At 72.4% G+C, this 57,093-nt stretch carries 47 protein-coding genes and 1 pseudogene (1 of these 48 only partly in view); 21 read left to right on the top strand and 27 right to left on the bottom strand.

The genetic code is table 11. From position 1 onward, the window contains the following. Window positions 1-91: 91 nt before the first annotated feature. Complete coding sequence (locus ABZ484_RS16490) at window positions 92-1,045, bottom strand: fibronectin type III domain-containing protein (RefSeq protein ID WP_358866628.1); 954 nt, start codon at window positions 1,043-1,045, stop codon at window positions 92-94. A gap of 445 nt (window positions 1,046-1,490) precedes the next feature. Here ABZ484_RS16490 and ABZ484_RS16495 point away from each other — a divergent pair, with 445 nt between their 5' ends. After that, window positions 1,491-2,252 carry a glycoside hydrolase family 75 protein gene (locus ABZ484_RS16495; RefSeq protein WP_358866578.1) on the top strand — a complete coding sequence of 254 codons (762 nt, stop codon included), beginning with the start codon at window positions 1,491-1,493 and terminating at the stop codon, window positions 2,250-2,252. A 221-nt stretch (window positions 2,253-2,473) separates the two neighbouring features. Here ABZ484_RS16495 and ABZ484_RS16500 read toward each other — a convergent pair whose 3' ends face one another. From ABZ484_RS16500 to ABZ484_RS16515, 4 genes and pseudogenes are all read right to left on the bottom strand, one after another. Then, entirely contained in the window at window positions 2,474-2,884 is a 411-nt protein-coding gene (locus tag ABZ484_RS16500; RefSeq protein WP_358866579.1) for a PTS fructose transporter subunit IIA, read from the bottom strand. 1 nt (window position 2,885) lies between these two features. Further along, window positions 2,886-3,485 (bottom strand): dihydroxyacetone kinase subunit DhaL, encoded by a 600-nt coding sequence (gene dhaL, locus ABZ484_RS16505; protein ID WP_358866580.1) that lies wholly within the window; start codon window positions 3,483-3,485, stop codon window positions 2,886-2,888. A 55-nt stretch (window positions 3,486-3,540) separates the two neighbouring features. Further along, window positions 3,541-4,533, bottom strand: a complete 993-nt coding sequence (dhaK, locus tag ABZ484_RS16510) for a dihydroxyacetone kinase subunit DhaK (RefSeq protein ID WP_358866581.1) — start codon at window positions 4,531-4,533, stop codon at window positions 3,541-3,543. 69 nt (window positions 4,534-4,602) lie between these two features. Continuing rightward, window positions 4,603-5,561: pseudogene (locus ABZ484_RS16515) on the bottom strand (LysR family transcriptional regulator). 70 nt (window positions 5,562-5,631) lie between these two features. On the opposite strand from ABZ484_RS16515, the gene ABZ484_RS16520 reads away from it, so the two are divergent. Both ABZ484_RS16520 and ABZ484_RS16525 read left to right on the top strand, forming a co-directional pair. After that, window positions 5,632-6,570, top strand: a complete 939-nt coding sequence (locus ABZ484_RS16520; RefSeq protein WP_358866582.1) for an NAD-dependent epimerase/dehydratase family protein — start codon at window positions 5,632-5,634, stop codon at window positions 6,568-6,570. A 12-nt stretch (window positions 6,571-6,582) separates the two neighbouring features. Continuing rightward, window positions 6,583-7,467, top strand: a complete 885-nt coding sequence (locus ABZ484_RS16525; RefSeq protein WP_358866583.1) for an aldo/keto reductase — start codon at window positions 6,583-6,585, stop codon at window positions 7,465-7,467. A gap of 30 nt (window positions 7,468-7,497) precedes the next feature. On the opposite strand, the gene ABZ484_RS16530 is transcribed toward ABZ484_RS16525, so the two are convergent. From ABZ484_RS16530 to ABZ484_RS16540, 3 genes are read right to left on the bottom strand one after another with little or no spacing between them, the layout of a single operon-like run. Further along, window positions 7,498-8,343: a carbohydrate ABC transporter permease gene (locus tag ABZ484_RS16530; protein WP_358866629.1), complete on the bottom strand. Its 846-nt coding sequence runs from the start codon at window positions 8,341-8,343 to the stop codon at window positions 7,498-7,500. Between the two features lie 5 nt (window positions 8,344-8,348). Continuing rightward, window positions 8,349-9,272, bottom strand: a complete 924-nt coding sequence (locus ABZ484_RS16535; RefSeq protein WP_358866630.1) for a sugar ABC transporter permease — start codon at window positions 9,270-9,272, stop codon at window positions 8,349-8,351. 28 nt (window positions 9,273-9,300) lie between these two features. After that, on the bottom strand, window positions 9,301-10,596 hold the full coding sequence (locus ABZ484_RS16540) for an extracellular solute-binding protein (RefSeq protein ID WP_358866584.1): 1,296 nt from the start codon (window positions 10,594-10,596) through the stop codon (window positions 9,301-9,303). A 417-nt stretch (window positions 10,597-11,013) separates the two neighbouring features. Between ABZ484_RS16540 and ABZ484_RS16545 the strand changes: the two genes are divergently transcribed. Continuing rightward, window positions 11,014-12,870, top strand: coding sequence for a hypothetical protein (locus tag ABZ484_RS16545; protein WP_358866585.1), 1,857 nt, complete (start codon window positions 11,014-11,016; stop codon window positions 12,868-12,870). A gap of 62 nt (window positions 12,871-12,932) precedes the next feature. Here ABZ484_RS16545 and ABZ484_RS16550 read toward each other — a convergent pair whose 3' ends face one another. Next, window positions 12,933-13,712, bottom strand: coding sequence for a polysaccharide deacetylase family protein (locus ABZ484_RS16550; RefSeq protein WP_358866586.1), 780 nt, complete (start codon window positions 13,710-13,712; stop codon window positions 12,933-12,935). A 199-nt stretch (window positions 13,713-13,911) separates the two neighbouring features. On the opposite strand from ABZ484_RS16550, the gene polX reads away from it, so the two are divergent. Next, a complete protein-coding gene (gene polX, locus ABZ484_RS16555) occupies window positions 13,912-15,672 on the top strand; it encodes a DNA polymerase/3'-5' exonuclease PolX (RefSeq protein ID WP_358866587.1) in 1,761 nt (586 codons plus the stop codon). Window positions 15,673-15,686: 14 nt separating this feature from the next. On the opposite strand, the gene ABZ484_RS16560 is transcribed toward polX, so the two are convergent. Next, complete coding sequence (locus tag ABZ484_RS16560) at window positions 15,687-16,175, bottom strand: inorganic diphosphatase (protein ID WP_358866588.1); 489 nt, start codon at window positions 16,173-16,175, stop codon at window positions 15,687-15,689. A gap of 72 nt (window positions 16,176-16,247) precedes the next feature. Beyond that, complete coding sequence (locus tag ABZ484_RS16565) at window positions 16,248-16,868, bottom strand: GNAT family N-acetyltransferase (RefSeq protein WP_358866589.1); 621 nt, start codon at window positions 16,866-16,868, stop codon at window positions 16,248-16,250. Between the two features lie 55 nt (window positions 16,869-16,923). Here ABZ484_RS16565 and ABZ484_RS16570 point away from each other — a divergent pair, with 55 nt between their 5' ends. Next, window positions 16,924-17,547, top strand: coding sequence for a TetR family transcriptional regulator (locus tag ABZ484_RS16570; RefSeq protein WP_358866590.1), 624 nt, complete (start codon window positions 16,924-16,926; stop codon window positions 17,545-17,547). Between the two features lie 37 nt (window positions 17,548-17,584). Here the strand turns inward: ABZ484_RS16570 and ABZ484_RS16575 are convergent, their stop codons facing one another. Both ABZ484_RS16575 and ABZ484_RS16580 read right to left on the bottom strand, forming a co-directional pair. Beyond that, window positions 17,585-19,447 (bottom strand): RICIN domain-containing protein, encoded by a 1,863-nt coding sequence (locus ABZ484_RS16575; RefSeq protein WP_358866591.1) that lies wholly within the window; start codon window positions 19,445-19,447, stop codon window positions 17,585-17,587. 90 nt (window positions 19,448-19,537) lie between these two features. Next, window positions 19,538-21,316: a glycoside hydrolase family 35 protein gene (locus ABZ484_RS16580; protein WP_358866631.1), complete on the bottom strand. Its 1,779-nt coding sequence runs from the start codon at window positions 21,314-21,316 to the stop codon at window positions 19,538-19,540. 266 nt (window positions 21,317-21,582) lie between these two features. Between ABZ484_RS16580 and ABZ484_RS16585 the strand changes: the two genes are divergently transcribed. Then, window positions 21,583-22,632, top strand: coding sequence for a LacI family DNA-binding transcriptional regulator (locus tag ABZ484_RS16585; RefSeq protein WP_358866592.1), 1,050 nt, complete (start codon window positions 21,583-21,585; stop codon window positions 22,630-22,632). A 122-nt stretch (window positions 22,633-22,754) separates the two neighbouring features. Here ABZ484_RS16585 and ABZ484_RS16590 read toward each other — a convergent pair whose 3' ends face one another. After that, window positions 22,755-25,865, bottom strand: a complete 3,111-nt coding sequence (locus tag ABZ484_RS16590) for an NPCBM/NEW2 domain-containing protein (RefSeq protein WP_358866593.1) — start codon at window positions 25,863-25,865, stop codon at window positions 22,755-22,757. A gap of 241 nt (window positions 25,866-26,106) precedes the next feature. Between ABZ484_RS16590 and ABZ484_RS16595 the strand changes: the two genes are divergently transcribed. Further along, window positions 26,107-26,367, top strand: coding sequence for a hypothetical protein (locus ABZ484_RS16595; protein WP_358866594.1), 261 nt, complete (start codon window positions 26,107-26,109; stop codon window positions 26,365-26,367). Between the two features lie 55 nt (window positions 26,368-26,422). Here ABZ484_RS16595 and ABZ484_RS16600 read toward each other — a convergent pair whose 3' ends face one another. From ABZ484_RS16600 to ABZ484_RS16615, 4 genes are all read right to left on the bottom strand, one after another. Beyond that, window positions 26,423-28,003: a CBM35 domain-containing protein gene (locus ABZ484_RS16600; RefSeq protein ID WP_358866595.1), complete on the bottom strand. Its 1,581-nt coding sequence runs from the start codon at window positions 28,001-28,003 to the stop codon at window positions 26,423-26,425. 196 nt (window positions 28,004-28,199) lie between these two features. Further along, the gene (locus ABZ484_RS16605; RefSeq protein ID WP_358866596.1) at window positions 28,200-28,658 is read right to left on the bottom strand and encodes an AAA family ATPase; all 459 of its coding nucleotides are present in this window, start codon (window positions 28,656-28,658) and stop codon (window positions 28,200-28,202) included. 31 nt (window positions 28,659-28,689) lie between these two features. Then, on the bottom strand, window positions 28,690-29,184 hold the full coding sequence (locus tag ABZ484_RS16610; RefSeq protein WP_358866597.1) for a DUF1360 domain-containing protein: 495 nt from the start codon (window positions 29,182-29,184) through the stop codon (window positions 28,690-28,692). A gap of 99 nt (window positions 29,185-29,283) precedes the next feature. Beyond that, on the bottom strand, window positions 29,284-30,201 hold the full coding sequence (locus tag ABZ484_RS16615) for a ribonuclease BN (protein WP_358866598.1): 918 nt from the start codon (window positions 30,199-30,201) through the stop codon (window positions 29,284-29,286). Between the two features lie 153 nt (window positions 30,202-30,354). Between ABZ484_RS16615 and ctaD the strand changes: the two genes are divergently transcribed. Beyond that, the gene (ctaD, locus tag ABZ484_RS16620) at window positions 30,355-32,151 is read left to right on the top strand and encodes a cytochrome c oxidase subunit I (RefSeq protein WP_358866599.1); all 1,797 of its coding nucleotides are present in this window, start codon (window positions 30,355-30,357) and stop codon (window positions 32,149-32,151) included. A 19-nt stretch (window positions 32,152-32,170) separates the two neighbouring features. Continuing rightward, window positions 32,171-32,596 carry a cytochrome c oxidase subunit 4 gene (locus tag ABZ484_RS16625; RefSeq protein WP_358866600.1) on the top strand — a complete coding sequence of 142 codons (426 nt, stop codon included), beginning with the start codon at window positions 32,171-32,173 and terminating at the stop codon, window positions 32,594-32,596. A 72-nt stretch (window positions 32,597-32,668) separates the two neighbouring features. Here ABZ484_RS16625 and ABZ484_RS16630 read toward each other — a convergent pair whose 3' ends face one another. Together ABZ484_RS16630 and ABZ484_RS16635 are read right to left on the bottom strand one after the other, a co-directional pair. Further along, window positions 32,669-33,022: a hypothetical protein gene (locus tag ABZ484_RS16630; RefSeq protein ID WP_358866601.1), complete on the bottom strand. Its 354-nt coding sequence runs from the start codon at window positions 33,020-33,022 to the stop codon at window positions 32,669-32,671. A gap of 310 nt (window positions 33,023-33,332) precedes the next feature. After that, window positions 33,333-33,734 (bottom strand): ChaB family protein, encoded by a 402-nt coding sequence (locus ABZ484_RS16635; protein ID WP_358866602.1) that lies wholly within the window; start codon window positions 33,732-33,734, stop codon window positions 33,333-33,335. A gap of 123 nt (window positions 33,735-33,857) precedes the next feature. On the opposite strand from ABZ484_RS16635, the gene ABZ484_RS16640 reads away from it, so the two are divergent. Next, the gene (locus ABZ484_RS16640; protein ID WP_358866603.1) at window positions 33,858-34,250 is read left to right on the top strand and encodes a ferredoxin; all 393 of its coding nucleotides are present in this window, start codon (window positions 33,858-33,860) and stop codon (window positions 34,248-34,250) included. 79 nt (window positions 34,251-34,329) lie between these two features. On the opposite strand, the gene ABZ484_RS16645 is transcribed toward ABZ484_RS16640, so the two are convergent. Next, entirely contained in the window at window positions 34,330-35,910 is a 1,581-nt protein-coding gene (locus ABZ484_RS16645; RefSeq protein WP_358866604.1) for an alpha/beta hydrolase, read from the bottom strand. Window positions 35,911-36,279: 369 nt separating this feature from the next. On the opposite strand from ABZ484_RS16645, the gene ABZ484_RS16650 reads away from it, so the two are divergent. From ABZ484_RS16650 to ABZ484_RS16665, 4 genes are all read left to right on the top strand, one after another. Beyond that, window positions 36,280-37,077 (top strand): oxygenase MpaB family protein, encoded by a 798-nt coding sequence (locus tag ABZ484_RS16650; RefSeq protein ID WP_358866632.1) that lies wholly within the window; start codon window positions 36,280-36,282, stop codon window positions 37,075-37,077. Window positions 37,078-37,218: 141 nt separating this feature from the next. Continuing rightward, window positions 37,219-39,552: a tetratricopeptide repeat protein gene (locus ABZ484_RS16655; RefSeq protein WP_358866605.1), complete on the top strand. Its 2,334-nt coding sequence runs from the start codon at window positions 37,219-37,221 to the stop codon at window positions 39,550-39,552. Window positions 39,553-39,659: 107 nt separating this feature from the next. Next, entirely contained in the window at window positions 39,660-41,237 is a 1,578-nt protein-coding gene (locus tag ABZ484_RS16660) for an NAD(P)/FAD-dependent oxidoreductase (RefSeq protein WP_358866606.1), read from the top strand. A 100-nt stretch (window positions 41,238-41,337) separates the two neighbouring features. Next, complete coding sequence (locus ABZ484_RS16665; protein WP_030166129.1) at window positions 41,338-41,529, top strand: DUF2795 domain-containing protein; 192 nt, start codon at window positions 41,338-41,340, stop codon at window positions 41,527-41,529. Between the two features lie 114 nt (window positions 41,530-41,643). Here the strand turns inward: ABZ484_RS16665 and ABZ484_RS16670 are convergent, their stop codons facing one another. Then, entirely contained in the window at window positions 41,644-43,440 is a 1,797-nt protein-coding gene (locus tag ABZ484_RS16670; RefSeq protein WP_358866607.1) for a serine hydrolase, read from the bottom strand. 229 nt (window positions 43,441-43,669) lie between these two features. On the opposite strand from ABZ484_RS16670, the gene ABZ484_RS16675 reads away from it, so the two are divergent. Then, window positions 43,670-45,184: an acyl-CoA synthetase gene (locus tag ABZ484_RS16675; protein WP_358866608.1), complete on the top strand. Its 1,515-nt coding sequence runs from the start codon at window positions 43,670-43,672 to the stop codon at window positions 45,182-45,184. Here ABZ484_RS16675 and paaK read toward each other — a convergent pair. Further along, window positions 45,156-46,448: a phenylacetate--CoA ligase PaaK gene (gene paaK, locus ABZ484_RS16680; protein ID WP_358866609.1), complete on the bottom strand. Its 1,293-nt coding sequence runs from the start codon at window positions 46,446-46,448 to the stop codon at window positions 45,156-45,158. The two genes, ABZ484_RS16675 and paaK, sit on opposite strands and share 29 nt — an antisense overlap. Window positions 46,449-46,812: 364 nt before the next feature. On the opposite strand from paaK, the gene ABZ484_RS16685 reads away from it, so the two are divergent. The 3 genes from ABZ484_RS16685 to ABZ484_RS16695 all read left to right on the top strand — a co-directional run bounded on the left by ABZ484_RS16685 (window position 46,813) and on the right by ABZ484_RS16695 (window position 48,806). Further along, window positions 46,813-47,055, top strand: a complete 243-nt coding sequence (locus ABZ484_RS16685) for a DUF397 domain-containing protein (protein ID WP_358866610.1) — start codon at window positions 46,813-46,815, stop codon at window positions 47,053-47,055. Between the two features lie 148 nt (window positions 47,056-47,203). Further along, window positions 47,204-48,115, top strand: a complete 912-nt coding sequence (locus tag ABZ484_RS16690; RefSeq protein ID WP_358866611.1) for a universal stress protein — start codon at window positions 47,204-47,206, stop codon at window positions 48,113-48,115. Window positions 48,116-48,308: 193 nt separating this feature from the next. Further along, complete coding sequence (locus ABZ484_RS16695; protein WP_358866612.1) at window positions 48,309-48,806, top strand: hypothetical protein; 498 nt, start codon at window positions 48,309-48,311, stop codon at window positions 48,804-48,806. Window positions 48,807-48,898: 92 nt separating this feature from the next. Here the strand turns inward: ABZ484_RS16695 and ABZ484_RS16700 are convergent, their stop codons facing one another. Both ABZ484_RS16700 and ABZ484_RS16705 read right to left on the bottom strand, forming a co-directional pair. Then, window positions 48,899-50,794 (bottom strand): N-acetylmuramoyl-L-alanine amidase, encoded by a 1,896-nt coding sequence (locus ABZ484_RS16700; RefSeq protein WP_358866633.1) that lies wholly within the window; start codon window positions 50,792-50,794, stop codon window positions 48,899-48,901. Window positions 50,795-51,250: 456 nt separating this feature from the next. After that, entirely contained in the window at window positions 51,251-52,390 is a 1,140-nt protein-coding gene (locus ABZ484_RS16705; RefSeq protein ID WP_358866613.1) for an aminoglycoside phosphotransferase family protein, read from the bottom strand. A 246-nt stretch (window positions 52,391-52,636) separates the two neighbouring features. On the opposite strand from ABZ484_RS16705, the gene ABZ484_RS16710 reads away from it, so the two are divergent. Further along, entirely contained in the window at window positions 52,637-54,130 is a 1,494-nt protein-coding gene (locus tag ABZ484_RS16710; protein WP_358866614.1) for a hypothetical protein, read from the top strand. Window positions 54,131-54,219: 89 nt separating this feature from the next. Here ABZ484_RS16710 and ABZ484_RS16715 read toward each other — a convergent pair whose 3' ends face one another. Continuing rightward, entirely contained in the window at window positions 54,220-55,650 is a 1,431-nt protein-coding gene (locus ABZ484_RS16715; RefSeq protein WP_358866615.1) for a SpoIIE family protein phosphatase, read from the bottom strand. Between the two features lie 457 nt (window positions 55,651-56,107). Here ABZ484_RS16715 and ABZ484_RS16720 point away from each other — a divergent pair, with 457 nt between their 5' ends. Next, on the top strand, window positions 56,108-56,521 hold the full coding sequence (locus tag ABZ484_RS16720) for an SsgA family sporulation/cell division regulator (RefSeq protein WP_358866616.1): 414 nt from the start codon (window positions 56,108-56,110) through the stop codon (window positions 56,519-56,521). Window positions 56,522-56,643: 122 nt separating this feature from the next. Here the strand turns inward: ABZ484_RS16720 and ABZ484_RS16725 are convergent, their stop codons facing one another. Then, window positions 56,644-57,093 carry the 3' portion of a Gfo/Idh/MocA family oxidoreductase gene (locus tag ABZ484_RS16725; RefSeq protein WP_358866617.1) on the bottom strand. Its footprint extends 576 nt past the window's final position, so the window shows 450 of its 1,026 coding nt (coding positions 577-1,026); its start codon lies beyond the right edge, outside the window; it ends in the stop codon at window positions 56,644-56,646.

Here is a 57,093-nt window from a genome sequence, read left to right on the forward strand (position 1 = left end):
ATGCACCCCGCGAGACTACGCGGGATGCATTCAAGGGGCGCCTGCCGCCGCCCCACCCTGCGAGACGGGGCGAACGTTGCCTGATGCGGCACTAGGACGGTCCCTGGCCGGTGGTGACCGTGCGGGTGGGCGAGAAGCCGCCCCAGGTGCCGTCGGGGAGTTTGGCGCGGATGCGCACCCGGTGGCTGATCCCGGCGTCCCGGCCCAGGTAGAAGCTGTACGACGCCTTCTCGCGCGGTGCGGTGCCGCCCCAGACGAGGGAGGTGGCCGGACTTCCGTCAAGCTCTACCTGATACTCCGTCACCACACCGTCCGTGCGTGGCGGGACCCAGTCCAGGTCGAGGTAGTAGGCGCCGTCCGCGCGGTGCGTGGTGGCGCGGAAGGAGGTGGGCGCGGTGCCCCGGCCGTCGTCGGAGCCCGGCGCGGTGGTGAGCCGCACGGGGGCGCTCGCGGGGGAGAGGTTGTCGGCGGCGTCGCGGGCCCGGACGGTGAAGGAGTAACGGGTGTGCGGCCGCAGCCCGGTGACCACGGTCGCCGTCTGGCTCCCGCCCACGCTGTGGATCTTCGTGGTGCCCTGGTAGACGTCGTAGGAGACCACGCCCCGGTCGTCCGTCGAGGCGGACCAGGACAGCTGCACGGCCCGGCTGCCCACCGCCCGGCCCTTCGGGGCGAGCGGGCGGGCGGGGGCCGAGTGGTCCGCCGCGACCGCGGCGGGTGTCGTCGCCCGTACCTCCCGGCTGCGCGGCCCCAGCCGGCCGCGGTTGTCCCGCGCCCGCACGGTGAAGACGTAGGTCGTCGCGGGGCTGAGCCGGGGGACGTCCACCATGTGTTCGGACGCGGGGACGTCCTTGACCTTCGTGGTGCCGCGATACACCTGGTAGGCGCTGATGCCCGACGTGGAGGTGACCGCGTTCCACATGACGTGCACGCTGGTCGCGCTGCCGGCCGCCGCGGTCACTCCGGTCGGCGCCCCGGGGCCGCCGCCCTCCCCGTCGTCCGCGGCGCTCCGGCCGCAGGCCGCGAGCACCACCAGCGCACCGCACACGGCCACGACACGCCCGGGAACACGGCCGCGGCGGGAATCGCGGTCGGGAACGCGTCGCACGAGGTCTGCCTCCCCGTCAACTGCGGTGCGGACGGCCGGGACACCGCTCGGGTCCAATGGTTCGGACCAATATGCCGTGTCGGCCGGAGCGCATCAAGAGGGGCGTCGTCGCCGTTCCTCCCGGGGAGTTACGTATGCTGAAACCTCACCTCGGCCGAACTGCCCGGAGCAGAGGGGGAGTTCGTGCCGTGGCGCGGACCGCTGTCGTCGCTGATGCCGCGCCGGTGCGGGCGACCGGGGGCCGGGCCGGCACGGCTACGGCCCCCGGCCGTCCGGCAAGCGGTGCGGGCGATGCGCCGTCCGGTCCCCTAACGTGGGCGCACGATGAATTCACCCCTTTCGGGATGAATATCGGTCCATGTCCCCAAGGAGAGGGTCCTCCGTCGTGCGTGTCCGGTCGCTGACGCTCGTCGCGGCGAGCGCCGCCCTGCTGGCTCCGACGACACCGCCCGCCGCCACCGTGCCGGACCGCCCCGCCGAGGAGCCGGCGGCACCAACCGCCGCCACCGTGCCGCACCGCCCTCGCAAGGAGCCGGCGGCGCGGCGCGAGGGCGACGTCCGCGCCGCCGACCTGCTGGCCAAGGCGCGCGGCTGCGTGCCGGTCTCCCGCGGCCGCTACCGTCCCGACGCCGGCCGGCCCGCCACCATCCCGGTCTGCGGCCTGCGCGGAGCCGTCTTCTGGAAGTCCGACATGGACATCGACTGCGACGGGCGGCCCACCCGCCGCTGCAACCGCCGCACCGACCCGTGGTTCTCGCCCGCCGCGGCCTCAGCGCAGTCCGACGGCCGCCGCCTGAACGCCGAGCGCCTGCCCTACATCGTCCTGCCCGCCCCCAGCCGCCTGTGGAACCACCGCGCCCACGGCCTGGGCGGCGGCTCGGTGGCGGCCGTCGTCTACCGGGGCCGGGTGCAGTACGCGGTCGTCGGCGACACCGGCCCCCGGGACATCATCGGCGAGGCCTCCTACGCCACCGCCCGGCGCCTCGGCATCCCCGCCGACCCGCGCGCCGGCGGCACCCGCTCGGGCGTGACCTACATCGTCTTCGAGCACTCCAAGGTGCGGCACATCGAGAACCAGGCCGCCGCCGTGGCGGAGGGCGAACGCCTGGCCCGGCAACTGGTGCACGGCGACAGCCCACGCCCCTGACGACCGGGTGCCGCGCCCCGGACCAGCCGCCCTTTCGCGCCGTGCGGCCGTTCACGCCGTGCGGTCGTTCACGCCGTGCGGCCGTTCACGCCGTGCGGTCGTTCACGCCGTGCGGTCGTTCACGCCGTGCGGCCGTTCACGCCGTGCGGCCGTTCACGCCGTGCCGCCGTTCACGCCGTGCGGCCGTTCACGCCGTGCCGCCCTTCGCACCTCGCCGTCCGTCACACCTTCCGGTAGGTGTACGCGTCCGCGGCCGCCGCCTCCACCGCGTCCAGATCCGCTCCCGTGGCCGCCGTGACGACCGCGGCGACCGCACCCTCGACGAACGGTGCGTCGAGGAGGCGGGTGCGGTCCGGCAGCTCGTCGCCCTCGGCGAGCAGCGCCTTCACGGTGAGCACCGCACTGCCGAGATCGGTGAGCACCGCGACCCCCGCCCCCCGGTCCACGGAGGCGGCCGCGGCGGAGACCAGCTCGGCGCTCGTACCGACCCCGCCGCCCTCCCGGCCGCCCGCCGGGGCCACCGGTACCGCCTCGGCCCCGCCCGCCAGTTCCTTCGCCAGCGCGGCCACCGACGCCGCGACCTCCGCGCTGTGCGACACCAGTACGATCCCGACCAGCTTGTCATCACCCATGTCAGGCCTCCGCCGCCTCGGCCAGCCCCGCGATCAGCAGCGCGGACGACGTGGCCCCCGGGTCCTGGTGGCCGATGCTGCGCTCGCCCAGATAGCTCGCCCTGCCCTTGCGGGCCTGCAACGGCGTGGTCGCCTCGGCCCCCCGCTCGGCGGCCGTGCGCGCCGCCGCGAACCCGTCACCGAGCGCGTCCACCGCCGGCACCAGCGCGTCGACCATGGTCTTGTCGCCCGGCGCCGCGCCGCCCAGCGTCATGACCCCCTCCACACCGGCCCGCAGCGCCTCGGCGAGCTGCTCCTCGCTCACCTCCCGGGCGTCCCCGAGTGCCTTGCCGGTCCGGCGCAGCAGCGTCCCGTACAGCGGGCCGGAGGCCCCGCCGACCGTCGAGATCAGCTGGCGCCCGGCCAGGACCAGGATCGCGCCCGGCGTGTCGGCCGCGTCCTTCTCCAGCGCGGCCCGCACGGCCGTGAACCCGCGCAGGAGATTGCTGCCGTGGTCGGCGTCCCCGATGGGCGAGTCGAGGGCGGTGAGCCGTTCCGCCTCACGGTCGACGGACGCGGCGGTCGCCGCCATCCAGCGGCGGAAGAAATCGGCGTCGAGCACTGGAACTCCCTTGTGTGGCTGGTGTGATGGGCTAAGTCGGAGGAGGCCGGCCGGGTCACACGCCCCAGCGCAGACCCGGCGTGTTCACCGGCGCGTCCCACAGCCGCAGCAGCTCCTCGTCGATCTGGCACAGGGTGACGGAGGCACCGGCCATGTCGAGCGAGGTCACATAGTTGCCGACCAGGGTGCGGGCGACCGCCACCCCGCGCTGGGCCAGGACCCGGTGCACCTCCGCGTTGAAGCCGTACAGCTCCAGCAGCGGGGTGGCGCCCATGCCGTTGACCAGCAGCAGCACCGGATTGCTCGGGCTGAGGTCCTCCAGGACCGCATTGACCGCGAAGTCGGCGATCTCGCCCGAGGTCATCATCGGCCGCCGCTCCCGGCCCGGCTCGCCGTGGATGCCGATGCCCAGCTCCAGCTCGCCGGCCGGCAGGTCGAAGGTGGGGCTGCCCTTGGCCGGGGTGGTGCAGGCGCTGAGCGCCACACCGAAGCTGCGTGAGCTCTCGTTGACCTGCCGTGCGATCGACTCCACCCGCTCCAGCGGCTGCCCCTCGTCGGCCGCGGCGCCCGCGATCTTCTCCACGAACAGGGTGGCGCCGGTGCCGCGCCGCCCGGCCGTGTACAGGCTGTCGGTCACCGCCACGTCATCGTTGACCAGCACCTTGGCGACCTGGATGCCCTCGTCCTCGGCCAGTTCGGCCGCCATGTCGAAGTTGAGCACGTCACCGGTGTAGTTCTTCACCACGAACAGCACGCCCGCGCCGCTGTCCACGGCCGCCGCGGCCCGTAGCATCTGGTCGGGCACCGGCGAGGTGAAGACCTCCCCGGGGCAGGCCGCCGACAGCATCCCGGGACCCACGTACCCGCCGTGCAGCGGCTCGTGCCCCGACCCGCCACCGGACACCAGGGCGACCTTCCCCGCCACGGGGGCGTCCCGCCGTACGATCACCCGGTTCTCGACGTCGACCGCCAGTCCGGGATGAGCGGCGGCCATCCCGCGCAGTGCGTCCGCGACGACGGTCTCGGCGACGTTGATGAGCATCCTCATGGGTACCTCCTGGTGAGACTGACAGGTGGGCCGCTGATGTCGGCAGTATCGACCTTGCACTGTGAAACGTCAGCTCCGTGAGTGTTCGGCTCCGTGAGTGTTCGGCAGCGGACCCGAGGCGGGTCCCTGCTCGTTGTGCCGTGCCGCCACCTCGCGAAGGGCATGGATGAGCGTCGTGACGTGGGGTCGGTCGCCGCGGCTGATCGCGGCGACGCCGATGTGCCGGACCGGCCCCGGGGACGTGATCGGGACGGTGCACAGGCCAGGGATCTCCGGGGTGAGCGCGACAGAGGGGATCAGGGAGATGCCCATGCCCGTGGCGACCAGTGAGCGGGCGAAGAAATAGTCGGTGGTGGTCCCGCGGACTTCCGGATCGAAGCCGGCGCGCTCGGCGTAGCGGCGCAGGTACGCCTCGGTCTTCAGGCAGCCGAGCACCCAGGGTTCGGCTGCCAGTTCCGCGAGATCGAGCGCGCCGCGGTCGGCGAGTCGATGCGCTCGGGGCAGGACGACGTACAGGGGGTCCTCCAGGAGCGGCGTCCACTCCAGGCTGGAGGGGGAGCCGGGTCCCACGGGCAGCGGTCCGTCGAAGTGGTAGGCGAGGGCGAGGTCCACGGCGCCCTGCCGGACGAGCGGCAGGGTGTCCTCCGGCTCGCCCTCTTTGATGTGGAGCACGGTGCCGGGATGGACCGCCATGAGCCGGGTGAGAGCGGCGGGCAGCAGGAGCCTGCCGCCGCTGGTGAAGGTGGCCGCGGTGAGTTGGGTACGGCCGGTGCTCAGCCGGGCGACCTGTCGCTGTGCGTGGGCGAGTTCGGCGGCGACGGATTCGGCGGCGCCGACCATGATCCGGCCTGTGTGAGCGTGACGCCGCGGGTGCTGCGGGCGACGACCTGGGCGCCGAGGCTGCGCTCCAGGGCGGCCACCTGCTGAGAGACGGCCGAGGGGGTGAGGCGGAGAGCCGTCGCCGCCTGATTGAAGCTGCCGTGCTCCGCCACCGCCCGCAGGACCCGGAGTCGGTGAACATCGATCAACAGTTTTCCTTAACACCAGGCCAGCAGACCGGTACTTCTGCTGATGACGATAGGTCTCCAGGATGGGGGCATGCAAAGGATCTGCGTCATCGGCGGAAGCCGGTACTTCGGAAAGCTCCTGGTGCGACACCTGAAGGCCGCCGGCCACCAGGTCACCGTGATCAATCGTGGCTCCACCGTGCCGCCCGCCGGCGTCGAGCACCTCGTCGCCGACCGGAACGACGAGGCCGCCCTGACGGCCGCGCTCGGCTCGCGCACCTTCGATGTCGTGGTGGACCAGGTCTGCTACACCCCGGTGCAGGCCGCGATCGCCGCCCGCGCCTTCGCCGGCCGCGCCCGGCGCTACGTCATGACCTCCACGATCGAGGTCTACGACCCCGCGACCGCCGCACTGCCGGTCGTGCCCGCGGGGACGCCGGTGCCGGAGGACATCGTGGACCCGGCCACCTGGCCGGTGGCCATGGACCTTCCCTGGCACGACGACGCGTACCTGGAGGCGCACTACGCCGAGGGCAAGCGCCAGGCGGAGGCCGTCTTCACCCGCGCCGGCGGCTTCGAGTTCGCCGGCGTGCGCAGCGCCCATGTGCTCGGCGGCGGCGCGCAGGAATTCACCGGCCGGATGGCGTACTACGCCGGGCGCATCAGCCGGGGTGAAGAGATCACTGTGCACGCGGAGGCCCTGCCCACCGTCTTCATCCACCACGAGGAGCTGGCGGAGCTGCTTCTGTGGGTGACCACAGCGGACTTCACCGGCCCGGTCAACGCCTGCTCCGACGGCCCGCTCGATGTGTACGGCCTCGCCACGATCATCGCCACGCAGGTAGGCCGGGAGGCCGTCTACCGGACCGTCCCGGCGGGCGAGGAGGCTTCGGCGTTCTCCTTCGACCGCCACTACGCCATGAGCAACGCCCGCGCGAAGCAGCTGGGCTTCCCCTTCTCCCGCACCGTCGACTGGCTGCCCGGCGCCGTCGTCGAAGCCCTCACCACCGAGTCGTCAGCCACCCCCTGAGGAGCGGCCACCATGCAGTACCGCAGCATCGCTCACACCGCGGTCGGCGCCATCGGTCTGGGTGCCATGCCGCTGTCCGTCGAACGCCGCCCGGACGAGACGCGGGCGATCGCCACCATCCACGCCGCCCTCGACGCCGGCGTCACGCTCATCGACACCGCGGACAGTTATCACTGGCATGCCGGCGAGGCGGGCCACAACGAACAGCTGATCGCCCGCGCCCTGGCCCGCTACGGGGGTGACACCTCCGGCGTCCTGGTCGCCACCAAGGGCGGCCGCGGACGCCCCGGCGACGGCAGCTGGACCGTCACCGCGACCCCCGCACACCTCAAGCGAGCCGCCGAGGCCTCCGTCAAGCGCCTCGGCGTCGACGCCATCGGCCTCTACCAGCTGCACAAGCCGGACCCGGCCGTGCCCTGGGCGGAGTCCGTGGGCGCGCTGCGCGAGCTGCTCGACGCCGGCACGATCCGCGCCGCGGGCATCTCCAACGTCACCACCGACCAGATTCGCCAGGCGCACCGGATCCTCGGCGACGGACTCGCCTCCGTGCAGAACCAGTACTCGCCCGCCGTCCGCGGCAGCGAGCCCGAGCTGCGGCTGAGCACCGAGCTCGGTCTGGCCTTCCTCCCCTGGAGCCCACTCGGCGGCATCTCGCGCAGCTCCCTCGACGGCCCCTCCGGCCCCACCTCCCTCGGCACCGCCTTCCACCGCATCGCCGCCGTGCGCGGCGTCAGCCCACAGCAGATCGCCCTGGCCTGGCTGCTCGCCCGCTCCCCGGCGCTGATCCCGGTACCGGGAGCCACCCGTCCCGCCTCCATCACCGACTCGGCCAGGGCCGCGGAGCTCACGCTGAGCACGGAGGAACTGGCGCGGCTCGAGGACGTGCTGCCGGGCTGAAGTACGGACCTCCGCGGCCGTTCGGGCACGTCAGTCCTTCACCGCTCCGCCCAGTCCCGAGACCAGCCGTCGCTGTACGAGGACGAAGAACACCAGTACCGGAATCGTCATCACCGTGGACGCCGCCATCACTCCGCCCCAGTCCGGTGCGTCCGGCTTGTAGAAGACCAGCAGGGCCATGGGCAGGGTCGACTGCGACGTGTCGCTGATGATGAAGGACTTGGCGAAGAGGAAGTCGTTCCAGGCCGTGATGAAGGAGAAGACGCTGGTGGCCACGAGCCCGGGCAGGACGAGCGGAAAGAGGATCTGCCACAGGAACCGAGCGCGGCTCGCCCCGTCGAGGTACGCGGCCTCCTCCAGCGCCTCCGGCACCGCTTTGACGAACCCTCGCAGCATCCAGATCGCAAAGGGCAGGGAGAAGGCGATGTGCGGCAGGATCAGGGAGCCGAGCGTGTTCAACTGGCCGACGTCGCGCATGAGGAAGAACAGCGGGATGGTGAGCGCCTCCACGGGCACCATCTGGGCCACCAGAAACATGATCAGCAAGGTGGTCCGGAAACGGAACCGGAACCGGGTCACGGCTGTCGCGGCGAGGAACGCGATCAGTGCCGAGACGACCACGACACTGCACGCGACGACAAGGCTGTTGAGGGCGTATCGGCCGAACTCCTGCTGCCCGAAGACCCGCCGGAAGGAGTCCAGGGAGGGCGACGAGGTCCACGGCATGGGCTTGTCCGACTCGATCTCGCCCGCCGGTTTGAACGCGCCCAGGACCATCCAGTACAGCGGGAAGGCCACCACCGCCGCGACGAGCAGCGCCGTCGCCTCCGCCACCGTGCGCCCCGGCCGTCGCGGAAGGAGGCGCACACCATTGATGGGACTCACAGTGTCTCCCCCTGACGGCGCAGCATCCTGAGGTGGACCAGTGCCACGGCGAGCAGGATCAACAGCATGACGACGCCGATCGCGGAGCCGAGGCCGTACTGGGAGGAGGCGAACGCCTTCTGGTAGGCGTACACGTTGAGCACCAGGTTCTGACCCGCGATGCCGCCGCCGCCCGTCATGACGTAGATCTGTGTGAACACCTTGAAGTCCCATATGACCGACTGGATGGTGACCACGGTGAGGATGGGCCGGAGCATCGGGGCGAGCACGGATCGCCAGATGCGCCACTGCGAGGCCCCGTCCAGGGCCGCGGCCTCCAGGACCTCGGCCGGCACGGCGCGGATCCCGGCGTACACCGTCACCATGACGAAGGGGAAGGAACACCAGACGACTTCGAGCAGGACGAGGAGAAAGGCGCTGTAGCGCCCGTACGTCCACGAGTGGTCGCCCAGTCCCAGGATCCGGTTCACGGGCCCGAAGTCCGGGTCGAACAGAAACAGCCACACCGTGGAGCCGGTCACGGCCGGGGTCGCCCACGCCCCCAGTGCGGCCAGCATCAGCGCCAGCCGGGGCAGGGCACGTACGCGTGTGAGCAGCACGGCGAGTGCGCAGCCGACGGCGAGGGTCGAGCCGACGCAGGCGGCCGCGAAGACCACCGTCGCCAGCAGCACCTGCCAGAACTGGCCGTCCCCGAAGAGGTCGGCGTAGTTGCCGAGCCCCCGGAAGGCGGTCGGTTCGCCGCCGCTGACCTGGGCCTGCGTGTACCGGAAGAACGAGATCAGTCCGAGCTGGTAGATCGGGTAGACCAGCAGCCCGCCGAGGACGACGAGGGCGGGAGCGAGGTACAGCCAGGGGGTCCAGGCGGTGTGTGCACGGCGCCGGGTCCGGGATGCGGGCGGTGCGGGTACCGGCGTCCTCACCACCGCCGTGTCCTGTGCGGTCACCGGCTCAGCCCGCGGAGCCGAAGGCGTCGTTCATCTTCGTCGCCGCGTCCTTCGACGCCGACGCCACGCTCTTCTTGCCGCTGACGACCTCCTGGAACATGGTGGGCAGGATCAGGGAGGAGTCGATCTGGGACCAGGCGGGCGAGGCCGGGACGAACTTGGTGCCGGCGCCCAGGGTCTGGACGAACGGCTTGACGAAGGGCTGTCGGGCGGCCGCCTGGTCGCGTACGTCGGTGAACGTCGGCAGGAAGCCCATCGCGTCGAACATCGAGGACTGGGTCTTCTTCGAGGCCAAGCGCTCCATCAGATCCGTCGCGAGCGTGCGGTGCGGGGTGCTCTTCAGCACGCCGATGTTGTTGCCGCCCGCGAACGCCGGGGCGATCGAGCCCGGCGTCACGCCGGGCAGCGGCACCACGGCGTATCTGCCCTTGACCTTCCCGGCCTCCACGGCCGCGTGGCTGAAGTCGCCGCCGATCGCCATGCCCGCCTTGCCGGCCGCGAACGCGGTCACCGTGTCGTTGCCGCCCATGCCCGCGCACTTGGCGGCGGGACAGTTGTCGTCGGAGAAGAGGGACGTGTACGCCTTGACGCCCTTCTGGGCGGCCGCGCTGTCGATGGCCGAGGTGTACGAGCCGTTCGCGCCGGTGGCCAGGTCGCCGCCGTTCGCCCAGATGAAGGGCATCGCGCCGTAGGTGTAGGCACCCCCGACGACCAGCCCGTACAGGTCCGGCTTCGCCGCGTGGATCTTCCGGGCCGTGGTGGCCAACTGGGCCATCGTCCTCGGGACTTCCAGGCCCAGTTCCTCGAAGACGTCCGTGCGGTAGTACAGGGCACGGACGCCGACATAGAAGGGGGCGCCGTACACCTTGCCGTTCACGGTCACCGACTGCCTGGCGGTGGGGTCGGTGTCCTTGGCCTCGCTCCAGGTGCCGAACTCCCTGGTGACGTCGAGGAGTCCGCCGTCGTGGACGTAGCCGGCGGTGTCCGTGTTGCCGAACTCCATGACGTCGGGTGCGGACTTCGGGTCGTTGAAGGCGGCCTTGACGCGCTGGGCGCGGGTCTCGACCGGGATGTACTCGACGTCGACCTCGGTGCCGCTGTGAGCCTTCTCGAAGGCGGCGACGACCGAGTCGACCACCTTCTCCTTGGGCTTGTTGCCGACTTCCTGGAAGAGCCACACGCGCAGGGTGCCGCTCTTGTCGTCCTTGTCGGAGGCGGAGTTGGAGGAGGTCTGCGGGGCGCACGCGGTGAGGACCAGGGCGGCCAGGAGCGTCGGGGCGAGGCGAGCGGACAGTTTCATGGAGCGGCCTCCAGGGCGGGGCGTTGCAACATATGCAATGACAGTTTCGCTCTGCACAACACCTGGAGGCTATGGACAACATGAAGGCGCCGACAAGAGGTCTCAACCACTCTGTGACCGCCCGACGCACTCCCTGCAACGTCACACCATGACAAAAGAGCCAGAGCCCGCCATTGCGTGCAGGCGTCGTCACCCCCGACCGGGGGATCCCCGGCCCGGCCGAGGAGGCCACGTCCGGCTCCCTGCGGACCCGGTGACGGGACGTCACGTGTCCCGGCGACCCGGCCGCCGATCGTCCCCGGCCGGCCCGAGCCGTCCCCGGCGTGGCGATGACTCCGGCATACGGGGCGTTTCTATAGTGGGCCGCGCGTTCAGCTCTGAAGATCCAGATGTCGGCGGCTACCCGGGGACGGAAACATGGGCGTACGACGGCTTGCCGTGGCCGCGGTGGCGGCGCTGCTGATGCTGGCCGGGGTGGCCGCGCCGGCCCGGGCGGCGTCGCCGTGCCCGGTGCCGGGCGGCTTCGAGATCGACGGCGACCTGGAGGCCGGTACCTGCACGCCCTCGGGCGACGACTGGAACACACCCGGGCTGAACGTGGGAAGCACCGCGGACGGCGGCACGTACGGAACGGCGAGCAAGGACGGCGACAACCCGACGGGCTGGACGTCCACCGGGTCCACCGTCGACAAGACCAACTTCAGCAGGGCGTACGCCGTCTCCCGGGTGATCGGTGGTCACTCTTACGTCTATGTGGCCTGGGAGCGCGACACGACGTCCGGCACCCAGAACTACGCGATCGAGATCGACAACGCCCCGGCCAATGCCCCGGGCGGCACACCGCAGCCCAACCGCTCCAACGGCGGCGCGGTGTTGTACGTGGCCTCGCAGGGCTCGGCGCCTCCCGTATTCGGCTCGGCGTGCTCGTTCACCTCGCAGAGCACCTACGGGACGACCTGCACGAGTTCGACCGCCGCCTTCACCGGGGCGATCAACACCGCCTTCGTCACCGACGTCTTCACCGGGCAGCCACTTGCCGCAGGGTCCTTCTTCGAGGTGGCGCTGGACGTCACCGCACTGACCGGCATCGCGCCGAGCTGCCCCGGCCCGTCCGCGGCGAGCGTGTATCTGCGGTCGATCACGGGAGAGGGCTCCAACGCCAACCTGAAGGGCTACCTGCAACCGATCACGATCCAGCCGAACTCGACCTGCGTCAGTCCGCCGATGACCACGACCGCCACGCCGGGCGGCTCGGCCAACCAGCCGGACACCGTCCAGCACGACGTCGTGACCGTCGGCACCGAGGACGCGCCGGGCGTCGGCACGGTGAGGTTCTACCTCTGCCCGCCCCCGGTCGTGACCGCCAACGGCGGCGACTGCTCCGCGGGCGGAACGCTGGTCTCCACGGCCACGTTGGACGCCGCCGGCCGGGCTTCGTCCGCGACGGTCGGCGGCGAGGGCGGCGCGGTCGGCACCTACTGCTGGCGCGCCGAGTTCACCCCCGGCGTCGGCGACGAGCACTATCTGCCGGCCACGCACACCGACGCGACCGCCGAGTGCTTCACCATCGCCCCGCCGCCACCGTCGGCCGACCTCGGCGTCCACAAGACCGGCACGCCCGCCCCGGTCGCCGCGGGCCAGAACCTCACGTACACGATCACCCTGACGAACGACGGCCCGGACACCGCCGACGGCGTACGGCTCACCGATGCGGTGCCGGCCGGGACGACGTTCGTGTCCTTCGCCGCACCCCCCGGCTGGACCACGACCACGCCACCGGCATCGGGCACCGGCACGGTGTCGGCGACCACGCCGGCGATGGCCCCCGGAACGGCGACCTTCACCCTCGTGGTGAAGGTGAACGTCACCGCGACCGGCACGGTGAGCAACACCGCCACCGTCGCGGGCACCACCGACGACCCCGACCCGGGCAACGACACCGCCACCACGAGCACCGCCGTGACCGCACCGCTGTGCACCATCACGGGCACGTCCCGGGGTGACGCCCTGCGAGGGACCGCCGGCAACGACGTCATCTGCGGCCTCGGCGGCAACGACGCGATCGTCGGCCTCGGCGGCGACGACCTGATCATCGCCGGGGACGGCGCGGACGTCGTCGTCGGCGGCCCCGGCGCCGACACGATCCTGGGCGGCCCCGGCCGCGACGTCCTCAACTCCCGTGACCGCGTGGGAGGCAACGACACGGTCGACGGAGGAGCCGGGACCGACGTCTGCCTGACCGACCCGGGCGACACCAGGATCAGCTGCCCCTGACGCACGCCGGACCGCTCCACGGCGACGGCGGCACGGCGGCCTCGTCCCCAGGCAGTGCGGGGTCAGGGCCGGTAGACCATCCCCGGCTCGGGCTGGGCCGGGGCCAGCAGCTGGGACACCGTGACGATCGTGTAGCCGCGGTCCTCGAGCGCCTTGATGATCCCGGGGACCGCGGGCACGGTCCCCTTGTGCAGGTCGTGCAGGAGGATGATGCCGTCGCGGTGGGTCTGCTCCAGCACCCGCTTGGTGATCAGGGCCGTGTCGGTCGTCTCGTAGTCCTTGGCCGTGACGCTCCACAGCACCTGCGCCAGCCCCAGATCCTTGCAGATCTTCGCCACCTTGCGGCTGGTGCGGCCCTGCGGCGGTCGCATCAGGACGGGTTTGGTGCCGGTGACCTTCTCGATGGCGTCCTGCGTGTGGGTCAGTTCGTCACGGGCGTCGTCCGCGTCGATCTGCGTCAGGACCGGGTGCGTCCAGGTGTGGTTGCCGATCTCGTGTCCCTCGTCGGCGATACGGCGCAGGATCTCGGGGTACTTGGCGATGTGGCCCCGGCCCTGCACGAAGAACGTCGCATGCAGGTGCTGCTGCTTCAGGATGTCCAGCAGCTTGGGGGTCGTGAGACTGGGGCCGCCGTCGAAGGTGAGGGCCACGCACTTCGCCTTGCGGCAGTCGACGGGGCCCGCCACCGTTCCGGATGCCTTGCCGCGGGCGGCGCGCGGCGAGGTGTGGTCGTACGTCGTGACCGTCAGGGCCACGATCAGAGCGACGGCCGCGGTGAGGGTGACGGCTGTCGCGAGGGCGATGAGGACGCGGGGCCGTCTTATTCGGGCGCGCAGCGGCATGGGGGACCTTCCCTGGACCGGATGACTGTCGACGCTCGTTACTGACGGGCTTTGCGGCCCATGGGTTGCCCCGCCGGCATGTGATCCACATCGGGCTCGAGACCTGGATGCCGATTCGTCCCGCCGCACGACAATTGCGGCTCCCGGAGCGCCGCGTCGGCGCTCGGCGCGGCCGGCCACGGCCGCCTACGCTGGAGGTGTGGCTCGTTCCAACGACGAGGTCGCCGCGCTGTTCGCCGAATACGCGGACCTGATCTCGATCACCGGAGGGGACGCGTACAAGGCGCGCGTCTACGAGAAGGCCGCCCGGTCGGTGGGCGGCTACCACGCCGACGTGTCCACGCTCGACGTCAAGGGCCTTCAGGAGATCCCCAACGTCGGCAAGTCGATCGCGGAGAAGATCGCCGAGTACTTCCGCGACGGCAAGGTGTCCGCGGTGGAGGAACTCCGGGCGAAGATCCCCGCCGGTGTGCGGCGGCTGACCGCGATCCCCACCCTCGGCCCGAAGAAGGCCTGCGTCCTGCACGAGGAGCTGGGCATCTCCTCGGTCGACGAGCTGGCCGACGCCATCCACGCCGAGCGGCTGCGCGACCTGAAGGGTTTCGGGCCCAGGACCGAGGAGAACATCCTCCACGGCATCGAGCTGTTGCAGTCCTCCGGGGACCGCGTGCTCCTCGACGTGGCCCTGGACCTCGCGGAGGACGTGGTCGCCGAGCTGTCCCGGGTGACCGGCTGCCGGCGGTGCGCCTACGCCGGTTCACTGCGCCGCTTCCGCGAGACGATCGGCGACATCGACGTGCTCGCCGCCTCGACCGGGCCCAAGCCGCTGATGCGGGCGCTGACCGAACTGCCGTACGTCTCCGAGGTCATCGCCCACGGCGAGAAGAAGACCTCGATCCGCACCACCAAGGGCCTCTCCGTCGACCTGCGCGTCGTACCGCCGGACTCGTGGGGCGCGGCGCTGCAGTACTTCACCGGCTCCAAGGCGCACAACATCCGCACCCGCGAACGGGCGGTGCACCAGAAGCTGAAGCTGTCCGAGTACGGGCTGTTCGACGCCGAGAGCGACGAGAAGATCGTCTCCGAGACGGAGGAGGAGGTCTACGCGCGGCTCGGCCTGCCGTGGATCCATCCGGCGCTGCGCGAGGACCGCGGGGAGATCGAGGCCGGGCTCCGGGGCGAGTTGCCCGAGCTGATCGAGGAGTCCGACATCCGGGGCGACCTGCACACCCACACCGACCTCACCGACGGCCTGGCCCCACTGGAGGAGATGGTCGCGGCGGCCGCCGAACGCGGCTACGCCTACTACGCGGTGACCGACCACGGGCCCACGCTGTACATGCAGCGCATGACCGACGAGCGGATGCTCGCCCAGCGGGAGCAGGTCCGTGAGCTCGACGGCGCCTACGGCAAGCGGGGCCGGGGCGGCGGCATGCGGCTGCTGCACGGGGCGGAGCTGAACATCGATCCCGAGGGAGAGGTGGACTGGCCGGAGGAGTTCCTGGCCGGCTTCGATCTGTGCGTGGCCTCGGTGCACTCGCACTTCAACCAGGGCCGCGAGCAGCTGACCCGGCGGCTGGTGCGGGCCTGCGAGAACCCGTACGTCAACATCATCGGCCATCCCACCACCCGGATCATCGGCAAGCGGCCGGGCCTCGACGCCGATCTGGACGAGGTCTTCGCGGCGTGCGCGCGCACCGGTACGGCGCTGGAGATCAACGCCCACCCGGACCGCCTCGACCTGCGCGACGAGGACATCCCGCGGGCCAGGCGGCACGGGGTGAAGTTCGCCGTCGACAGCGACGCCCACTCCACCCTGCACCTGGCGAACATGCGCTACGGCGTGGGCACGGCACAGCGCGGCTGGCTCACGAAGGACGACGTGATCAACACCTGGACTCAGGCGCGGCTGCGGCGCTTCCTGGCCAAGGGCCGCACCGGGCGGCGGTCCGGGAGCTGAGCGCGGTCAGGTGATCACGGGGAGGACCCGCCCACCCGGGCGCGGGAGGCCTCGATCTCGGCGTACGCCCGGTCCCGGCCCTCCCAGTGGGAGCCCTCGACGCTCTTTCCGGGTTCCAGGTCCTTGTAGACCTCGAAGAAGTGGGTGATCTCCAGCCGGTCGAAGTCGGGGACGTCACCGATGTCCTGGAGGCGCGCGAACCGGGGGTCGTGCGCGGGCACACAGAGGATCTTCTCGTCCGGGCCCTGCTCGTCCTTCATGCAGAACATGCCCACGGCCCGGCACTCGATGGTGCACCCGGGGAACGTCGGCTCACCGACGATCACCAGGGCGTCGAGCGGATCGCCGTCCCGTCCCAGGGTGTGGTCGATGTAGCCGTAGTCGGCCGGGTACTTGGTGGAGGTGAACAGCAGCCGGTCCAGCCGGATGCGGTGCAGTTCGTGGTCCATCTCGTACTTGTTGCGGGACCCCTGGGGGATCTCCACGATCACGTCGAACTCCACGGTGTCCTCCTGACGCCGCGCCGGGCACCGGGACGGTCGTCGGGTCGCGGTCCGTGCGGCGGTCGGCCCGCGTCACCGGCCGACGACGCGGTGAGACCCGTCGCCGGCGTGCCCGGCGCTCACCTCCAGTGTGCTCCCGCCACCGCCGTCACCGAGCGGGCCCGCCGCGTCCCCCGCCGGGCCGGTGTGCAGGTCGAGGGTCCAGTTCTGGCCGACGAGGTCGTGGCCGAAGCTGTGATGGGGTTCCTCGTCGACGAGGGCGAAGCCATGGCCCTGGTAGATCCTGCGCGCGGACACCAGCACGTCGTTGGTCCACAGTGTCACCTGCCGGTAGCCGGCCTCGCGGGCGAAGGCCAGGCACTCCCCGACGAGGCGGCTGCCCACGCCCAGGCCCCGGGCGGCCGGGGCGACGAGCAGAATGCGCAGCTTGGCCACGCGCGGCTCGTCACCGGCGACCAGGAAGACGCATCCCGCGCGTGCGCCGTCGACCTCGGCGATCCAGCCGGCCTCCCTGGCCGGGTCGTGCCCGGCGGCGTAGTCGGCGACGATCCGGGCCACCAGGGCCTCGAAGTCGGTGTTCCAGCCGAACTGCTCGTCGTAGACCTCACCGTGCGCCATCACCACCCAGCCCAGGTCGCCGGGACGGTCGGCGCGGCGCACGGTGACGTGCGGCCGGTTGTCCTGCTGCGGCATGGTCGCTTCCCTCCACCAACTGACACAACTGTTTCAGTAACGCTACGCTAGCCCCATGCCCGAGGAAACGACAGCCCCGTCCGCCCGGCAGACCGAGCTGCTGGAGGCCGCCTACCGGTACGCGCTCGCGCACGGCCTGGCCGATCTGTCGCTGCGCCCGCTGGCCACGGCCATCGGCTCCAGCCCCCGGGTCCTGATGTTCCTCTTCGGCAACAAGGACGGTCTGGTGCGGGCGCTGCTGGCGCGTGCCCGCGCCGACGAGCTGGCGATCCTGGACCGCCTCGGTCGGGCCGAGCAGGCCGACCAGCCGGGTCAGCCGGGGCAGCCCGACCAGCCCGGGCAGCCCATCGGGCTGGTTCCGGCGGTCGAACGGGTGTGGGAGTGGCTCGCCGCCGAGGAGCACCGCCCGCTGCTGCGGCTGTGGGCCGAGGCGTACGCCCGGTCCCTGGTCGAGTCCGACGGGGCGTGGGCCGGGTTCGCCCGTGCCACCGTCGAGGACTGGCTCGCGGTCCTGGCCGCCTGCCAGCCGCGGCCGGAGCGGGACTCCGAGACCGGCGCCGTCCGCCGCAGGCTGGCCCTGGCGGTGCTCCGCGGCGCCCTGCTCGACCTCCTCGCCTCCGACGACGAACCCCGGGTCGGTGCCGCGGTACGACACCAGCTCGCCCTGCTGCGCGGCTGACGCGGCAGGGCGAGGGGCGGGGGAGGGCAGGGAGGCGTCAGTCGCGGGGCGAGGCTGCTGCCCGGCCGGTGGGGGTGAGGGCCAGCGTCTGCTCGGCCGCGGTGCGCGCACCCCCGACCCGGCTGCCGCTCGTGTCGCTCCAGTAGCGGGCCGGTGTGGTCTCGGCGAGCCGCCGCGCGTCGGCGGACAGCCCGATCACCAGGCCGCTGTAGCGGTTGACCAGCCGGTAGGTCCCGGTGGGAGCGCCGTCGGCGGTGGTGCCGGGGATCACCCACCACTGCTGACCGACGGAGGGTCCGCCGGCGGGGGCCGCGGTCACGGTGGGCCTGGTGCCCCAGGCGCGCCGCGCGGTCGAGGAGGAGTCGACGCCCAGGAGGCCGCCGGTGGCGGCGTTGGCGATGCGGTACGAGCCGTCGCCGTTGCCGGTGAAGATCCACGATTGCCGGGCGGAGCCGGTGGCCTTGGCAGTGGAGGTGGTGGCGGAGCCGCCGGGGACCTGGGCGAGGACGCGGCCGCCGCCGCTGGTGACGCGGTACGTCCGGCGCGGGTCGACCGGCGCGGCGGGCGCGGAGGTGCCGATCGTGACGTCGACGTACTCGCTCGCCGAGCCGCCCGAGCAGCCGAAGGAGCAGTAGGAGCGGAACGACTTGCCCACGATGGTGGAGGAGGTCCGGTTGGCGGGGTCCAGGAACCAGCGGTACCAGGAGGCGTTGGTGTGGGCGCCCGTGTCGCCGAGCAGCCGCCACTTCTGCGTGGCGAGATCGTCGGTGGCGTAGAACTGCTGCGGAGCGTTCCCGCTCTGGTCCACGGCCTGCGGCTCGCCGATGTAGAGCCCCAGATGGGCGTCGTAGGTGACGTCCATGACGAACAGGGGGGAGGTCGGGGGCATCTTGCCCGCGGCCACCTGCTGGCTCACCGTGCCGCTGTTCGCCGGGTCGTACTCCTGCTCCGGCGGGGTGTATCCGGTGGGGTGCGCGGCGTCGGCGGGCACCATGTTGCTCTCCTCGCCGCCCGTGCCGGGCTGCGACCAGGAGCCGTCGTACCACTTGCGCCACGAGCCCGGCGCCATCTTCCCGGAGATCGGGGCGCGGGCCACATGCGCGTGGAAGGCCTTCCAGCCGCCGCCCTTCTCCACGATCCGCGAGCCGTAGAAGACGTAGAAATAGCCGGAGGCGGTGTCCACGAACAGGCGCGGGTCGCCGTCGCCGTAGTGGTACGTCTGCTGCGGGAACGCGGTGGTGTCGCCGCGCCGCGTGCTGTACGGCGAGGTGATCACGTGGTCCTCGATGGTCCAGGTCCGGCCCTGGTCCTTCGAGACGGCGTAGTCGATGGCGTCGTAGTGGAGCCCGTCGCCGAACGGCTGCGGGGTGAACTCGTTGTGCACCAGGCCGTACCAGTCGCCGGTGTCCGGGTCGACCCAGACACCCGCCAGGTCGCAGTAGTTCTTCTGCGCGTAGCCCGAGCCGGCCGGGGCGTAGGTGGCCGTCAGGCCGGTGGGGCTGTTGTTGCACCGCGAGGTGGTGTCGTTGTTCCGGTCCCCGGGGTCGGCCGGGTTCACCGCGTCGCTCAGGCGGGCGTCACGGGTGGCGGTGTCGAAGTCCTTGCCGGTGAAGAAGGTCCACTGGCGGCTGTCGTTCGCGCCGTAGAGGGCGTGGGACTGCTGGAAGTGGAAGGTGCCGTCCTTGTCGATGTACGGGGCGGCCGGGGTGTCGTCCGGATGGGTCCACGAACCCTTCGCGCCGACGGTGACGCTGTACGTGGGGTCGGCGGCGGGCGTCGCGGGGGCGGCGGTGGCCGCACCGCCGCCGATCACGGCCGGCGCCGTGGCCACGACGGCGGCGACGAGCGCTCCGGCCAGTCTTCCGCGTTGAGCTGACAGAGCTGACAGTGGAGTTGACACAGGTGCTCCTTACTCGTGACGGACGGCGTCGGGGTGCGCCGCCCCCTGGGTGTGGTGCCTGTGCGGTTCCTGTGGGGTGCGGTGCGGGGGTCAGCCGAAGGTCTCGACGTACTCCTCGGGCGGTCCGAGCACGGGCCGGTCGCGCAGGGCGAGGCGGTCGCCGAACCGTTCGAGCTCCAGGACGGTGAGTGTGTTGTCACCGGCGCGCAGCAGCGGTCCGGGCACGTAGAGCGTGCGCTGCGGACCGATCTCCCAGTAGCGGCCGAGCAGGGTGTCGTTGACCCAGACGAAGCCCTTGCCGAAGCCGGGCAGGGCCAGGAAGGTGTCGGCCGGCTCGGCCACCGCCAGCCGGGCGGTGGCGAAGCCCGCGCCGCCGCCGGGGGGTGCCGCCGCCGCGGCGCGGGCGGTGTCCCGCGGCCCCCACTCGTCCAGCGGCAGCCGGTACATGCTCCAGCCGTGCACCAGCCGGCGGTCCACGCGCACCCCGCCGAGGATGCCCTTGCCCTGCCCGAGCAACGGGCCGTAGTTGATCCGGCCCTGGTTCTCCACCAGCAGCTCCAGCCGGACGCGGGCACCCGCGCCGGGCACGGTGAACGACGCGGTCTCCCGGTCCAGTACGGCGACGGGGGCTCCGTCGACGAACACCTGGGCGCGGTCGTGCAGGCCCGTGACGGTCAGCTCGTGGCGGCCCGGCGGCAGCAGCGGCTCGGCGGCGTACAGGACCAGACCGGAGGCCTGGCCGAGTTCCTCGAAGCTCAGCGGCACCGGAGCCCGGACCGGCTCCGCCGCCGAACGCAGCGCGGGCAGCAGTGCGGCCCGCCGGGTGACGTCCAGGCTGCGGGGCGCCAGCAGCGGCGGATCGGCCGGTGGCGCGGGGATGTCGGCGTCCCGGCGGCCGTACGCGGCCAGTTGCTCCCGCAGGGCGAAGAACTTCGGGGTGAGCGCGCCGTGTTCGGCGATCGGCGCGTCCGAGTCGTAGCTGGTGACGGTCGGCTGAAGGCGTTCACCGTCGTGGTTGGCGCCCGCCCACAGCCCGAAGTTGGTGCCGCCGTGCGCCATGTACAGGCTCACCGAGCCGCCCGCGTCGAGGATCTGGCCCACGGTCTCGGCCGCGCCCGCGGCGGACCGGACGTGGTGCTTCTCGCCCCAGTGGTCGAACCAGCCGTTCCAGAACTCCGCGCAGAGGAACGGCTCGTGCGGGCGGCGCGAGCGCAGCAGCGCCGCCGCCTCGGCCGGGCGTGAGCCGAGCGTGGCCGTGGCGAGCTCCCCGGGCACGGTGCCGCCGTCCTGCATCAGCGGCGTCGGCCCGTCGGCCGTGTACAGCAGTTCGGTGATGCCTCGCTCGACGAGGGCGTCGCGCACCCAGCGGACGTAGGCGTGGTCGTCGCCGTAACTGCCGTACTCGTTCTCGATCTGCACGGCCACCACCGGACCGCCCCGGCCGGCCTGGAGCCCGGCGACGCGGGGGATCAGCGCGTCGAACCAGCGCCCCACCGCGTCCAGGAACGGGCCGTGGCAGGTGCGCAGCCGCATGCCGGGGGTTCCGGTCAGCCAGGCGGGCAGCCCGCCGTTGTCCCACTCGGCGCAGATGTACGGTCCCGGGCGCACGACGACGTCCAGTCCCGTCTCCTGGGCCAGCCGGGCGAAGCGCGTCAGGTCGCGCGGGCCGTCGAAGCGGACGTCACCCGCGGAGCGCTCGTGGACGTTCCACGGGACGTAGGTGTCCACGGTGTTCAGGCCGAGCGCCGCCAGCCGCCGCAGCCGGTCGGCCCACTGCTCGGGATGCACCCGGAAGTAGTGCAGCGAACCGGACAGCACCCGGTGCGGCCGTCCGGCGCGCAGCAGCGTGCCGCCGGAGCAGGTCAGCAGCGACCGCGCGGGGTCCGCAGGCCTTTCGCCGGCCCCCGAGGGATCGCCGGGGAACTCCGGGATGTGATCGATGCCGTCCCGCGGGCGGACGTGGCTCTTCACGGCTCCTCCTGGATGCTGGGCGCGGGCCGACGGCGCAACTATGGCAGACGATGTTATCGATGCCAACAGGTGGAGCGTGGGCAGGACCGCGCCCGAGGAGACAGCCGAAGCACCGGGTTTGTGGGCGATATCATCGAGCCCGGCCCGGTACGAGGAAGGAACCCATGGCGAAGCAGAAGGGCGCCGACGGGCGGCCGCCGGGGATGACCGATGTGGCGCGGGTCGCCGGAGTGTCGGCGCAGACCGTGTCACGCGTGCTGTCCGGGCACCCCAACGTGCGGGAGAAGACACGGGCCACGGTCCTGGCCGCGGTCGAGCAGCTCGGCTACCGGCGCAACAACGCGGCCCGCATGCTCTCCTCGGGACGCAGCCGCACCATCGGCGTGGTGACCCTCCGGACCACCTTCTACTCCCGGGCCGCGGTCACCTCCGGCATCGAGCACGCGGCCCAGGCCGCCGGGTACACGGTCAGCACCGCGACCACCGCCTCGCTCGACACCTCCGCCATCGAGGCCGCCCTGTCCCGGCTGGCCGACCAGGGCGTCGAGGGGATCATCCTGTCGGTGCCGCTGACCCACAGCAGCCCGCGGATCGAGCAGTTCACCCGGGCCGTCCCCACCATCACCATCGACGGGTCGCGCACCGACGCGACCGAGGTGGTGGCCGTCGACCAGGCACTGGCCGCCCGGCTGGCCACCCGCCATCTGCTGGACCTGGGCCACGAGACCGTCTGGCATCTCTCCGGCCCCGAGGCCTGGCTCGAGGCGGCGGCCCGGCGCGACGGCTGGCGCGCCACGCTCGAGGAGGCCGGCCGGCCGGTGCCGCCGCCCCTGGAGGGCGACTGGTCGCCCGCCGCGGGGTACCGGGGCGGACTGGTGCTGGCCCGGATCCCGGAGGTGACGGCGGTGTTCGTCGCCAGCGACGAGATGGCGTTCGGCGTGATCAGGGCGCTGCACGAGCAGGGCCGGCGGGTGCCGGAGGACATCTCCGTGGTCGGCGTCGACGACATCGAGCTGGCCGAGTACTGCTCGCCGTCGCTGACCACCGTCGCCCAGCCGTTCGGGCAGATGGGCGCGCTCGCCGTGGCCCACCTGCTGCGGCACATCGCCGACCCCGGCGCGCTGCCGGAACCGGCGTCGGTGGAGCCGCGGCTCGTGGTCCGGGCGAGCACCGCACCGGCCGGTGCCCCGGCCCCACGGCGGGAGAAGCCGTAGAGGGTGTCTCGCCGATCATGCCGGGCTCGCGGTGGCCGGCACCGCTCCCTGATCCGGCCTGATCGACGAGACACCTCCTGGGACCGGGGCGTCGAACCGGCGGGTCGGACGGTCCCCGCGCGTCAGGCGCAGTGGAACTTCGCGTCCGCCCAGTCGCCGTGGTCGCCGGACTTCGTGCCGTCGGTGTCGGTGACCACCAGATGGACGTGCCGGGCCCCGGCCAGCGACACATTCACCGGGACCGGGTCCGACTTTCCGCTGACGGTGGGGGAGGACCACAGCGTCCTGCCGTCGGCGACGACCGAGAAGGACACGCCGCCGTAGCCGTCGATCTCGTCGTCGATGCCGACCGTGGCGGTGAGCGAGGAGCACTGCCCGCCGAGCCAGAACTCGATGTCGGAGTTCGCGTGCGCGCCGATGCCCTTGGCGTAGGCGGTGCCGTTGAGCGTGAGCGGATGGCCGTCGCCGGCCGCCGACTCCCCGTTGCTGCGGTCGCGTTCGGGCGGCCCCCAGCCGTTGGTGGCGTTCAGCCAGGCCAGATCACTGGCCCACGCTTCGCCCCCGGGCGGGGCCGGCATGGTGCGCAGCGCGGCCCGTTGCGCGGCGACATGGTCCTCTCCCGCCGCCCGGTAGCGGGCCGTGCCGGTGAGGACGGCCTCGCCGGGCCGCGCGTCGGCCGGCGGGGTCACGGTGAACTCCGCGCTCGCCCGCTCACCCGGTTCGAGGCCGCCGACGGTCCGCGCCGGTGAGACGGTCCAGCCCTCGGGGGCGGCCAGGGACAGCTCGGCGGCGTCCGCCCCGGTCCGGCCGGCGGTGAAGTCCACCGTGACCTTCCCGGACACGCCGGCACCGAGTTCCTGCGGAGGCGTGAGCGCGACCGTGCCGGTCGCCCCGGGCACCTTGCCGCCCACCGCGCTCGCCGCGTCGAGGTCGATCCGGAAGGCCCGCGCGGTGCTCAGGGCCCGCGTCTTGACCTGGACGACCCCGGCCCGGTCGGAGGCGTCGTACCACCAGCCCTCCGCCGCCGCGTCGAAGGCGGCCCTGGAGGTGAACCGGGGCAGCGCGCCGCCGTCCAGACGCACCTGCCGGGGCGAGGAACCGGTGTGCACGGTGAACCGGTACGGGCGGCTCTTCTGCTTTCCGGCGAAGTCGCCGGTCTCGGCACCCACGGCGATGCGCACCGCTCCCGCCCCGCGGTCCGGGGCGGTCACCGCCACCCGCTGCTCGGCGTACGCGCCGTCCCGGTGCTGCCGGGTCACCCCGTCGTCCTCGTACAGGGTGAAGGAGGTGCTGCCCTGCGGGTAGACGTCCCAGGCGAGCGGGGAGTTCGCGGTGCGGTCCTGGTAGGACCTGACACCCGGCCACATCGGGACCGACGCGCCCGCCTTGACGAAGAGCGGCAGGGTGTCCAGGGGGGCCTGGTAGCCGTCGACGGTGGTCGGGCCGTGGTAGATCCGGCCGGACCAGTAGTCGACCCAGTCGCCCTTGGGCAGGTAGATGCCGTCGCGCACGGCGGTGTCGCTGTAGACGGGCGCCACCAGGAAGTCCTCGCCGGTCAGGAACTCGTACTTGGCGGCGTCACCGGCCGCCTTGGCGTCGTCGGGGTACTCCAGCGCCAGCGGCCGCACCGGGCCGACACCGGTGCGGTGGGCCTCGGCCGCGTACGTGTACATGTACGGCAGCAGGGATTCCTTGAGCTTGAGGTACTTGCGGTTGATGCTGGTGTACGGCTCCCCGTACTGGTAAGGCTGCTTGTCCTTGGCGGCCCAGCCGTCCATGGTCATCACGGCCGGCAGGAACGCCTTCCACTGGAGGTCGCGGGTGTAGGTCTTGGCGCTGCCGCCGAAGATGCCGTCCACGTCACCGGTCGTGTACGCCAGGCCCGACATGGTGGCCCCGGCGTACGTGGGTATCTGCCAGCGGATGTAGTCCCAGCTGCCCGACTGGTCGCCGCTCCACTGCACACCGCAGCGCTGCGCGCCGGACCAGCTCTCCGGGGCCCAGGTGAAGCCGCGGGCGTCGCTGTTGTCCTCGATGCCCTGGTACGCCGCCTTGCAGCCGTCCAGGGCGAACTTGTAGCCGTCGCCCACCCAGGCCACGTCCAGCTTCGCCACCCGCTGGCCCGCCTTGACCTGGTCGGCCAGCTTGTCCAGGCCGTCCTCGGTCCACAGGCCCATCCGCATCTTGCGGTCGCCGAGGCCCTCGGCGGTCTCGGCGAGGTTCTCGTAGCCGCAGCCGTAGCCGTCGTTGACGAGCATCCAGCCCAGCGGCATGTCGTTCTTCACGTAGTCGTCGGCGACCTTCAGGGCGTCCAGGGTGTGGCGCTCGCCGCGGTTGGCGTTGTGCAGGTAGCAGTCGGAGTCGCCGATCTCCAGGCCGTAGACCGGCGGCAGTATCGGGCGGCCGGTCAGCCTGGTGTACTGGCCGATGACGTCCTTGGTGCTGTCACCGGCGAAGTAGTAGGCGTCGAACCGGTTCTCCTGCTCGGTGGTGGTCACCGGGTCGGTGAAGGCGTAGGTGCCGGGGGCGTAGGTGTTGCGGTAGACGCCGTAGCCGGCCGAGGACAGGTAGAACGGCACCGAGTTGGGGTGGCCGCCCTCGTCCCAGTCGTAGTCGACGCCGACCTCGAGGGTCTTGCCGCGGTGCGAGGTGTTGCCGCTGCCGTTCTGCTCGCCGGTGCCGTAGAACTGCTCGTCCGCGCCGCGCGCCAGGGTCTGGGTGGTGGAGGTGCCGTTCCAGCTGATGCCGCGGGTCTCCTCCCACAGCCGGGTGCCGTCGGCGCGGTACAGCGCGAAGCGCAGCGGTGCCTTGTACACCCGCAGGGTCACCTGGTCCGTGGACAGCTCGTAGCGGTCGCCGCGGTCGGCCCAGCGGGTGGCGGGCGGCTTGCCCTGGGGCAGCACGATGTCGTCGCCGACGGGGTCGGTGAACGTGCCGTCGGGTGCCACCTCGATGCGGAAGGTGTCGGCGGAGACGAAACCGACCCGGGCCTTCGCCGTGCCCGCCGTGAAGGTGTAGGCGGCGCCGGAGTGCGAGAAGCCGGTGACCGCGCCGATGACGGTCTCGGTCCCGGCGGTGGTGGCGGTCGTGGCGTGGGCCGGGGGAGACGGCGCTGCCGTGGCCGCGAGCACCGCGAACACGGCCGCGGCGGCCAGGACCACCCCTCGGGGTCCCCGTGATCCTCGGGGCGCTCGGAAACGGTAGGCCTTGCGTCTGCGGGGTGGAGCGGTCATGTCGGTCCCTTCGCGCACGTCGAGCGGCGGACGTCTGCTGTGATCGCCTGGTCCCGGGCTGAGCTTGCCGGAACTGGGTTGCTCGAAGTTGCTTGATATCAGCGGGAATCGAGCAGGATCAATCACGCGGCACAGGTATAGCGCACCTGGGCTGCGCCTGGCCAGAGTGTCCGCCTATATTGAACGCGTTCAAAAATCGGGCCGCGGTGAACGAGCCGCGGCGGTGACCGAGGGGGAACGCATGGGGTGTCTGACGGTCGCCGCACGTGCGGCGGGCGTGGTCTTCGCGACCTGGGCCGCTCTGGTGGCGGCGCTGCTCCTGCCTGCACTGCTGCCGGCGGACTGGCAGTACTACGTCTACTCACCCGCGAGCGTGGGCCTGTGGATGCTCTCCGTACTCGTGGTGCCGGTCTTCACCTGTGTCGCCGCGCGCAGGTGGATCGTCACCGGGCGGAAGGACAGGCGCGCCCCGGTCGGAGGGGGCGGTCCCGGTCGGCGATGAGGCCGGGCCCCACCGGATGAACCGGTGGGGCCCGGCCTCAGCGGCATGCGGTGCGCTACGGCGTGACCTGCCTGCCGCCGAAGGTCACCACGAGATGGCCGTCGGAGGCGTAGGACCAGGCCAGGGCGCCGGAGTAGGAGGAGCACCGGGAGCCGTTGGAGCCGGTCCAGAACTGGTCCGAGCTGTCGGTGCTGCCCACGACCTTGTCGTTGGTGCCGCTGACGCCGAACCGGCACGAGGTGTCGTTCCGGAATACGGAGTTGCCGCTCTCCCAGTGGAAGTTGCGCTCGGCGTTGTCGATGCTGACGTTGTCGGTGACGGTCATGTCGCCGGGGTTGCTGTTGTAGGTGAACCCGTCATGGCCGTTGTGGAAGGCGATGTTGTGCTGGACGACATGGTTGACCGCGATCTTCTCGCCGCCGAGCTTGTAGCCGTTGCGGTCACCGCTGGTGTTCTGGGTGCCGTCGGTGAGGGTGCCGTTGTTGTAGGACAGGGAGTACTCGATGGTCACCGGGCCGATGGCGCCCGTGTCGGACTTGGTGTAGAGGTCCCAGCCGTCGTCGATGTTGTTGTGGGAGACGTCGTAGCGGAACACGTTCCCGGTGCCGGTGGTGAGCTTGGCGGCGAACCCGTCGGCGTTCTCGCCGCCGGAGTCCTCGTTGTCGTGCGACTCCGAGCTCAGGACCAGGTTGTTCGACGGCCACTGGCTGCTGGGGGTGCTGGAGGCGATCCGGCCGAGCTGGAGCCCCGTGTCGTGGTTGTACGCCGTCACCGCGCGCTCGATGACGTTGTTGCTGCCGCCGACGTAGATCCCGTTGTCGCCGGCGTGCTCGACGGTCAGGCCGTACAGGTGCCAGTACGAGGCGAAGAGCTGGAGCCCGCGGTTGGACGAACTCTCGCTCTGGGCCGAGAAGTTCAGCACCGGAGTCTCGCCCGGGTAGGCGGACAGGGTGGTACGGGCACCGGAGGTCCCGTCCTGGCCCTGCGGGATGGTGATCGTCGACGAGTAGTTGTACGTCCCGCCGCGCAGGTAGATCGTGCCGCCGGGAGCGACACGGCTGATCGCCGAGGCGAGCGTCGTCGGGCTCGACTGCGTTCCGGCCGCGCCGTCACTGCCGTTCGGGGCCACGTACAGCGCGCCGCTCGCCGGTGGCGTCGTGCTGTCACCGGACACGTCGACGTCGAGGTAGTCGATGTTGGGCAGACCGCCGGAGGTGGTCGGGCTGAACCGGACGGTGTTGCCGCCCGCCTTCACCGGGACGGTCAGTGTCTGCGTCGCCCAGGTGTCCCAGGCGCCGGTGCCCGCGAACGTCGCGTTCGTGGCCGTCGAACCGTTCACGATGACGTCCGCCGGCCGTGCGGTGGTGGTTCCGTTGGCGAAGCGCACCTTCAGTGTCGCCGTGCCCGCGGCGGGGGCGTTCACGGTGAACTGCGCGGAGGCCCCGACCGCGTTGGTGCCGTTGCAGAATCCGCTGCCGGAGTAGCCGGCCCAGTCGGAGTCGATGGTGCCGGTGCAGGTCGCGGGGGCGGTCTCGGCCTCGTAGCGGGTCGAGGCGGCCTGTGCCGTGGTGCCGGACAGTGCGACGAGCGCGCCGGACAGCAGGCCGGCGGCCGCGATGACGGGTCTGAGCTGCATCGTTTCGTCTCCAGGATGGCGGTTCGGCGACTTGGACGGGTCCGGGTGGCCGGGCCCGTACGCGAGTGGGTGGAAAGCGCTTTCTCGGCACGGTAGGCTTTTGCCGTGAACGCGTCAATGGACGAGTACATGATTCATATTCATCTGTGTGAACAAAGTGGCCCTACCGCTGAACCGCGGTGATCGTCCTGCGCGGTCAGGCGATCCGCCGGACCTCGAAACCTCCGCGGCCGTCGAACCGTACGCCGTACACCGCGTCGAAGCCGTCGCCGGGCGCGGGGCGGCGCAGCCGTCCGTGCGTCGCGTGGATGCCGACGTCCGGGACCCGTTCGCGGCCCGTGCGCAGCGCGTTGCGGCGCAGCGAACCCGCCAGGTCCGGCGGGAACCAGTAGGCGACGACCGAGGCGCCGTGCGCGTGCCCGGCCTCCACCAGGGGGCGCCACTCCTCCGGGGAGGGGTTGTTGTTGTCCACGGCGACCGAGCGGCCCGCGGCCAGGGCCCCTTCGACCAGCCGCATCTGCCGGGCCTGCTTGCGGCGCGCGCCACGGGGGAACAGGTCCTTGCTCACCAGCTCGAACCGGTCCGCGAGCCGGGAGCGGTAGAACGTGGACTTGCCCGACGCCTGCAACCCCACCAGCACCGCCAGCTCGGTCACCGCGCCCAGCTCCCCGGCCCCCGCGCCCCGCTCAGTCCTCGGCCTTCTGCTCCGTGAGGCTCCAGGCGTACTGGAGCCAGTCCGCCACCGTCACCGCGCCCAGCCCCGCGCACACCAGGCGGGCGGCCCTGGGCGCGCAGGCGTAGCCCCCGGCCAGGGTGGCGGCCACCCAGACGGAGACGCAGAACGGGCAGGACACCAGATCGCCGACGGCGCGCCGGACGGCGCCGTCGCCGCGCGGCTCGTCCATGACCTCGCCGGCCGTGGTGTCGGCCTCGCGGCGGGTGAAGGGGGCGCGCAGAAAACTGGTGACCTTGTCCTTGGTCAGCAGCCGGGACGCCTTGAACGTGGCCGCGCCCAGCAGCGCCACGTCCCACGGCGGAACCCGGTCGGGCAGGCGTACGCCGCTCCGCCGGGCCCCCACGGCGAACAGCGCCGCGCCCGTCGCGAAGGCCGTCGCGAGCACGGCGTACCCGCCGAGGGGCACGGCGCCCTGGTCGTCGTAGGACCGCTCTGCGGCCGTCATGGCGGGCCTTCCTCTCCGGTGGCGTGCGGGGAACCGGTGCCGCCCGGGGCCGGGCGGGCGCGGTTCGGCGTGTCCTGGCCCGAGTGCCCCGCGCACCCTTCATCCACGCGTCCGCTGCGGGGGCGCCTCCGGGTCCTCCGGTTCGTCTCGTTCCCCTGGTTCGTCGGGCTCGCCTGGTTCGTGGGGCTCCCCGAATGCACCGGGTTGCCCGGGTTCTCCGGCTTCTCCGGGCTCCTCGTGGGGCTCCCCGTGCTCGGGCAGGTGTCCCGTCCGGTCGCAGAACACATGGCCGACCAGCGCGCCGCCGTAGACGACGAACCCGGCGCCGATGAGCCAGGACTCCACCACCAGGATGGTGCCGATGGGGCCGTAGCTGACCGCGTTGGTGACGATGAGCGGGGTGAAAACCAGGTAGGAGAAGGCGCGCAGGCCCACCAGGCCGGCCATGGTGGCGACGGCACCGGGCAGCAGCAGCCGCCATCGCACCTGGTGGCCGAGGAGGAAGTGCGGCCCCCACCAGAAGAACAGCACGCCGATCGCCACGCTCAGCAGCATGCGGTAGTTCCCGGCGAGCACGGTGCGGGTCTGTACCTGGACGTACAGGTAGACCATGAGGGCGCCCAGCCAGACGGCCTGCCGCCAGATCCGGTGCCACGGCCCGGCGGGCAGCCGCCACACCCGCTCGTAGGCGTTCTGCACGCCGGCGGCGAAGGACAGACCGAACACCGCGAGCAGGACCGCGCCCCACACACTGGTGGTGCCGGTCACCTCGCGCGGCGGGCCGAAGACGTCGGAGAGCACCTCGGCGGACCGGCCGGACAGATCCATGCCGTCGACCAGCCAGAGCGCGAACCCGCTGTGCCGCAGCGGGTCCGCCGCCGCGACGACGATCAGCAGCGGAGCCAGCGTGACCAGGGCCAGAGTGGCGAACCCCAGGGCCCGGTGCATGAGTTCCAGCCGCTTGCCCCGCCGGTAGAGTTCAACGGCCCACGAAGGACGCGTCCTTCGGCGTGACATGGTGACGGCGCCTCCCTCCGGTGCCGCGGGTGACCGCGCGCGGGCGCGTGAAACCAGCCCGCGTCCATCATCGCGACCCGACCGGCCGGACGCAGCCCGACAGGCCGTCAGCGGCGGGGGCTTGAGTGCGACCACGCAGGGTACTCGCGGCGCATGACGGTGGACAGAAGGAGCGGGAGGGGACCGGGCGGGGCGCCGGCGCGTCGGACGCACCCGGGACCTCCTGGTCGCCCGGGTCGTCCGCGGCCAGGGCAGTCCCTGCTGCGGTGGATCACCACCACCGATCACAAGGTGATCGGCAACCTGTACATGACGACCGCGTTCTCCTTCTTCCTCTTCGGCGGGGTGCTCGCCCTGCTGATGCGGGCCGAACTCGCCCGGCCCGGACTCCAGTTGTTCGGGAACGAGCAGTACAACCAGCTGTTCACCATCCACGGCACGGTGATGATGCTGCTGTTCGCGACCCCGATGTTCGCCGGGTTCACCAACGCCGTCATGCCGTTGCAGATCGGCGCGCCCGATGTCGCCTTTCCCCGGCTCAACGCGCTGTCGTACTGGCTGTACCTGTTCGGCGGACTGATGGTGGTCTCCGGGTTCCTGGTGCCCGGCGGGGCGGCCGGCTTCGGCTGGTTCGCCTACGCGCCGCTCAACAGCGCGGTCCGCAGCCCCGGCACGGGAGGCGACCTGTGGGTGATGGGGCTGGTGGTGACCGGAGTCTCCACGACGCTGGGCGCGGTCAACTTCATCACCACCATCCTGTGTCTGCGCGCCCCCGGCATGACCATGTTCCGGATGCCGATCTTCACCTGGAACGCGCTGTTCACCTCGATCCTGGTGCTGCCCGCCTTCCCCGTCCTCACGGCGGCCCTGCTGGCGCTGGAGGCGGACCGGAGGTTCGGCGCGCGGATCTTCGAGGCCGGTGACGGAGGCGCCCTGCTGTGGCAGCACCTGTTCTGGTTCTTCGGGCACCCCGAGGTCTACATCGTCGCCCTGCCGTTCTTCGGCATCGTCTCCGAGATCATCCCGGTGTTCAGCCGCAAACCGGTCTTCGGCTACGTCACGCTGGTGGGCGCCACCATCGCGATCACCATGCTGTCGGCGGTGGTGTGGGCCCACCACATGTTCGCCACCGGGGCGGTGCTGCTGCCGTTCTTCTCCCTGATGTCGTTCCTGATCGCGGTGCCCACGGGGGTGAAGTTCTTCAACTGGATCGGCACCATGCACCGCGGCTCGCTGTCGTTCGAGACGCCCATGCTGTGGTCGCTGGGCTTCATGGTGACGTTCCTGCTCGGAGGGATGAGCGGGGTGCTGATCGCCTCCCCGCCGCTGGACTTCCACCTCACCGACAGCTACTTCATCGTGGCCCACCTGCACTACGTGCTCTTCGGCACGGTGGTGTTCGCGATGTTCGCGGGCTTCTACTTCTGGTGGCCGAAGTTCACCGGCCGGCTCCTCGACGAACGACTCGGCAGGATCCACTTCTGGACGCTGTTCACCGGCTTCCAGACCACGTTCCTCGTCCAGCACTGGCTCGGCGAGCTGGGCATGCCGCGCCGTTACGCCGACTATCTGGCCGCGGACGGCTTCACCCTGCTCAACACGGTCAGTACCATCGGCGCCTTTCTGCTGGGGCTGTCCACGCTGCCGTTCCTCTACAACGTCTGGAGGTCCGCCCGGCACGGCCGCACGGCCGAGACCGACGACCCCTGGGGTTACGGCCGCTCCCTGGAGTGGGCCACCTCCTGCCCGCCGCCGCGCCACAACTTCACCGCACTGCCCCGCATCCGGTCGGAGTCCCCGGCGTTCGACCTGCACCACCCGGACATCGTCCGGCGAGAGCGGCAGGCAGCGAGCGGCCGGACGAACAGCAGGGCGGACAGCAAGGCGAGCGGCAGAGCGGAGAGCGAGGCGGACAGCAGCGTGAACGGCAAGCGGCAGAGCGCCGGCTGACGGACCGGAGGAGTGTGTCGTGAGGACCGAGGCCCGGCTCTTCACCGGTGTGGCGCTGTTCTTCGCCGTGACCGCCGCGGGCTACGGCCGGTGGTCCGCCGAGCCCGCGGGCAGCGCCGCCCTGGCCGTCGCCGCGGTGATGGCCGCACTGGTCGCGTTCTTCCTGCGGGTACGGCACCGCAGGGACGGCCCGCGGGCCGAGGACCGGCCCGACGCCGAGGTGATCGACAGCGCCGGCCCGGTGGGTTTCTTCTCCCCGCACAGCCTTTGGCCGGTCGTCGTCGCGCTCGGCACGGCCGTCCTCGCGCTGGGCGTCGTCCTCGGCCTGTGGCTCGCGCTGCTCGGCTTCGGTGTCCTCGGATGCGGGGTGCTCGGCATGGTGTTCCAGTACCGGGACCAGGACCAGGACCAGGAGCCGGGCCCGGACCTGGACCCGCGCCCTTGACTCACGCGACGGCACCGGCGCACACATGCTCGTGCGCCGGTGCCGGAAGGGAATCCAGGTGTGACCCGCGCCTCACGTACGGTCGCTCTTGGGCTTGCCGCGCTGGTCCGGGGTGCCGTGCGGTGGCGGGCCGAACGGCTGCGGGGAGGTCGCGGGGGTCACCTGGGGACCCGCCTGCCCCGCGGTCTGCTCGGGGCGCAGCGCCGTGGGGTCGCCCGGGGTGGGCTGGGCGCCCGACCGCAGCTGCTCGAGACGGGCGGTCAGCACCTCGGTCACCGGAACACGGTCGGCGTGGGTGCGCTCGTAGGCGAGCAGCTCCTCGACCTCCTCGGCGGACAGCGAGCGCACGCGGCTCTCCAGGGCGCCGAGGGGAAGATGGTCGTAGTCGGGCAGGGGCAGGGTACTGCGGCCGGGATCATCGGCCATGGATCTCACTTCCCTCTGTGCGACGGCCTCACATGGAGACGAGACGGTCGGCGGGGTCGGCGGCCACCGGGGCCCAGCCGGTACGGCGTCGAACTCATGACGCGCGAGTACCCGTGCCCACCACCACGAACCGACTCACCGGGAACGACCGGAGCGCGGGCGCCGGGTGCGCGAAAGGACCCCCCGCAAGGGGACGCATCGGCTCACCGGGCTCACAACGCTCACCGGGCTCACAACTCACTGGGCTCACCGGTTCACCCGGCTCTCACCGGTTCACCCGGCTCTCATCGGTTCACCCGGCTCACCCTTCTCACGAGCGGGCCTGGCGGGTGCGGGAGCGGTTCTCCTTGCGGATCGCCTCCAGCAGTTCGCCCTTGGACATGTGTGAGCGTCCCTCGATCTGGAGCTCCTTCGCCATGTCGTACAGGTGTTCCTTGGATGCGCTCTCGTCGACGCCTTCGCCGCTGCGCCCGCCCTGGCCGCGCGGCCGTGCCGACCGGGGGTCCGAGGGGCCCTTGCGGCCGCCCTCCTTGCGCTCCCAGTGGTCGCCGACCTTCTCGTACTTGTGCTTGAGCGCGCCGTAGGCGACGCGGTGCGCCCGCTCGCCCTCGCCGTACTCCTCCACCGCCGAGTCGTGGGCCTTGATCCAGGTGCGCTGGGCGTCCTCCGGCGAGCGTTCGAGTGTCGACGGCAGTTCCTGTCGTCCGGGCACGGATCCCACCTCCGTCCTGCTTGATCTCCGGGCCGGTCGAGTGCCCTGCACGGGGCACGGAAAACCGGCGGAACCCTTGGGAACAGCGGGTTTGGCGGGTAGGGCACCGGCTACCCGCCGAGTGTGACTACGCCACCTACGACACCATCGACGACTTCGCAACAGGAACTCATACGGTTCCTCGAGGACCGGTTCGCCTGTGCGCAGGCGTGCACGGAGTGTGCGCGGGCCAGCGCCCTGCGGGCGAGCCTGGTGGACCCGGGCGGGAGCGAGGAGCAGGAACTCCTGCGGCGCATGGGAATCATGTGCGCGGAGGTCTGTGACACCACCTGCCGGGTGCTGTCCGAGCAGAACAGCCAGGACGAGACCGCCCTGCGCACCCAGCTGGAGTGGTGTGTGGGCGTCTGTCTGGAGAGCGCGCACGTCTTCGACCGGCACCCGGGCGCCGAGCAGGCCGCGGGCGCCTGCCGGACCTGCGCCAAGGCCTGCGGGGAGTTCATCGCGATCCTGAACTGAGCCGGGCGCCGACCGAAGGTCATCGCCTCGCTTTCCAGCCGGCACAGGGCCCTGTCGCGCCGGACGGCGGAAGGGCGCATCACGAGCACGTCGTGCCCGGTTCGGGGGACGTGCCGTCTAGGAGGTATGTGTCGACGGCCCTGGCCGCGCAGCGGCTGTAGGGGTAGGACCCGTGGCCCTCGGCCCGCACCGTCAGCAGGACGCCGACCTCCTCGCCCAGCTCGCGCACCATGCGCTTGGCGCCCTCGTACGGCGTCGTCGAGTCACCGGTGTTGGCCACGACGAGGATCGGGGGAGCGCCGTTGGCGCTGACGTCGGGGGTGGCGCGCTCGCCCTTGAACGGCCAGTCGTAGCAGAGGTAGACGAACGAGGACCAGGCCTTTCCGAAGACGGGCGAAGCCTCCTCGGTCCGCTTGATCATCTCCTCCGCTTCGGTGAATCCGGGGCGCAGGTTGGAGTCGGCGCAGGTGATCGCGACGAAGGCGGACACGCTGTTGTCACCCGAGGTCCCACTGCCGGCGCTGACGCCGGCCCGCGCCCGGGCACCCGGGGCGTGGTCGTACGCCTTCGCCAGCAACTTGCCGCCGGTGCCCCGTTCCATGACCTCGCTGAGCGCCTTCACCAGTGGCGGCCAGCCTTCCTCGCCGAGGTCCAGGAAGTTCCCGATCGCGTGAGCGGCGAGATCCGCGTCGAGCTTCTCGCCGCCGCCCGCGGGTGCCGGCTTCTTCTCGAGCTTGTCCAGCAGTTCGACGACGCGCTGGTCGGCCTGCTCGGGGTCGTGGCCCGTGGGGCAGTCGTCGTACGTCTTCGCGCAGTGGCGGGTGAAGCGGTCGAAGGCGAGCTGGACGGCCTTGACCTGGTTGATGCTGTCCTGCACGCGGTCCACCGTCGGGTCGACGGGGGCTTCGAGCACGATTCTGCCGACGTGCTGCGGGAACAGGTGGGCGTAGACGCCGCCCAGTTCGGTGCCGTAGGAGACGCCGAAGTAGTTCAGCTTCTCGTCACCGAGCAGATAGCGCATCAGGTCCAGGTCGCGCGCCGTCCGGGAGGTGCCGACATACGGCAGGAGCCGGCCGGAGTGCTTCTCGCAGACGTCGCCGCCCTCGAACTCCTTCCGCCCGCAGTTGACGGGGGCGGTGCCGCCGACACCTCGCGGATCGAAGCCGACCAGGTCGTAGCGCTCGCCCAGCGAGGTGTACTGGTCCGCGAACTCGGGGAGCCCGGTGACGCCGGACTCGCCAGGGCCTCCGAAGTTGAAGAGGAGGGAGCCGATCCGCTTGCGCTCCGGTCCGGTGGCCCGCTTCCGGATCATGGCGACGTCGATCGTGTCACGGCCGGGCCGCCGGTAGTCCAGCGGCGCCTTCATCGTCGCGCACTCCCATCCGTCGCCCGGGGCCTCACCGCCGCCCTGTGCCTCGGACGGTGCCGGGCAGGCCGACCAGTGGAGCCGCTGACCGGTGGTGAAGGCCCCGGGCAGGCCGGGCGGCGGGTTCGTCGCCTTGGTCTCGGCCCGGCGGGTCGCCCCACCGCCCTCGCCCGACGCGGACGGACCCGAGCCGGAACCCCCGCCCCCGAGGGCGTGCCACCCGGCCCCCGCGGCCACCACGATGGCGAGGATCAGCAGCGCCGGGGCAGCGTGGCGGCGTCGAGCGGTGGACACCCCGGCAGGCCGCGAGCGACCACCCGGCCCGTCCGCCCTCTTGCGGAAAGCCCGGCCCGACCGCCCCGAGTTCCAGATCCGCGCACCCATCCGCGAGTCCCCCTGCCCCCTGACACCACCACCACGTGCCGCTCGAACCCCGATGGCACGAACCCACCGATCGTCAACGATCGACGACGATTGATCAAGCCGCCCCCTCGCCGGACAGCCGCGCCCGACCGGCTCCTTCCCGGACAGCGTGCCCGCCGCCGGGGATTCCTGTCCGTGGAGGGATAGCCTGCCGAGGTGGAGACCATACGCACGGGTGCGGGCGTGGGGGAGAGCGCGGGCGATCCCGGGTTGTTCGGACCACGGTCGGTGACGTGGCAGATGCACGGTGATCCGATGATGTGGGTCGCCGGGATCAGGGCGCTGTATCTTCAGGCCCTGCACCCCCGTGCCGTGCGCGGGGTGATGGAGAACTCCGACTTCCGGCGGGACGCGTGGGGGCGGCTGAGGCGCACCGCGAACTTCGTCGGGACGACGACGTACGGGACGGCCGAGGCCGCCGAGCGGGCGGGCGCGAGGGTCCGCCGGATCCATCGCATGCTGTCGGCGACCGATCCGGGGACGGGGGAGCGGTACCCTCTCGACGCTCCCGAACTGCTGCTGTGGGTGCACTGCGCGGAGATCGACTCCTATCTGCACGTGCTGCGCCGCTCGGGATTCCCGCTCACCGACGCCCAGGCCGACCGCTACATCGCCGAACACCGCGTCAGCGCCCGCCTGGCCGGGCTCGACCCGGACGGTGTGCCCGCGAGCCGGGCGGACCTGGCGGACTATTTCGACGGGGTACGTCCTGAGCTCGCCGTGGGAGCCGACGCCCGCGCCGTGGACGACTTCCTGCTCCGCCCGCCGACGCATCCACTGCTCGTCCCCGCGCGCGAGGTGCTGTGGCGGCGCGTGGCGCATCTGGCGTACGCCGCTCTGCCACCGTACGCCCACGAGCTGTACGGCAGAGCGGCCCCCGCGCCCCACGTCGTGACCCGCCGGCTGCGGGCAACGGGCACCCTGCTGCGCCGCGTTCCCGCACGTCTGCGCTGGCAGCTCCCGCCCAAACACATCCTGCGCGCCATGGCCAGACTCGGCCCCGAGGCCCGTCCGGCACCGTACAAAGCCGGACGATAGCGCGCCATACTGGGCGAGGGTCTCCCTTGTGGATCGGACCGACGCCGGGACATGGCCCCCGCGCGCGGTCCGCGAGGCGGGCCCGGCCGGGAGGGCGGCGGGGCACACGGTGGCACACGGCGACGGGGGCGGCGGCGCGAGATGGCGGACACCAGGCTGATCCAGGGCCGGTACCGGCTGCTCGACCCGATCGGGCGGGGCGGCATGGGCGAGGTGTGGCGGGCGCGGGACGAGTCGCTGGGCCGGCAGGTCGCCGTCAAGTGCCTCAAGCCGCTCGGCCCGCACCACGACCAGTCCTTCAGCCGTGTGCTGCGCGAGCGGTTCCGGCGCGAGGCGAGAGTGGCCGCCGCGCTCCAGCACCGCGGGGTGACCGTCGTGCACGACTTCGGCGAGTCCGACGGCGTGCTCTACCTGGTGATGGAGCTGCTGGACGGGCGCGACCTCAGCCGGCTCCTCCAGGACAACGAGCACCGGCCGCTGGCCGTCCCCGACGTCCTCGAGATCGCCGAACAGGTCGCCGCCGCCCTCGCCTACACCCACCAGCAGGGCATCGTGCACCGGGACCTGAAACCGGCGAACATCGTGCGCCTCGCCGACGGCACCGTGAAGATATGCGACTTCGGCATCGCCCGCCTCGGCCACGACATCGGCTTCACTGCCCGGCTGACCGGCACCGGCATCGCCATGGGCACCCCGCACTACATGTCGCCGGAGCAGATCGGCGGCAGCGAGGTCGACCGGCGCAGCGACCTGTACTCACTGGGCTGTGTGCTGTACGAGATCGCCACCGGCGCCCCGCCGTTCGACCTCGACGACGCCTGGGCGGTCCTCGTCGGCCACCGCGACACCCCGCCCGCGCCGCCCCGCCGCCACCGCGCCGACCTCCCCGAGTATCTGGAGCGGATCATCCTAGACCTGCTCGCCAAGTTGCCCGAGCAACGGCCCCAGGACGCCGATGAGCTGACGCGCCGTCTTCTCGCCGGCCGGACGGTGCCGCCGTACGTGCCCACGGTGGTCACCGCGCGCCCGCGGCCGGGCCCGCCCGAGCCGACGGGCCGCGGGGCCGGCCGGCTGCCGTCCTGGACGCGCGACATGTCCACCGGCCACAAGGCGGCCGGTCCGGGACCGCACAGCACACCCCCGGACGCGGCGGCGGGTCTGTCCGGCGCGTGGACCGCGCACCCCGCCGTGCAGGGCGGACGCCGTGCCGAGCACCCCGCCACGGCCGCCCGGCCGGGCGCCTTGCCGGTCTCCGGAGCGGACGCCATGTCGGTCTCCGGGCCGGGCGCCGCGTCCGCCGCAGGGTCCGACCGGCGGCGCACCCCGACGCCGGAGGCCGTCGAGGCCCTCGCCGGCCGTCACCACGAGGCCCTCGGCCTGGGGCGGCTCGGCCGCTGGACGGAGGCGGGCGAGATGCACCGGGAGGTCGCCGCCGCACGCGCCCGGCTCCTCGGCGCCGACCACCCCGACACCCTCGCCAGCCGCTACGAGGTCGCCTTCACCCTCAGCCGCACCGGCCACGCCGCCGACGCGCTGCGCGAGTACAAGCACGTGGCCGAGGCCCGCATCCGCGCGCTCGGCCCCGACCATCCGGACACGCTCGCCGCCCGGCAGGAGATGGCGTACGTCCTCGGGCAGCTGGGCCGCCACTTCGACGCCCACCAGGTGTACACGGCGGTGCTCGCGGCACGCGAGCGCACCATGGGCGCCGACCACCCCGACAGCCTGCGCTGCCGGCACAACCTCGCCTTCAACCTCAGCCGGCTGGGCCGCCTCGAGGACTCCTACCGCATGGCCTGCCAGGTGGCCGCCGCCCGCGCCCGGGTGCTCGGCCCGCGGCACCCCGACACCCTGGTCACCCGCTACGAGGTGGCCTACGCGCTCGGTCAGCTGGGCCGGTGGGCCGAGGCGCTGGACACCTACCGGGAGGTCGCCGAGGCCCGCGCCCGGGTGCTGGGCGCCGACCACCCCGACACCCTCGCCGCCCGCTACGAGATCGGCATCAGCCTGGGCCGCCTCGGCCGCAGCGCCGAGGCGCTCCGGCTCTACCGCGCCCTGATCGAGGACCGCAGCCGCGTGCACGGCCCCCACCACCCCGAGACCCTGCGGGCCCGCCACGGACTCGGGGTCAACCTCGGACGTCTCGGCCGCTGGGAGGAGGCCCTCGCCGAGTCCCGCGACGTGTGCGCCCTGCGCGAGCGGGTCCTCGGCACCGGCCACCCGGACACCCTCGTCAGCCGCCGCGAGGTCGCCGTCGGCCTGGGCTGGCTCGGCCGCTGGGCCGACGCTCTCACCGAGTACCGCCGGGTGGCCGCCGCCCGCGAGCAGGTCCTGGGCGCCGGCCACCCCGACACCCTCGCCAGCCGCAACGACGAGGCGCACTGCCTGGAACAGCTGGGTCGCGCCGCCGAGGCCGGCGAGCTGTACCGCCGGGTGGCCGTGCTGCGCCAGCAGCGGGCGGCGGGCGGTCGGTGACCGGTGCGGCCACGGAGCAGGGCGTCACCGAGCGGGCCCACCGGGCCAGGTGCGCACCGCGCCGCCCACCCCTGGCCGAAGTGGATCACCCCGTGTTACCAAGAGCCATGAGCGCACACGAGGCACAGGGCACCTACGACGCCGTCATCGTCGGCGGCGGCCACAACGGGCTGGTCGCCGCCGCCTACCTGGCCCGGGCCGGCCGGTCGGTGCTGGTGCTGGAACGGCTGGACCACACCGGCGGAGCGGCCGTCTCCACCCGCCCGTTCGCCGGGGTCGACGCGAGGCTGTCCCGCTACTCCTACCTGGTCAGCCTGCTGCCCAGGAAGATCCTCGACGACCTGGGCCTGGACGTGCGGCTGCGCCCCCGCACCGTCTCCTCGTACACACCGGCCGAGCGGAACGGGCGGCCCACCGGGCTGCTCGTCGGCGGCGGCGAGGAGCGCACCCGGGCGGCCTTCGCCCGGCTCACCGGCTCCGACCGGGAGTACGAGTCCTGGCAGTCCTTCTACGGCATGACCGGCCGCGTCGCCCGGCGGGTCTTCCCCACGCTCACCGAGCCGCTGCCCACCCGCGAGGAACTGCGCCGCCGCGTCGACGACGAGGACGCCTGGCGGACGCTGTTCGAGGAGCCGATCGGCGCCGCCGTGGAGGACCGCTTCGCCGACGACCTGGTACGGGGCGTGGTCCTCACCGACGCCCTCATCGGCACCTTCGCCGACGCCCACGATCCGTCCCTGGCGCAGAACCGCTGCTTCCTGTACCACGTGATCGGCGGCGGCACCGGCGCCTGGGACGTCCCGGTCGGCGGCATGGGCGCGCTGACCGACGCCCTCGCGGACGCCGCCCGTGCGGCGGGCGCCCGCATCGCCACCGGTCACGAGGTGATCCGGGTGGACTCCGACGGCCGCGGCGCGGAGGTCACCTACCGGACCCCGGACGGCGAGGGCACGGTCGGCGCCCGGCACGTCCTGGTGAACGCCTCCCCGCAGGCCCTGGCCGCGCTGACCGGCGACGAGCCGCCGCGGCCCGCCGAGGGAGCCCAGCTGAAGGTGAACATGCTGCTCGAGCGGCTGCCGAGGCTGCGCGACACCTCCGTCGACCCGCGCGAGGCCTTCGCCGGCACCTTCCACATCGCCGAGGGCTACCGCCAGCTGGCCACCGCGCACGCCCAGGCCGCCGCCGGCGAGCTGCCCGCGGCGCCGCCCTCCGAGATCTACTGCCACTCCCTGACCGACCCCACCATCCTCGGCCCCGACCTCGTCGAACGGGGTTGTCAGACGCTCACCCTGTTCGGCCTGCACACGCCCGCGCGGCTCTTCGCCCGCGACAACGACGCCGTACGGGACGAACTGCTGAAGTCGACCCTCGCGCAGCTCGACGCCCACCTCGCCGAACCGCTCGCCGACTGCCTGGCCACGGACGCCGACGGCCGGCCCTGCATCGAGGCGAAGACCCCGCTGGACCTGGAGCGCGATCTGCGCCTGCCCGGCGGCAACATCTTCCACCGGGCGCTGAGCTGGCCGTACGCCCAGGAGGGGACCGGTCGCTGGGGTGTGGAGACGCGCCACGCCAACGTGCTGCTGTGCGGCGCGGGGGCGGTGCGCGGCGGCGGGGTCAGCGGGGTGCCGGGGCACAACGCGGCCATGGCGGTACTGGAGGGGCGGCCGGGACAGGGTGGCTGAATGCCTCCGCCGCCGTGGGGCACTCCGACAGTGCGAAGTTTTCGTCAGCAAGAGCGGGCCGCCCCGGCGGCGGCCGTACCACCCCCCACGGGAGGCTCCCATGGCCGACCTCAGCCCCATCGACCTGCAAAAGGCCCTCAGCGGCATGGACTACCCGACGGACAAGCAGCACCTGGTCGAGCGAGCCAAGAAGAACAAGGCGAACGAGAAGATCGTCAGCCGGCTCGGCGGTCTCAAGCAGGACCACTTCGACGGACCGAACGAGGTGCAGAAGGCCGTCTTCAACGAGTGAGGCCGTCTTCGGCAGTCCGTCCCAGGTGAGTGGGCCGTCTCCCAGGGGTGACGGCCCACTCCCGTCCGCGAAGCCGTTCGCCGGACAGTCCCAGTCCTCCGAAGCCGTCCGGCTTCAGTCCTCCGAGGCCGTCCAGCCCGTGGCCGTCACCCGTGCCGCGTCCGCCGGGCGGGCCTCGTCGAACAGGACGCGCTCACCCGCGTCGACCCGCTGGGCGTCGACGTAGGCGCCGCGCCCCACGTACAGCCGGTCCGTCGCGTACCGCCAGCGCAGTGTCAGCTGCCGGGCCGCCGGAAGGTCGGCGGTGAGCCGGTGCCAGACACGGCCGGAGAAGCCGGTGGCGGTGCCCGCCGGGTGCTGCTGCGGCTGCTCGCCCCGGCGCGTCGTCGTGAACGGGACCGGCTGCCAGGTGGCGCCCCCGTCCGCCGTGGACTCCAGGAAGAGCAGGTCCGACTGCGGTTCGGTGTCCCACCACAGGGAGCAACGCAGCCGCGCACCGCCGCCGGAGGTGTCCAACGCGGGCAGGGCGAGGGTCGCCGTGGCCGCGCTCGCCATGCCGGAGAACCAGGCCCTGCGGGCCCGGTCCGGGCGGACGGCCACGGCGCGCGCCAGGTTGTTGCCGGCCGCGACCCGCGGAGCCGAGCCGGAGCGCCAGCTGCGCACCGGGTGCACGGAGTTGCCGAGGACGACCAGGAAGGAGTCGGTCGTCGGGTCCAGGACGAGCGAGGTGCCGGTGAAGCCGGTGTGTCCGGCCGTGTGCGGGGTGGCCATCGCGCCCATGTACCAGTGCTGGTACAGCTCGAAGCCCAGGCCGTGGTTGTCACCGGGGAAGGCGGTGTTGAAGTCGGTGAACATCAGCTCCACCGACTCCGGCTCCAGGATGCGCGCGTGCCCGTAGGCGCCGCCGTTGAGCAGCGTACGGCCGAGCACCGCCAGGTCCCAGGCGCAGGAGAACACGCCCGCGTGTCCGGCCACCCCGTTCAGGCTGAAGGCGTTCTCGTCGTGCACCTCCCCCCACACCAGGCCCCGGTCCAGTGCCGACCAGGGCTTGCGGGCGTCCTCGGTGGCGGCGATGAACGGCTTCCAGGAGGCGGGCGGGTTGTACCGGGTGCGACGCAGGCCGAGCGGACCGGTGATGCCCTCGGCCAGCAGCACGTCCAGCGTCCGGCCCGTGATCTTCTCCAGGACCAGTTGCAGGGAGATCATGTTCAGGTCGGAGTACAGGTACACGGTGCCGGGCGGGTTGAGCGGCGGCTCGTTCCAGATCATCTCCAGCTTCTGCTCGTACGTCGGCGCGTCGTACAGCGGCAGATCGGGCTGGAAGCCGGAGGTGTGCGTGAGGAGCTGGCGGATCGTCACCTCCTGCTTTCCCGCGCGCCCGAAGTCCGGGAGGTAGGAGGCGACCTTGCCCTCGAGCTCCAGCGTGCCCCGCTCGATCTGCTGCACCGCGAGGATCGAGGTGAACAGCTTGGAGACGGAGGCCATGTCGTAGACGGTGTCCCGGGTCGCCGGGATCTGCTGCCCGGGCGGGAACTCCACGCCCGTGTCGGTCTTCTCGTCGTACGACGCGTAGCGCACCGCCATGCCGATCGGCTCGTGCAGCGCCACGGTGCCGCCGCGGCCCGCGAGCAGCACCGCGCCCGCGTACCAGGGGTGTTTGGGGGAGGGGCCGAGGAACGTCTCGGCGTCGGTGACGAGTTGGCGCAGCGGGGCGGGGAGCAGCCCGGCCCGCTCGGGCGAGCCGTACCGCAACGTGGGCCGGCCGGCCGGCGAGGCGGGCGGACCGGCCGCCGCGGCCGGGCCCGCGGGCAGGGCGGCCAGGCCCAGCGCACCACCCAGGAGCAGGGAGACTCGGCCCAGTTGACGGCGGGTCATCCCGCGTCCGTCTCTGTCCGCCGCGCCGTCGGTCATCGTGAGACCTCCCGTCGTACTGGCTGAAAGTATCTTTCGGAACTTGCCGTGCGGGGTGAAACTTTCCTGTCAGAGCACGCCCTTGTCAACGGGGCATGCGGAGACCGGCGGGGACGGAACCGAGGAGGACGAGCTTCGGCCGCGGTCGCTCACCCGCGTCGTCCTGCCGCCTGACCTCCGTCGTCCTGGCGCTTGACCTCACTCCGGGACGGGCCGAGGATCATCTGTCATGACGCCTGGACACGGGAGCACGGTCGACGGAGTCCTGCGGCGCAGCGCCCGGCGCACCCCGGAGCGGGTCGCGCTCGAGTACGGCGAGCGCATCTGGACGTACGCCGAACTCGACGACGCCGTCTCCCGGGCGGCGAGCGTCCTGCTCGGCCAGGGGCTCGCCCCGGGCGACCGGGTCGGCGCCTACGGCCACAACTCCGACGCCTATCTGATCGCCTTCCTCGCCTGTGCCCGCGCGGGCCTGGTGCACGTGCCGGTCAACCAGAACCTCACCGGCGACGAACTCGCCTACATCGTCGGCCAGTCCGGCAGTGCGCTCGTCCTCGCCGACCCGGACCTCGCCGGGCGGCTTCCGGTGTCCGCGCGGTCGTTGCCGCTGCGCGACGCCGACGACTCGCTGCTGGCCGCGCTGCGGTCAACACCGCCGTACGACGGCCCCGAGCCGCGCGGCGAGGACCTGGTGCAGCTGCTCTACACCTCGGGCACCACCGCCCTGCCCAAGGGCGCGATGATGACCCACCGGGCGCTGGTCCACGAGTACCTGAGCGCGATCACCGCCCTCGACCTGAGCGCGGGCGACCGGCCGGTGCACGCGCTGCCGCTCTACCACTCGGCGCAGACGCACGTGTTCCTGCTGCCGTATCTCGCCGTCGGTGCGACGAACATCGTCCTGGACGCACCCGACGGGGACCGGATCCTCGACCTGGTGGAGGCCGGGCGCGCGGACAGTCTGTTCGCCCCGCCCACCGTCTGGATCGGCCTGGCGGGCCGCCCCGACTTCGCCGGCCGGAACCTGGACGGACTGCGCAAGGCGTACTACGGGGCCTCGATCATGCCGGTGCCGGTCCTGGAGCGCCTGCGGGACCGCCTTCCCGGGCTGGCCTTCTACAACTGTTTCGGCCAGAGCGAGATCGGGCCGCTGGCCATGGTGCTGGGCCCCGACGAGCACCAGGGGCGGATGGACTCCTGCGGGCGGCCGGTGCTGTTCGTGGACGCCCGGGTGGTCGACGAGGACGGCAAGGACGTGCCCGACGGCACCCCCGGCGAAGTCGTCTACCGCTCCCCGCAGTTGTGCGAGGGCTACTGGGACAAACCCGAGGAGACCGCCGAGGCGTTCCGGGACGGCTGGTTCCACTCGGGCGACCTCGCGGTGCGCGACGCGCACGGCTACTACACGGTCGTGGACCGGGTGAAGGACGTCATCAACTCCGGTGGGGTGCTGGTGGCGTCCCGCCAGGTCGAGGACGCCCTGTACACGCACCCGCGGGTCGCCGAGGTGGCCGTGGTCGGCCTCCCCGACGACCGGTGGATCGAGGCCGTCACGGCGTTCGTCGTGCCGCGCGGCGAGGTCACCGAGGCCGAGCTGATCGCCCACGCCCGCGAGCGGCTCGCCCACTTCAAGGCGCCCAAGACGGTGGTCTTCGTGCCCGACCTGCCGCGCAACGCCAGCGGCAAGATCCTCAAGCGGCAACTGCGCACACGGATCACGAGCGCAGGTCCACGATCCTCCTGATCTTGCCCACCGAACGCTCCAGGGACTCCGGCTCCACGATCTCCACCGCGACCGACACCCCGATGCCGTCCTTGACCGCGGCCGTGATGGAGCGGGCGGCGGCCTCCCGGGCGGCCGGGCCGGTGCCGGGGCGGGCCTCGGCGCGGACCGTGAGCGCGTCCAGCCGGCCCTCGCGGGTGAGGCGGAGCTGGAAGTGCGGGGCGACACCCGGGGTGCGCAGGACGATCTCCTCGATCTGCGTCGGGAAGAGGTTCACCCCGCGCAGGATCACCATGTCGTCGCTGCGGCCGGTGATCTTCTCCATGCGCCGGAAGACGCGTGCCGTGCCCGGCAGCAGCCGCGTCAGGTCCCGGGTCCGGTAGCGCACGACCGGCATCGCCTGCTTGGTGAGCGAGGTGAACACCAGTTCCCCCTCCTGGCCCTCCGGCAGCACCTCGCCGGTGATCGGGTCGACGACCTCCGGGTAGAAGTGGTCCTCCCAGATGTGCAGGCCGTCCTTGGTCTCCACGCACTCCTGCGCGACGCCCGGCCCGATCACCTCCGACAGCCCGTAGATGTCGACCGCGTCGATCCCGAACCGCTCCTCGATCTCCCCGCGCATCTCCTCGGTCCACGGCTCGGCCCCGAAGACCCCGACCCGCAGCGAGGTGGAGCGCGGATCGACGCCCTGGCGCTCGAACTCGTCGAGCAGCGTCAGCATGTAGGACGGGGTCACCATGATGATCCGGGGCTCGAGGTCCTGGATCAGCTGCACCTGCCGGGCGGTCATGCCGCCCGAGGCCGGGACGACCGTGCAGCCGAGCCGCTCGGCGCCGTAGTGGGCGCCGAGGCCGCCGGTGAACAGTCCGTAGCCGTACGCCACGTGCACGGTGTCACCGGGCCGGGCGCCCGCCGCGCGCAGCGACCGGGCCACCATGTCCGCCCACATGGACAGATCGTCGTCGGTGTAGCCGACCACCGTCGGACGCCCGGTGGTGCCGCTGGAGGCGTGGATACGGCGGATGCGCTCGCGGGGCACGGCGAACATCCCGTACGGGTAGTTCTCGCGCAGGTCCGCCTTGGAAGTGAAGGGGAAGAGGGCCAGGTCGGCGAGCGAACGGCAGTCCTGTGGACGTACACCCGCCTTGTCGAAGGACTCCCGGTAGAACGGCACGTTCTCGTACGCGTGCCGCAGCGAGGCCCGCAGCCGCTCCAGTTGCAGCGCCCGCAGCTCCGCCACGTCCAGCCGTTCCCCCGGGTCCAGCAGCTCCGTCGCCTGCGCCATCCGGAACTCTCCCTCACGTACCACGACAATACGGTCGACCGATCATTCGGTCGAGATGCTGGGATCAGTAATCCAGGCCGTCCCGGCCCCAGGCAAGACCCGAGGGGAAATTCCCTTGCCGGCCGGCGTTCCGGGCAGCCGTGACGCGGGCGCCGCACCGGCCTCGGCGGGGTGACCGCCCGCCGGTCCGGGGCCGGCCACGGCGCCCGGCAGGGGGCAGGGCACCGCGGGCCGTCCGTCCCCTCCGCGGGGCTCGCGGGAGCGGAGCGACCGGCTCCTGAAAGGTCCCCCTCACATGGCCTGTCGGCACCCGGGTGCGATCGCTAGGCTGGCCCGCGGACGACGAATCGGGAGGAGCACGGACGTGGCCGAGAGCACTGTCCAGGAGCACCCGCTCGCGGGATGGGACAAGCCGGAACTGGACCTCAGCAACGCCGAGTGGCAGTCCAGCAGCCGTGGCCTGGGAGATGTCCAGATCGCCTTTGTCGAGGGATTCATCGCGATGCGCAACAGCGGCCGTCCGGAGAGTCCTTCCCTGATCTTCACCCCGGCGGAATGGGGTGCGTTCGTGTCGGGGGCTCGGGAGGGAGAGTTCGACCTCACCTGACGGGCGCGGATCCGGGGGTGTGCCGGGGTGTGCCCGGCGCTTTTGGGGACACGCGATCCGTGAGGGCCTGCCGGGCCGGCACCGTCGCCGGGCCGGACCCGGCACGAGCCCGGCAGCGGGCAGGGTCGCCACCCGGAGGTGAGAAACCATGAGCAGCCCCCCGGTCGTCGCCGCCGTCGACGGCTCGGACGACAGCCTGCGCGCCCTGGACTGGGCCCTGGATGCGGCCCGGCGGCGAGGGGCGCCCCTGCGGGCGGTGCATGTGCGGCAGTACGCCCCCTGGATCCCCGACGTCCTGGTCGCCGGCCCGCCGAACGGCGAGGACGACCCGGTGCTCGACCGCGCCCGCGTCCACCTGGCCGGGCACACCGACGACGGCACGCCGGTCGAGTACGTGGCCCTGGACGGGCTGCCGGGCGCGCTGCTGCCCGAACTGGGCGCCGACGCACAACTGTTGGTGCTCGGCTCCCGCGGCCGGGGCGGCTTCGCCAGCCTGTTGCTCGGCTCCAACGGCCTGGCCGCCGCCCGCGACGCCGAGTGCCCGGTCGTCGTGGTGCCCCGGCCCGGCCGGACGGTCCACGACGAGGCGGCCGAGGCACCGCCCGCGGCGGGGCCCCGGGTGGTCGTCGGCCTGAACGTCGACAGCCCCGACGAGGCGGTGGCGGAGTTCGCCTTCACCGAGGCCGCGCGGCGCGGCGCCCGGGTCCGGGCGGTGGTCGCCTACGCCTGGCCGGCCCGGACCTGGCTCGCTCCCAACGAGTACATCTCGCCGCTCATCGACCAGGGCGAGGTGGAGAACGAGGTCCGGACCCTGGCCGAGGGCTTCCTCGACCCGCACCGCGCCCGGCACCCCGACGTACCCGCCGACCTGCACGTGGCGCCCGGCGACGCGGCCGGCCACCTGGTCGCCGCCTCCGGCGACGCCGAACTCGTCGTGGTGGGCCGCCACCGCCGCCGCCTGCTCGCCCCGGCCCGCATGATCGGCTCCGTCACCCACGCCGTCCTGCTGCACGCGGCGAGCCCGATCGCGGTCGTACCCCCGTCACCCCCCGGGGAGTGAACACCCACACACGGCCCACGGTGCCCCGCACAGCCCCTTCGCGAACCACGGGGAGCAGGGACGACACCTGCCGCCGCGGGCGGGCCGTCCGCGGCGGCGCCGGGCGGTGCGCCGAGGGGGTTCGGGTGATTTCGGGCAGGGGTGGAGGCTGCCCGGAGGACGCGGAGGGGGCCTGGGCACGTACCATGGCGGCATGTCGTTCCTCCGTCGCCGTAGCGCCACCCCCGCCGGGCCCGACTTCGACGTACTGGCCATGGACCCGGGCGACTGGCCCGGCAACCTCGGCGCCGGCCTGCTGCCCGCGCCCGACGGCACCTGCCAGGGCGTGTTCCTGCGCTACGACCTGTTCGGCGGCCGCGGCACCGCGATGATCATCGGCAATCTCCCCGAGGGCTCCCCGGCCCGCGACGTGGCCGAGGGCGAGGTGCCCTTCGAGGTGGCCCAGCTGCTCCTCGCCCTGGAGAACGACGAGGAGGTCACCGTCGTCGGCACCGAGGACATGCCGGTGCTCCAGGGCGACAACCTCCTGATCGTGCGCCGGCTGAAGCTCTCCGAGAGCCGGATCTCCTGCGTGCAGTTCGACCGCAGCGACGGCGTCCTGGTCACCATCGCCGCCTGGGACCGCCCGATCACCGACGACCTGTACGCCCTCCTCAAGCCGCTGCCCGCCGAGCTGTTCCAGCAGGGCTGACCGCCCGCGTCAGGCGGCGAGCGAAGGGCCGGCCCCTCGTCGAGCGAGGAGCCGGCCCTTTCTCTTCCCCCGTGTCCCCCGTGCGGCGGTCCCTAGCGGACCGAGGACTCGAGCCGCACGTCCGCGGCCCGTACGAACTCCACCCGGTGGCCGAACTGGATCTCGTAGTACAGGTCCTTGCCGGTCACCACCCGGTGCGAGTCCGTGGTGAAGGTGACCGCGTACAGGTACTCGCCCGGCACCAGGTCACCGACCACGTACTTCTGGCCCGCGAGCAGCTTGTACGGCAGCGGTGACACCGACTGCGCGGGCACGCCTGCCGGATAGGCCTCCTTCTCCGGATACGCCCGCCCGTACACCGGCACACTGTCCAGCCCGGCCTTCGGCGTCACCACCAGCCCCGCCGCGTTCACCGCGGTGGGCCGCTGCGCCGGGTTCTGGAACCAGGCCTTCTGCCCCAGGTACCAGATCGCCGTCCAGTCGCCCTGCCGGTCGGCGACCGCGTACTGCTGACCGGTCTCCACCCGCGAAGCCACGTCGTTGACGTCGATCGTCGAGTCACCGCCGCCCGGCCTCAGCCCGATGTCCTTGATCAGGGGCGAGGAGGTGTCCGGCTGCGAGTACAGCCGCACCTCGCTGGAGCCGTGTGCGGCGCACGGCTCGCCGGCCGTCTCGCAGCCCGTGTACTCCGGCTGGTTGGCGGCGTAGTCGGGCCGGATGGTCACCAGCCCGCCGTTCTTGCCCGCGGTGGGCTCGAACGGGCGGCCCAGCAGCTGGAAGTAGTGCCGCCAGTCCCAGTACGGCCCCGGGTCGGTGTGCATGCCGGGGATGGTCCCGGTGGTGGGACCCGGCACCGTGTCGTGGCCGAGGATGTGCTGCCGGTCCAGCGGAATGCCGTACTTCCCGGCGAGGTACTTCACCAGCCGCGCCGAGGAGCGGTACATCGCCTCCGTGTACCAGGCGTCCGGGTCGGCCAGGAACCCCTCGTGCTCCAGGCCGATCGAGGCCGCGTTGACGTACCAGTTCCCCGCGTGCCAGGCCACGTCCTTGGCCTTCACATGCTGGGCGATGTGCCCGTCCGTGGAGCGCAGCGTGTAGTTCCACGACACATAGGTGGGGTCCTTGATCAGATTGAGGACCCCGTCCCAGCGGCCCTCCGTGTCATGGATGACGATGTAGCGGATGCGCTGCGACGCCGGCCGGTCGGACACGTCGTGGTTGCCGTAGTCGTCGGTACCGAACTGCTCGTACGGCGCCGGGATCCACTCGCAGGACACCGAGGCCGGGCACTCGGTACCGGCCGCCGAGACGTTCCGCAGCCCGGTCAGTGCCAGCTGCGTCAGGTCCGGCGCGAGCCGCGGCCGGGCGGCCAGGACGACCTGCTGCCCGGCGTCGGTGGTGCGCCGCTCGCCGGAGCGGATCACGTCGTACACGTCGTTGGCGTACGCCGCCGCCGTCGCGCTGTCGTCCGCCCCGGAGAACTCGGCCACCGCCCCGTACCAGTCGGCCGGGTTCTCGCTCAGCGGCTCGCCGAGCTTCCTCTGGGCGGCGGCCAGCAGCGCCGCACCGCCCTCGACGTTCGCCGCCGCGTCGCTGCGCAGCCGCTCGGCCGGGATGCCGGTCAGCCCGGCCGCCTTGGTCAAGGTCTTCAGCCGGGCGGGCAGTTCGGAGTCCGCCGGCACCGTCGCCCGAGGGTGCAGGGCCGGGCGGGCGCTGTCGCCGCGCGCGTCCTCGGTGCCCTCGCTGTGGTGCGGGGCGCGGGCCAGCGCGGTGCGCGCGTCGGTGAGGTGCATCGGGCCGTAGCCGCCGGTCACACTCGGCGCGCCGCCGTGCCCGTCCCAGCGGGACTGCAGATAGGACACGCCCAGCAGGACGCTGAGCGGCACGTGGTACTCGGCGGAGGCGGACGTGAACGCGCGTTGCAGCCGGCCGGTGTCGTCCACGGCGGCACCCGCGGACGGGGCGGCGCCCAGCAGCGGCAGCAGCAGCGCGGCGGCGGCGACCGCGCCGGCCGCCGTGCGCGCGCCTGACCCCGCTCTCGGCGCGCGTCCGCGGGCCGGCGCGGGTCTGGGGTGGGTGGCGGGTCCTCGCAATGCAGCCTCCTGGGGCGCTCGGGCGTGGCGGGGCGTGCGGGGCTGGTACCACTGAGATCCCGGGGCTGCGACAGCCCCCGCGGGCTCAGGCGTGATCAGTGGTACCGGCTGTCCGACCATCCGTCAATCATGCGCACCAGGACGCGATTTCCCACGTCAATCGGGGGTCCGGCGAGTTTCGCCACGGCGGGACCGGGGCCTGCGGGGCGTCAGTGGCGTACACCAATGGCCTCTCCACGGGTACTTCGAAAGAGGGACACACAGGGGAAGCGAATGCGGACGCGACGTGGCACACGGCGAGGGTCCGTGGTGCGCTGCCGTGCGGCGGCGCACCACGGACCCTCGTTCCCGTCAGCGGGTGCCGACCGCCGCGCGCACGGCCCGGCGGGCCAGTTGGCAGTCGTCGTGCAGCCGCCGCAGCAGCAGCCGCTGTTCCTCGCCGGACGGCGCGGCACCCGGATGGGCCGGGCCCGGTGCCGCCGGGGCCGTGTCGTGCATCGAGCGCTGCACGGCCGTCTCGTACGTACGGATCTCCCGGGTCAGCACGAGCATCAGGTTCACCAGGAAGGCGTCCCGTGCCGCCGGGCCCGCGGCCTGGGCGAGCTGGCTGATCTGCCGCCGCGCCACGGGCGCGTCCCCGAGCACCGACCACAGCGTCGCCAGGTCGTAGCCCGGCAGGTACCAGCCCGCGTGCTCCCAGTCCACCAGCACTGGACCGGCCGGCGAGAGCAGGATGTTCGCGAGCAGCGCGTCGCCGTGGCAGAACTGGCCCATGCCCTGCCGGCCGGCGGCGTGCGCGATGCCGTGCAGCAGCTTCTGCAGGTCGCCCATGTCGCGGTCGGTGAGCAGCCCCAGCTCGTGGTAGCGCGAGATGCGGGCGGCGTAGTCCAGCGGGGCGTCGAACGTGCCCGCCGGCGGGCGCCAGGAGTTCAGCCGGCAGATCGCTCCGAGGGCGGTCCTGATGTCCGCCCGCGGCGGGGTCTCCACCGGGTGCCGCTGGAGAGCGGCCACCCGGCCCGGCATGCGCTCGATCACCAGTGTGCAGTTGTCCGGGTCCGCCGCGATCAGCCGGGGCACACGGACCGGTGGCCGGTGCCGGACGAACGAGCGGTATGCGGCTATCTCGTGCCGGTACCGCTCGGCCCACGCGGGCGAGTGGTCCAGTAAGCACTTGGCGACGGCCGTACTGCGCCCGGTCGTGCCGACCAGGAGCACGGACCGGCCGCTGCGGCGCAGCACCTGAACCGGAGCGAACTCCGGGCAGATCCGGTGCACCGAGGCCAGCGCCGTGCGCAGCTGGGCGCCCTGGGGGCCGGACAAGTCGATTCTCCCGCTGAGCGGTTGTGTGCCGATCCCCGCGGCGCGCCGCGGTCGGCCCGCACCGAGCACGGGGGCCGCCGGACGCGCGGGGTCGAGGTAGGGGCCGCCGGCGCCCGGACGGGGGCGCAGCGACCGGGGCGGGGCGGACACGGAGGACGATGCTGCGTACATGACCGAGACAGATCCCTTCGTGTGCCTGCTGCTTGACGCGCGCTGCCCGGCCCGGTCGCCCTGACGCACCCTGGGGAATGCGCCTGTCATATCGACGGGCCACCGGGTCGGGGTGGCGCGTTCCTACCTGACACCCGTCGTCCCCTGGCACACCATCTGGCGCACCCTGGCGAACCCTGGCGAATAGTCGCCCGGCAAGTCTCGGCGGGTCTACTGTCAACTCAGCCGAGTACCTGGGGGCTTGACGTGACAGGACAACCCAACACCCGTCTCGCGGACCTGTTCGGCCTGGCCGGCTGGTCCAAAGGGGAACTCGCGAGGCTGGTCAACCGGCAGGCGGCGGCCATGGGCCACCCCCAGCTGGCGACCGACACCTCCCGGGTGCGGCGGTGGATCGACACGGGGGAGATCCCGCGCGATCCCGTACCGCGGGTGCTGGCGGCCCTGTTCACCGAGCGTCTCGGCCGTGTCGTGACCATCGAGGACCTCGGTCTGGTACGGCACGGGCGCACGGGGAAACGGCAGGGCGACGGGAGTGTGGACCTTCCCGACGGAGTGCCGTGGGCGCCCGAGCAGACCGCCGCGGTCCTCACCGAATTCACGGGAATGGACCTCATGCTCAACCGACGCGGCTTGGTGGGCGCGGGTGCCGCGCTCACCGCGGGATCCGCACTCAGCGGCGCCATGCACGACTGGCTCCACACCGACCCCACGCTCGACGCCGACGCCCCCCGACTCGACCAGCCCCTGCACGCCGACCCCGCCGGGTACGACCGTTACGACGCCGCTCCCGTCGGGTCGCAGGAGATCGAGGAACTGGAACGCTCGGTGGAGGTGTTCCGCGCCTGGGACGCGGCCCGCGGCGGCGGGCTCCAGCGCAAGGCGGTGGTCGGCCAGCTCAACGAGGTGGGCGGCATGCTCGCCTACCACCACCCACCCCACCTCCAGCGGCGCCTGTGGGGCGTCGCCGCCAACCTCGCCGTCCTGGCGGGCTGGATGTCGCACGACGTCGGCCTGGAGCCGACCGCGCAGAAGTACTTCGTCATCGCCGCGCACGCGGCACGCGAGGGCGGCGACCGCCCCCGCGCGGGCGAGGCGCTCTCGCGCGCGGCACGCCAGATGGTGCATCTGGGCCGGCCCGACGAGGCGCTGGACCTGATGAAACTCGCCCAGTCCGGCTCGGGCGAGCGCCTCCAGCCGCGCACCAAGGCGATGTTCCACACCATCGAGGCCTGGGCGCAGGCGTCGATGGGCAAGGGCCAGGCGATGCGCCGAACCCTCGGACAGGCGGAGGACCTGTTCGTCTCCGAGAAGGGCGAACCGGAGCCTCTGGACTGGATGCAGACCTTCAAGGACGAGGATCTGTACGGCATGCACGCGCTGGCGTACCGCACGCTGGCCGAGTTCGACCCGGGCGCGGCCGTGCACGCCCAGCACTACGCGGAGAAGGCCCTGGCCCTGCGCGTCGACGGGCGCGAGCGGTCGAAGATCTTCGACCATCTCTCCATGGCCTCCGCCTGCTTCATCGCCGACGATCCCGAACAGGCGGCGCGGTACGCCCGGCTGGCCCTGATGGCGATGGGGTCGAACTCCTCCCGCCGTACCTGGGACCGCCTGCGCCAGATGTACCGGCTCACCGCCCAGTTCGCCGGCTATCCGAAGATCCACGAGCTGCGGGAGGAGATCCGGCTGGCCATGCCCAAGGGGAAGGGCAGGAGCCCCGGCAGCGCCCTGGCGTAGGGGCCGCTCGGTTCCCTGCGGCTACGCCGTCGCCACGGCTTCTTCGTCAGCACGGCTTCTTCGTCACCACGGTTACGTCGTCACCGCGGCTACGTCGTCACTCTGGCGACGAGCACACAGGCGTCGTCCGTGCGCCCGCTCGCGGTGAACTCCTCCACGAGCGTCCGCACGCAGTCCCGCGCGCCGCGCGCCGCGCCGAACCGCGGGGCGAGGGCGAGCAGGCGGTCCACGGCGGCCGGTCCGCTGTGCCCGGGCACCAGTGCGTCGGTGTGCAGCACCAGCAGGTCGCCCACGGCGAGGGTCTCCTCGGCTTGCCCGTAGGCGGCGCCGGGTGCGGCGCCGAGCGGGACGCCCTCCGGCGCGTCCAGGGCCCGCCCGGTCCCGTCGCGGAACAGCAGTGGGGCGGGGTGGCCCGCCCGCGCCCACACCAGGGTGCGGGTCGCGGGCCGGTAGCGACAGCACACGGCGCTGCCCAGGGCGGGCTCGGCGGTGGCGTCCAGTAACCGGTTCAGTCCCGTCAACAGCCGGCCGGGCGCGGTGCCCGCCATCGCCAGGCCGCGCAGGGCGCCCAGCAGCATCGCCATGCCGGAGGCCGCGCCGGTCCCGTGGCCGGCGAGGGCGCCGACGCCGAGCAGCAGCTCGCCGTCGGACAGCTCCTGCGCGTCGTACCAGTCGCCTCCCACGGGCGCGCCGACGGAGGCGGGCAGGTGGGAGGCGGCCAGGTCGAGGGCAGGGCGGCCCCGGCGCGGCAGCCGGAGGGTGCCCTGCCACGACGGCAGTACGGCCTCCTTCAGTTCGGCCGCGAGCCGTCGCTCGGTCTGCGCCAGGTCCCGGTGGTGCTGGAGGACGTCACGGGTCTCGCGCACCGCCGACTGGCTGCGGCGCAGCTCGCTGACGTCGCGCAGCACGGCCCACATCGAGGCGGTGCCACCGTCGGTGTCGACCACGGGCTCGCCCATCATGTGGACGGTACGGACCGTGCCGTCCGGTCGCACGATGCGGAACTCCCCGTCGATGAGCCGGGCGTCGACCAGGCAGTCGGTGATCATCGCGGTGAGCCGGGGCCGGTCCTCGTCGAGCGCCAGGGAGGGCAGTTCGTCGAGGGTGAGCGCGGGGCCGGCGGGGTCGCGGCCGAGGATCCGGTAGAACTCGGCGGACCAGCCGGCCTCGTCCGTCAGCAGGTTCCACTCCGCGCTGCCGACCCGGCTGAGCAGGGAGCCTCGGCGCGCACCCGCCGGTTCGGCGGGTGCGGCGGTCGCCGTGCCGGGTACGGCGGGGACCGGGGGCGGGCCGTCCCTCAGCTGGGCCAGGTGTTCGCCCAGATCGCGGAGTTGGTGCAGGGCCAGGTCGCACAGCGCGCGCTCCCACCGGCCCCGTGGGTCCGCGGTGTCGCCCCGCGTCTCCTGCCGCACGGCGTCCACCTCGCCACGGAGCCTGCGTGTCTGCGATATCAGGGCGTCGACGGCGCCGCGTCCCGGCGGCTGGGCGGCCGAGCGGTCCGCGGAGAGAGGGGGCGGCATGACGCACTCCGGAAGGGGGGACGACGAGCGGTACGGCCAGGGCGGTGTGGGGGACCGCTACGACTGTTGCACAGCGGGCGACGGCCCGTAAGGGATTCGACGACACACACTACGGTGGTGCATCTGGCATATGCCACAGTCTTCCCGGAGCGACTCGACCGCTGCCGCCGCGTACGCGATCGGACGGGCAAGTCGTAGGCGGCCTACGTGACTTGGTGGACCGTCACGAGTCCGAGCAGTCGCTCAAAAGGACGTTCGACGAGTGCCCGTTCCATTCCTCCGCGCCTCGGGCGCAGCCCCCGAGGCGACAGTGACGCAGGTCACATGAATTGGGGGTCGGTCGGGCGTAATGCAAACGGACCCTGCGGACTCCTAACAACACACGGCAGACCGACAAGGCAGAGCAGACCGACACGGCAGAACCGGCCGACCTCCGACCCGCAGGAGAGACCGATCCATGGACATCACCCTCGAGCAGCCCGTCCGCGCCCGCCTGATCACCGCGGACGAGCAGGAACTCGCCGTGCCCGCCACCCTCCGCTACGCCTCGGGGGACCCGCTGGCCGTGCACATGGACTTCCCGCCCGAGGCCTCCCTCGACGGCGAGGAGGTCTCCTGGACCTTCTCCCGCTCCCTGCTGGAGGAGGGCCTCGGACAGCCCGCCGGGGCCGGGGACGTGCACCTGTGGCCCTGCGGCGAGAACCGTACGGCGCTCGAGCTGCACTCCCGGTCCGGCATGGCGCTCCTCCAGCTCGACACCCCGGCGCTGCGCCGCTTCCTGCTGCGGACCTACGCCGTCGTCGCGGCCGGCCGGGAGGACGTGTCCGGGGCCGTCGACCGAGGCCTGAACGCCCTGTTCGGCACGGTCTGAGTACGACGGCCGCCACGCCCGGCCGCTCCCGGGCCGCCGCGGACCGGCAACGCGGACCGGCAACATGGACCGGCAACATGGACCGGCAACGCGGACCGGCAACACGGTCACGCGCGTGCGGTTCAGCCGTCGGTTCGCGCGTAGAGGTCCGGGCGCGGGGCGAGGGTGATCCGCACGCGCCCGCCTCCCTCGAGCGAGCGGACCCCGGCCTCGGCGACGGCGGAGGCGGCGTAGCCGTCCCAGGCGCCGGGGCCGGTGACGCGTCCGCGCCGGGTGGCGTCCACCCAGGCCTGGACCTCACGGTCGTAGGCGTCGGCGAAGCGTACGAGGTAGTCCTGGGGCACCTCCTGGCGGGCACCGCCCCCCGAGGTGACGGCCATCCCGTGTTCCTCGCCGATGCGGGCGCTGCCCGTCTCGCCCACGGCCTCGCAGCGCACCTGGTAGCCGAACCCGCAGTTGACGAACACCTCCACGTCCACCAGCGCCCCCCGCTCCGTCTCGAAGAGCACGAACTGCGGGTCCGCCAGGCCCTGCGGCGCCCCCGAGGACGGCGCCGGACGCAGCACGGTCAC

This window comes from Streptomyces sp. NPDC006393, from assembly GCF_040628575.1.
In the GTDB taxonomy this organism is placed as follows: domain Bacteria; phylum Actinomycetota; class Actinomycetes; order Streptomycetales; family Streptomycetaceae; genus Streptomyces.

What these genes read in the sequence shown, in the direction of transcription:
- dhaK (WP_358866581.1), bottom strand. Translation starts at nt 4,533, where the DNA reads ATGAGGATGCTCATCAACGTCGCCGAGACCGTCGTCGCGGACGCACTG.
- ABZ484_RS16550 (WP_358866586.1), bottom strand. Translation starts at nt 13,712, where the DNA reads ATGCCGCTGCGCGCCCGAATAAGACGGCCCCGCGTCCTCATCGCCCTC.
- ABZ484_RS16545 (WP_358866585.1), top strand. Translation starts at nt 11,014, where the DNA reads ATGGGCGTACGACGGCTTGCCGTGGCCGCGGTGGCGGCGCTGCTGATG.
- ABZ484_RS16660 (WP_358866606.1), top strand. Translation starts at nt 39,660, where the DNA reads ATGAGCGCACACGAGGCACAGGGCACCTACGACGCCGTCATCGTCGGC.
- ABZ484_RS16715 (WP_358866615.1), bottom strand. Translation starts at nt 55,650, where the DNA reads ATGCCGCCCCCTCTCTCCGCGGACCGCTCGGCCGCCCAGCCGCCGGGA.
- ABZ484_RS16525 (WP_358866583.1), top strand. Translation starts at nt 6,583, where the DNA reads ATGCAGTACCGCAGCATCGCTCACACCGCGGTCGGCGCCATCGGTCTG.
- ABZ484_RS16705 (WP_358866613.1), bottom strand. Translation starts at nt 52,390, where the DNA reads ATGTACGCAGCATCGTCCTCCGTGTCCGCCCCGCCCCGGTCGCTGCGC.
- ABZ484_RS16590 (WP_358866593.1), bottom strand. Translation starts at nt 25,865, where the DNA reads ATGACCGCTCCACCCCGCAGACGCAAGGCCTACCGTTTCCGAGCGCCC.
- ABZ484_RS16585 (WP_358866592.1), top strand. Translation starts at nt 21,583, where the DNA reads ATGGCGAAGCAGAAGGGCGCCGACGGGCGGCCGCCGGGGATGACCGAT.
- ABZ484_RS16690 (WP_358866611.1), top strand. Translation starts at nt 47,204, where the DNA reads ATGAGCAGCCCCCCGGTCGTCGCCGCCGTCGACGGCTCGGACGACAGC.
- ABZ484_RS16500 (WP_358866579.1), bottom strand. Translation starts at nt 2,884, where the DNA reads ATGGGTGATGACAAGCTGGTCGGGATCGTACTGGTGTCGCACAGCGCG.
- ABZ484_RS16655 (WP_358866605.1), top strand. Translation starts at nt 37,219, where the DNA reads ATGGCGGACACCAGGCTGATCCAGGGCCGGTACCGGCTGCTCGACCCG.
- ABZ484_RS16675 (WP_358866608.1), top strand. Translation starts at nt 43,670, where the DNA reads ATGACGCCTGGACACGGGAGCACGGTCGACGGAGTCCTGCGGCGCAGC.
- ABZ484_RS16720 (WP_358866616.1), top strand. Translation starts at nt 56,108, where the DNA reads ATGGACATCACCCTCGAGCAGCCCGTCCGCGCCCGCCTGATCACCGCG.
- ABZ484_RS16610 (WP_358866597.1), bottom strand. Translation starts at nt 29,184, where the DNA reads ATGACGGCCGCAGAGCGGTCCTACGACGACCAGGGCGCCGTGCCCCTC.
- ABZ484_RS16615 (WP_358866598.1), bottom strand. Translation starts at nt 30,201, where the DNA reads ATGTCACGCCGAAGGACGCGTCCTTCGTGGGCCGTTGAACTCTACCGG.
- ABZ484_RS16600 (WP_358866595.1), bottom strand. Translation starts at nt 28,003, where the DNA reads ATGCAGCTCAGACCCGTCATCGCGGCCGCCGGCCTGCTGTCCGGCGCG.
- ABZ484_RS16595 (WP_358866594.1), top strand. Translation starts at nt 26,107, where the DNA reads ATGGGGTGTCTGACGGTCGCCGCACGTGCGGCGGGCGTGGTCTTCGCG.
- ABZ484_RS16670 (WP_358866607.1), bottom strand. Translation starts at nt 43,440, where the DNA reads ATGACCGACGGCGCGGCGGACAGAGACGGACGCGGGATGACCCGCCGT.
- ABZ484_RS16695 (WP_358866612.1), top strand. Translation starts at nt 48,309, where the DNA reads ATGTCGTTCCTCCGTCGCCGTAGCGCCACCCCCGCCGGGCCCGACTTC.
- ABZ484_RS16570 (WP_358866590.1), top strand. Translation starts at nt 16,924, where the DNA reads ATGCCCGAGGAAACGACAGCCCCGTCCGCCCGGCAGACCGAGCTGCTG.
- ABZ484_RS16630 (WP_358866601.1), bottom strand. Translation starts at nt 33,022, where the DNA reads ATGGCCGATGATCCCGGCCGCAGTACCCTGCCCCTGCCCGACTACGAC.
- ABZ484_RS16650 (WP_358866632.1), top strand. Translation starts at nt 36,280, where the DNA reads ATGCACGGTGATCCGATGATGTGGGTCGCCGGGATCAGGGCGCTGTAT.
- ABZ484_RS16565 (WP_358866589.1), bottom strand. Translation starts at nt 16,868, where the DNA reads ATGCCGCAGCAGGACAACCGGCCGCACGTCACCGTGCGCCGCGCCGAC.
- ABZ484_RS16665 (WP_030166129.1), top strand. Translation starts at nt 41,338, where the DNA reads ATGGCCGACCTCAGCCCCATCGACCTGCAAAAGGCCCTCAGCGGCATG.
- ctaD (WP_358866599.1), top strand. Translation starts at nt 30,355, where the DNA reads ATGACGGTGGACAGAAGGAGCGGGAGGGGACCGGGCGGGGCGCCGGCG.
- ABZ484_RS16520 (WP_358866582.1), top strand. Translation starts at nt 5,632, where the DNA reads ATGCAAAGGATCTGCGTCATCGGCGGAAGCCGGTACTTCGGAAAGCTC.
- paaK (WP_358866609.1), bottom strand. Translation starts at nt 46,448, where the DNA reads ATGGCGCAGGCGACGGAGCTGCTGGACCCGGGGGAACGGCTGGACGTG.
- ABZ484_RS16540 (WP_358866584.1), bottom strand. Translation starts at nt 10,596, where the DNA reads ATGAAACTGTCCGCTCGCCTCGCCCCGACGCTCCTGGCCGCCCTGGTC.